This window comes from Rhizobium mongolense USDA 1844, assembly GCF_000419765.1.
Classification (GTDB): Bacteria; Pseudomonadota; Alphaproteobacteria; order Rhizobiales; family Rhizobiaceae; genus Rhizobium; species Rhizobium mongolense.
Map to the genome: position 1 here is coordinate 1 of NZ_ATTQ01000030.1, position 48,215 is coordinate 48,215.

General features: G+C 59.8%; 46 protein-coding genes, 1 tRNA gene and 3 pseudogenes. 24 read left to right on the forward strand and 26 right to left on the reverse strand.

The annotated features are described in order from the left end of the window. The first annotated feature begins 608 nt into the window (after positions 1 to 608). Complete coding sequence (locus A3C3_RS0132635; RefSeq protein WP_022718747.1) at positions 609 to 2,540, forward strand: M23 family metallopeptidase; 1,932 nt, start codon at positions 609 to 611, stop codon at positions 2,538 to 2,540. A gap of 53 nt (positions 2,541 to 2,593) precedes the next feature. Here A3C3_RS0132635 and clpB read toward each other — a convergent pair whose 3' ends face one another. After that, positions 2,594 to 5,200, reverse strand: a complete 2,607-nt coding sequence (gene clpB, locus A3C3_RS0132640; protein WP_022718748.1) for an ATP-dependent chaperone ClpB — start codon at positions 5,198 to 5,200, stop codon at positions 2,594 to 2,596. A gap of 282 nt (positions 5,201 to 5,482) precedes the next feature. Between clpB and A3C3_RS0132645 the strand changes: the two genes are divergently transcribed. Next, a complete protein-coding gene (locus A3C3_RS0132645) occupies positions 5,483 to 6,106 on the forward strand; it encodes a LysE family translocator (protein WP_022718749.1) in 624 nt (207 codons plus the stop codon). Here the strand turns inward: A3C3_RS0132645 and A3C3_RS0132650 are convergent. The 5 genes from A3C3_RS0132650 to A3C3_RS0132670 form a co-directional block, all read right to left on the reverse strand. Then, complete coding sequence (locus tag A3C3_RS0132650) at positions 6,096 to 6,770, reverse strand: DUF4167 domain-containing protein (protein WP_022718750.1); 675 nt, start codon at positions 6,768 to 6,770, stop codon at positions 6,096 to 6,098. The two genes, A3C3_RS0132645 and A3C3_RS0132650, sit on opposite strands and share 11 nt — an antisense overlap. A 340-nt stretch (positions 6,771 to 7,110) precedes the next feature. Beyond that, positions 7,111 to 7,983 (reverse strand): peptide chain release factor N(5)-glutamine methyltransferase, encoded by an 873-nt coding sequence (gene prmC / locus A3C3_RS0132655; protein WP_022718751.1) that lies wholly within the window; start codon positions 7,981 to 7,983, stop codon positions 7,111 to 7,113. After that, entirely contained in the window at positions 7,980 to 9,059 is a 1,080-nt protein-coding gene (gene prfA, locus A3C3_RS0132660) for a peptide chain release factor 1 (RefSeq protein WP_022718752.1), read from the reverse strand. The genes prmC and prfA overlap by 4 nt, the downstream gene beginning before the upstream one ends. Positions 9,060 to 9,087: 28 nt before the next feature. Continuing rightward, entirely contained in the window at positions 9,088 to 11,355 is a 2,268-nt protein-coding gene (gene ptsP, locus A3C3_RS0132665) for a phosphoenolpyruvate--protein phosphotransferase (RefSeq protein WP_022718753.1), read from the reverse strand. Positions 11,356 to 11,442: 87 nt separating this feature from the next. Continuing rightward, positions 11,443 to 12,717: an aspartate kinase gene (locus A3C3_RS0132670; protein ID WP_022718754.1), complete on the reverse strand. Its 1,275-nt coding sequence runs from the start codon at positions 12,715 to 12,717 to the stop codon at positions 11,443 to 11,445. Positions 12,718 to 12,988: 271 nt separating this feature from the next. Between A3C3_RS0132670 and A3C3_RS0132675 the strand changes: the two genes are divergently transcribed. After that, complete coding sequence (locus A3C3_RS0132675; protein WP_028740199.1) at positions 12,989 to 14,398, forward strand: adenylate/guanylate cyclase domain-containing protein; 1,410 nt, start codon at positions 12,989 to 12,991, stop codon at positions 14,396 to 14,398. A 34-nt stretch (positions 14,399 to 14,432) separates the two neighbouring features. Here A3C3_RS0132675 and A3C3_RS41920 read toward each other — a convergent pair. Together A3C3_RS41920 and A3C3_RS45655 are read right to left on the reverse strand one after the other, a co-directional pair. Next, a pseudogene (locus A3C3_RS41920) lies at positions 14,433 to 14,871 on the reverse strand (DUF421 domain-containing protein). Between the two features lie 170 nt (positions 14,872 to 15,041). Next, positions 15,042 to 15,185: a hypothetical protein gene (locus tag A3C3_RS45655; RefSeq protein WP_022718757.1), complete on the reverse strand. Its 144-nt coding sequence runs from the start codon at positions 15,183 to 15,185 to the stop codon at positions 15,042 to 15,044. An 85-nt stretch (positions 15,186 to 15,270) separates the two neighbouring features. On the opposite strand from A3C3_RS45655, the pseudogene A3C3_RS44230 reads away from it, so the two are divergent. From A3C3_RS44230 to ubiG, 3 genes and pseudogenes are all read left to right on the forward strand, one after another. Continuing rightward, positions 15,271 to 15,565 (forward strand): annotated as a pseudogene (locus tag A3C3_RS44230) (cysteine hydrolase family protein); the annotation flags it as partial. Positions 15,566 to 15,644: 79 nt separating this feature from the next. After that, entirely contained in the window at positions 15,645 to 17,072 is a 1,428-nt protein-coding gene (locus A3C3_RS0132695; protein WP_022718758.1) for an amidase, read from the forward strand. Positions 17,073 to 17,125: 53 nt separating this feature from the next. After that, positions 17,126 to 17,872, forward strand: coding sequence for a bifunctional 2-polyprenyl-6-hydroxyphenol methylase/3-demethylubiquinol 3-O-methyltransferase UbiG (gene ubiG, locus A3C3_RS0132700; protein ID WP_022718759.1), 747 nt, complete (start codon positions 17,126 to 17,128; stop codon positions 17,870 to 17,872). 3 nt (positions 17,873 to 17,875) lie between these two features. Here the strand turns inward: ubiG and A3C3_RS0132705 are convergent, their stop codons facing one another. The 4 genes and pseudogenes from A3C3_RS0132705 to A3C3_RS47475 all read right to left on the reverse strand — a co-directional run. Next, a complete protein-coding gene (locus A3C3_RS0132705) occupies positions 17,876 to 18,304 on the reverse strand; it encodes a DUF1178 family protein (RefSeq protein WP_022718760.1) in 429 nt (142 codons plus the stop codon). After that, entirely contained in the window at positions 18,301 to 19,158 is an 858-nt protein-coding gene (locus A3C3_RS0132710; protein WP_022718761.1) for a carbon-nitrogen hydrolase family protein, read from the reverse strand. Before A3C3_RS0132710 ends, A3C3_RS0132705 begins: the two co-directional genes overlap by 4 nt. Positions 19,159 to 19,168: 10 nt before the next feature. Further along, on the reverse strand, positions 19,169 to 19,426 hold the full coding sequence (gene grxC, locus A3C3_RS0132715; RefSeq protein ID WP_022718762.1) for a glutaredoxin 3: 258 nt from the start codon (positions 19,424 to 19,426) through the stop codon (positions 19,169 to 19,171). An 86-nt stretch (positions 19,427 to 19,512) separates the two neighbouring features. Beyond that, positions 19,513 to 20,002 (reverse strand): annotated as a pseudogene (locus A3C3_RS47475) (double zinc ribbon domain-containing protein); the annotation flags it as partial. 77 nt (positions 20,003 to 20,079) lie between these two features. Between A3C3_RS47475 and A3C3_RS0132725 the strand changes: the two are divergent. Beyond that, entirely contained in the window at positions 20,080 to 20,964 is an 885-nt protein-coding gene (locus A3C3_RS0132725; protein ID WP_033419933.1) for a methyltransferase domain-containing protein, read from the forward strand. A 23-nt stretch (positions 20,965 to 20,987) separates the two neighbouring features. Here the strand turns inward: A3C3_RS0132725 and A3C3_RS44240 are convergent, their stop codons facing one another. The 6 genes from A3C3_RS44240 to A3C3_RS0132755 form a co-directional block, all read right to left on the reverse strand. After that, entirely contained in the window at positions 20,988 to 21,155 is a 168-nt protein-coding gene (locus tag A3C3_RS44240; RefSeq protein ID WP_022718765.1) for a Flp family type IVb pilin, read from the reverse strand. A gap of 37 nt (positions 21,156 to 21,192) precedes the next feature. Further along, positions 21,193 to 21,510, reverse strand: coding sequence for a hypothetical protein (locus A3C3_RS0132735; protein ID WP_022718766.1), 318 nt, complete (start codon positions 21,508 to 21,510; stop codon positions 21,193 to 21,195). Between the two features lie 124 nt (positions 21,511 to 21,634). Further along, complete coding sequence (gene mutT / locus A3C3_RS0132740) at positions 21,635 to 22,048, reverse strand: 8-oxo-dGTP diphosphatase MutT (RefSeq protein WP_022718767.1); 414 nt, start codon at positions 22,046 to 22,048, stop codon at positions 21,635 to 21,637. Next, on the reverse strand, positions 22,045 to 22,866 hold the full coding sequence (locus tag A3C3_RS0132745) for a GNAT family N-acetyltransferase (RefSeq protein ID WP_033419932.1): 822 nt from the start codon (positions 22,864 to 22,866) through the stop codon (positions 22,045 to 22,047). Before A3C3_RS0132745 ends, mutT begins: the two co-directional genes overlap by 4 nt. Next, positions 22,835 to 24,076: a bifunctional glutamate N-acetyltransferase/amino-acid acetyltransferase ArgJ gene (gene argJ / locus A3C3_RS0132750; RefSeq protein ID WP_022718769.1), complete on the reverse strand. Its 1,242-nt coding sequence runs from the start codon at positions 24,074 to 24,076 to the stop codon at positions 22,835 to 22,837. Before argJ ends, A3C3_RS0132745 begins: the two co-directional genes overlap by 32 nt. A 114-nt stretch (positions 24,077 to 24,190) precedes the next feature. After that, complete coding sequence (locus A3C3_RS0132755; protein ID WP_022718770.1) at positions 24,191 to 25,066, reverse strand: peptidylprolyl isomerase; 876 nt, start codon at positions 25,064 to 25,066, stop codon at positions 24,191 to 24,193. Between the two features lie 249 nt (positions 25,067 to 25,315). On the opposite strand from A3C3_RS0132755, the gene secA reads away from it, so the two are divergent. From secA to A3C3_RS0132770, 3 genes are all read left to right on the forward strand, one after another. Continuing rightward, positions 25,316 to 28,030 (forward strand): preprotein translocase subunit SecA, encoded by a 2,715-nt coding sequence (gene secA / locus A3C3_RS0132760; RefSeq protein WP_022718771.1) that lies wholly within the window; start codon positions 25,316 to 25,318, stop codon positions 28,028 to 28,030. Positions 28,031 to 28,194: 164 nt separating this feature from the next. After that, positions 28,195 to 29,604: a lipopolysaccharide biosynthesis protein gene (locus tag A3C3_RS0132765; RefSeq protein ID WP_022718772.1), complete on the forward strand. Its 1,410-nt coding sequence runs from the start codon at positions 28,195 to 28,197 to the stop codon at positions 29,602 to 29,604. Positions 29,605 to 29,606: 2 nt separating this feature from the next. Beyond that, positions 29,607 to 30,884: a GNAT family N-acetyltransferase gene (locus A3C3_RS0132770; protein WP_022718773.1), complete on the forward strand. Its 1,278-nt coding sequence runs from the start codon at positions 29,607 to 29,609 to the stop codon at positions 30,882 to 30,884. Here the strand turns inward: A3C3_RS0132770 and A3C3_RS0132775 are convergent. Continuing rightward, positions 30,868 to 32,508, reverse strand: a complete 1,641-nt coding sequence (locus A3C3_RS0132775) for an AMP-binding protein (protein WP_022718774.1) — start codon at positions 32,506 to 32,508, stop codon at positions 30,868 to 30,870. The genes A3C3_RS0132770 and A3C3_RS0132775 overlap by 17 nt on opposite strands. A gap of 210 nt (positions 32,509 to 32,718) precedes the next feature. Between A3C3_RS0132775 and A3C3_RS0132780 the strand changes: the two genes are divergently transcribed. Continuing rightward, the gene (locus A3C3_RS0132780; protein ID WP_022718775.1) at positions 32,719 to 33,696 is read left to right on the forward strand and encodes an aldo/keto reductase; all 978 of its coding nucleotides are present in this window, start codon (positions 32,719 to 32,721) and stop codon (positions 33,694 to 33,696) included. A gap of 23 nt (positions 33,697 to 33,719) precedes the next feature. Here A3C3_RS0132780 and A3C3_RS0132785 read toward each other — a convergent pair whose 3' ends face one another. Beyond that, entirely contained in the window at positions 33,720 to 34,304 is a 585-nt protein-coding gene (locus A3C3_RS0132785) for a TetR/AcrR family transcriptional regulator (RefSeq protein ID WP_022718776.1), read from the reverse strand. A gap of 124 nt (positions 34,305 to 34,428) precedes the next feature. Between A3C3_RS0132785 and A3C3_RS0132790 the strand changes: the two genes are divergently transcribed. The 3 genes from A3C3_RS0132790 to A3C3_RS46500 all read left to right on the forward strand — a co-directional run bounded on the left by A3C3_RS0132790 (position 34,429) and on the right by A3C3_RS46500 (position 36,182). Next, a complete protein-coding gene (locus A3C3_RS0132790) occupies positions 34,429 to 35,724 on the forward strand; it encodes an MFS transporter (RefSeq protein ID WP_022718777.1) in 1,296 nt (431 codons plus the stop codon). A gap of 121 nt (positions 35,725 to 35,845) precedes the next feature. Continuing rightward, a tRNA-Leu gene (locus tag A3C3_RS0132795) sits at positions 35,846 to 35,930 on the forward strand. A gap of 39 nt (positions 35,931 to 35,969) precedes the next feature. Further along, positions 35,970 to 36,182 carry a hypothetical protein gene (locus A3C3_RS46500; RefSeq protein WP_028740201.1) on the forward strand — a complete coding sequence of 71 codons (213 nt, stop codon included), beginning with the start codon at positions 35,970 to 35,972 and terminating at the stop codon, positions 36,180 to 36,182. A gap of 3 nt (positions 36,183 to 36,185) precedes the next feature. Here A3C3_RS46500 and A3C3_RS0132805 read toward each other — a convergent pair whose 3' ends face one another. Next, the gene (locus A3C3_RS0132805) at positions 36,186 to 36,764 is read right to left on the reverse strand and encodes a DUF1643 domain-containing protein (protein WP_022718778.1); all 579 of its coding nucleotides are present in this window, start codon (positions 36,762 to 36,764) and stop codon (positions 36,186 to 36,188) included. A 581-nt stretch (positions 36,765 to 37,345) separates the two neighbouring features. Here A3C3_RS0132805 and A3C3_RS42820 point away from each other — a divergent pair. Next, on the forward strand, positions 37,346 to 37,681 hold the full coding sequence (locus A3C3_RS42820; RefSeq protein ID WP_145611961.1) for a hypothetical protein: 336 nt from the start codon (positions 37,346 to 37,348) through the stop codon (positions 37,679 to 37,681). Positions 37,682 to 37,744: 63 nt separating this feature from the next. Here the strand turns inward: A3C3_RS42820 and A3C3_RS0132820 are convergent, their stop codons facing one another. Further along, entirely contained in the window at positions 37,745 to 37,951 is a 207-nt protein-coding gene (locus A3C3_RS0132820) for a hypothetical protein (protein ID WP_022718780.1), read from the reverse strand. A gap of 207 nt (positions 37,952 to 38,158) precedes the next feature. On the opposite strand from A3C3_RS0132820, the gene A3C3_RS0132825 reads away from it, so the two are divergent. Beyond that, positions 38,159 to 39,925 (forward strand): cation:proton antiporter domain-containing protein, encoded by a 1,767-nt coding sequence (locus A3C3_RS0132825; RefSeq protein WP_028740202.1) that lies wholly within the window; start codon positions 38,159 to 38,161, stop codon positions 39,923 to 39,925. On the opposite strand, the gene A3C3_RS0132830 is transcribed toward A3C3_RS0132825, so the two are convergent. After that, complete coding sequence (locus tag A3C3_RS0132830; protein WP_022718782.1) at positions 39,895 to 40,194, reverse strand: hypothetical protein; 300 nt, start codon at positions 40,192 to 40,194, stop codon at positions 39,895 to 39,897. The genes A3C3_RS0132825 and A3C3_RS0132830 overlap by 31 nt on opposite strands. Positions 40,195 to 40,392: 198 nt before the next feature. Here A3C3_RS0132830 and A3C3_RS0132835 point away from each other — a divergent pair, with 198 nt between their 5' ends. Together A3C3_RS0132835 and A3C3_RS0132840 are read left to right on the forward strand one after the other, a co-directional pair. Beyond that, a complete protein-coding gene (locus tag A3C3_RS0132835) occupies positions 40,393 to 40,983 on the forward strand; it encodes a YqaA family protein (RefSeq protein ID WP_022718783.1) in 591 nt (196 codons plus the stop codon). Between the two features lie 22 nt (positions 40,984 to 41,005). After that, complete coding sequence (locus A3C3_RS0132840; protein ID WP_022718784.1) at positions 41,006 to 41,521, forward strand: disulfide bond formation protein B; 516 nt, start codon at positions 41,006 to 41,008, stop codon at positions 41,519 to 41,521. Positions 41,522 to 41,535: 14 nt separating this feature from the next. Here A3C3_RS0132840 and A3C3_RS0132845 read toward each other — a convergent pair whose 3' ends face one another. Both A3C3_RS0132845 and A3C3_RS0132850 read right to left on the reverse strand, forming a co-directional pair. Then, positions 41,536 to 42,093: an HNH endonuclease gene (locus tag A3C3_RS0132845; RefSeq protein WP_022718785.1), complete on the reverse strand. Its 558-nt coding sequence runs from the start codon at positions 42,091 to 42,093 to the stop codon at positions 41,536 to 41,538. Positions 42,094 to 42,204: 111 nt separating this feature from the next. After that, positions 42,205 to 42,891 carry a DNA-3-methyladenine glycosylase family protein gene (locus A3C3_RS0132850; protein WP_022718786.1) on the reverse strand — a complete coding sequence of 229 codons (687 nt, stop codon included), beginning with the start codon at positions 42,889 to 42,891 and terminating at the stop codon, positions 42,205 to 42,207. On the opposite strand from A3C3_RS0132850, the gene gluQRS reads away from it, so the two are divergent. Beyond that, entirely contained in the window at positions 42,890 to 43,771 is an 882-nt protein-coding gene (gene gluQRS, locus A3C3_RS0132855) for a tRNA glutamyl-Q(34) synthetase GluQRS (RefSeq protein WP_022718787.1), read from the forward strand. The genes A3C3_RS0132850 and gluQRS overlap by 2 nt on opposite strands. On the opposite strand, the gene A3C3_RS0132860 is transcribed toward gluQRS, so the two are convergent. After that, positions 43,733 to 44,650: a YihY/virulence factor BrkB family protein gene (locus A3C3_RS0132860; protein WP_022718788.1), complete on the reverse strand. Its 918-nt coding sequence runs from the start codon at positions 44,648 to 44,650 to the stop codon at positions 43,733 to 43,735. The genes gluQRS and A3C3_RS0132860 overlap by 39 nt on opposite strands. Positions 44,651 to 44,726: 76 nt before the next feature. Between A3C3_RS0132860 and A3C3_RS0132865 the strand changes: the two genes are divergently transcribed. From A3C3_RS0132865 to A3C3_RS0132885, 5 genes are all read left to right on the forward strand, one after another. Then, positions 44,727 to 45,560, forward strand: a complete 834-nt coding sequence (locus A3C3_RS0132865; protein WP_022718789.1) for an SDR family oxidoreductase — start codon at positions 44,727 to 44,729, stop codon at positions 45,558 to 45,560. Between the two features lie 18 nt (positions 45,561 to 45,578). Further along, positions 45,579 to 45,782, forward strand: coding sequence for a twin transmembrane helix small protein (locus A3C3_RS0132870; protein WP_022718790.1), 204 nt, complete (start codon positions 45,579 to 45,581; stop codon positions 45,780 to 45,782). Positions 45,783 to 45,805: 23 nt separating this feature from the next. Beyond that, entirely contained in the window at positions 45,806 to 46,384 is a 579-nt protein-coding gene (locus A3C3_RS0132875; RefSeq protein ID WP_022718791.1) for a cob(I)yrinic acid a,c-diamide adenosyltransferase, read from the forward strand. Between the two features lie 35 nt (positions 46,385 to 46,419). Then, entirely contained in the window at positions 46,420 to 47,187 is a 768-nt protein-coding gene (locus tag A3C3_RS0132880) for a rhomboid family intramembrane serine protease (RefSeq protein ID WP_022718792.1), read from the forward strand. 186 nt (positions 47,188 to 47,373) lie between these two features. Next, positions 47,374 to 48,123 (forward strand): electron transfer flavoprotein subunit beta/FixA family protein, encoded by a 750-nt coding sequence (locus A3C3_RS0132885; protein WP_022718793.1) that lies wholly within the window; start codon positions 47,374 to 47,376, stop codon positions 48,121 to 48,123. Positions 48,124 to 48,215 lie beyond the last annotated feature (92 nt).

The window sequence follows — 48,215 nt, forward strand, 5'->3', positions numbered from 1 at the left end:
TGATAAACGTGACCGCCAAAGTCTCTTTCCAGAAGTCCGAATTCCTTCAGACCCCGCAAGCTCCGCCGCCCACGTTTCTCTTTCTTCTCATCTTCAATTGTCAAATAACAGACCAGACATATCCAGTCACAAGGCCAACCGAAACCCGAAAGTCCCAGCCCCAATCAGCAATCCAGCCAATCCGGAAACCCAAGAGCGAAGGACATCGTCGCCAGCAGCGCCGCCGCCCTCGTTCAGTGACGCGGCTTATACGGCTAACCCTCAGACATAGTCAACAGGCCTTTTTGGAAAAAAATGAAATTTCTCTCATTCCATTGATTTCAAAGCGAAATTCGCCTTGATGGTCCTTATGGTGCCTTCGAAGGCTCTGTTTGTACGCCCGCAGGTGGCCATTCCGGTTGAGCGCCGGTAAAAATTGCCTTCGGCCATGGTTCCGCCCTCACAAGATCACAATCGGGTGGTCTCAGAAGGACGCATGATTCACGCAGGCATGGGCGCCTAGATTGCGCCCTGCGGCGTGATTTGACTTCCATGCCCGAAATATGCACATCTTTCGGCCCAGCAGAGCAGCCCGAGTAAGCCCATGAAAGGACGCGGATAAAACTGCCATGATGACGGAGAAGATGATGATCCGCTCGTTGGGTAACGAGCCTCCGCTTCTCGCCGATGGCAGGCGCGCACCCGACAAGCGTGAGGTTTCTTTACGCTGGCTTTCGGGCACGTTCCTCACTGGCATCACATCGAGCGTGCTGATGGGTGTCGCGCTCTTTGCGGCCCTTGATGGCCGTCAGCAGCTGGCGATCCCCGCCGAGGCCTTTGCCAGCATCAATACCCATGAAGATAGCGCCGTTACCCGTGGTGGACGGCTGATCGCCCCCGCGATCGCCGCCAAACCTTCGGACCGGGCAATCATGGAAGTGTCGACGGTCGTCCATGACGGCGACAAGGAAATCGTCCGCCGCCAGCCCTTCTCGCATGTAAAGATGCGGCTCGCCGCCAATCATGTGGCGACCGAGGATTATCCGGATTTCGACGCGCTTGCGATCTTCGCGGCCGATGAGGCGCAGCCCGCACCGGCCGCGCGCACCGGCGCGATTTATGGCTCGGATGTTGAATCCGAGGTCAGCCTCAAGACCGTTCCCTTCCCAACCGGAAAGAGCGACTTTCAGGCGGCGCCAGGCATGACTCTGGATGAAGTCGAGGAGAATGTCCGCTCGAACGGCTCGGCGCTGACTGACGGGGCCACTCAAGTCGCGGCGCTCTACTATGTCGACCCTCAGCGCTTTTCGAACGAGGACAACGATGTAGATCTGACATCAGGCCTGTCGGCCCGTGTTCTCGAGCAGAACATGACGGTGTCCGCGCCGGAATCGATCACGCCGCAGACCGAGGAATTTGCCGACGACATCGTGCCGGCCCGCCAGGACGTCACGATCGTCAAGGCGCTGATGGATTCCGGCTATCCCGAGCCGCAGGCGAAGATGCTCTCTGCCAACCTCGCGCCGCCACTCGGCAGCGACGAGCTTGCCAAGGGCGACGTCCTGCGTGTCGGCATCATTCAGAAAGGCGAACAGGCCAAACTCATCCGCGCCAGCGTCTATCGTGGTACTCGTCATCTCGTCACGATCGCTCTCGATGATAAGAGCCGCTTCGTTGAGGCGAGCGAACCGCCTAGGCTTGACGCGATCGCAACTGCCTTCGATGACAATTCGCTGTCGGTTCCCGCTGGCCAGAACCTGCCGCGCGTTTATGACGGCATTTATCGCGCCGCTCTTTCCTACGGCATGACCAAGGATATGACGGCGCTGATCATCAAGCTGCTCGCGGCAAATGTTGACTTCCAGGCGCAACTGAGGCCGACCGATTTCCTCGAGGCCTTTTTCTCCGTCGCCGATTCGAGCGGCCGCGCGACGCCGAATTCCGAACTGCTTTACGTCAATGCCCGTTTTGGCGATACCGTGACTCGCTTCTACCGCTTCCAGGATGTGGACGGAAACGTCGATTACTTCGATCAGGACGGCAAGAGCATCCGTCAGTTCTTGCTGCGCAACCCGGTGCCAAACGGCATTTTCAAGTCCGGTTTCGGCATGCGACGCCACCCGATCCTGGGTTTTGCCCGCATGCATACGGGAGTCGACTGGGCCGCTCCCCGCGGTACGCCGATCATCGCGACCGGCAACGGCACGGTCGAGAAGGCCGGCTGGGATTCCGGCGGCTATGGCAATCAGACGATCGTCCGTCATGCCAATGGATACGAGTCCTCCTACAACCACCAGAGCGCCATTGCCAAAGGCATCGTGCCCGGAGCCAAAGTTCGCCAGGGCCAGGTGATCGGCTGGGTCGGCACCACCGGCGAATCCACCGGACCGCATCTGCACTACGAGATGATCGTCAACGGCACCAAGGTCGATCCGCTCCGCATCCGCCTGCCGGGCGGCAAGTCGCTGGCCGGCGAAGCACTGGCTAAATTCCAGGACGAGCGCAAGCGCATCGATACGCTCCTGAATAACCAGCCGGTCGATCAGGTCGCCAGCAAGTAGGCCAAATAAAAATGGCGGCCGGAGCCGCCATTTGCTTTCCTGGATGCCGGTCTTTACGCTGCCGCTTCGCTGACGGCGGAATTGCGCGGGCGGAACAGCAAGCGGTCGGAACCATTGGTGACCTTAACCGTCGATCCGTCCGGCACCTGGCCGGAGAGGATCTGCTCGGCGAGCGGATCCTGGACATACTTCTGGATCACCCGCTTCAATGGCCGCGCGCCATAAACCGGATCGTAGCCTTTGTTGGCAAGCCAACTGCGGGCATCGTCATCGAGCTCGATCGTGATCTTGCGCTCGGCCAGCAACGCCACCAGCCGTTTCAGCTGGATATCGACAATCGCGCCCATCTCATCGCGCTTCAGGCGATGGAAGAGAATGATCTCGTCGACGCGGTTCAGGAATTCCGGCCGGAAATTGGCGCGCACGACCTCCATCACCTGCTCGCGAACCGTGTCGCTGTCCTGGCCCTCGCCCAGTTGGGTGAGGTATTCGGCACCGAGATTCGAGGTCATGATGATCATCGTATTGCGGAAGTCGACCGTGCGGCCCTGGCCGTCCGTCAGGCGCCCCTCATCCAGCACCTGCAGCAGGATGTTGAAGACGTCGTGATGCGCCTTCTCGATCTCGTCGAAGAGCACGACCTGATAGGGCCGGCGGCGGACAGCTTCCGTCAATGCGCCGCCTTCCTCGTAACCGACATAGCCGGGAGGGGCGCCGATCAGCCGGGCCACGGAGTGTTTTTCCATGTATTCCGACATGTCCATGCGCACCATCGCCGTCTCGTCGTCGAAGAGGAAGCGGGCGAGCGCCTTGGTAAGCTCCGTCTTGCCGACGCCGGTCGGGCCTAAGAAGATGAATGAGCCGATCGGCCGGTTGGGGTCCTGCAGCCCGGCGCGCGCGCGGCGAACGGCACGCGATACGGCTTGCACCGCATCGCCCTGGCCGATGACCGAAGTCGCCAGTTCGTCTTCCATCCTGAGCAGCTTCTCGCGCTCGCCTTCCAGCATCTTGTCGACGGGAATGCCGGTCCAGCGGGAAACAACATGGGCGACATTGTCCGGGGTCACGACCTCCTGCACCATGGCACTGCGGTCGCCATCCTGGCTTTCTGCATCGGCCAGTTGCTTCTCCAGCTCCGGAATGACGCCATAGGTCAATTCGCCGGCGCGCTGGAACTCACCCTTGCGCTGGGCGATTGCCAGTTCGTTGCGGGCGTCGTCGAGCTTCTTTTTGAGATCGGCGGCAAGACCGAGCTTCTGCTTTTCCGATTGCCAGCGGGCGGTCAGAGCGTTGGCCTTCTCCTCCAGGTCCGTCAATTCGGCATCGAGCCGCGTCAGACGGTCGGCGGAAGCCGCATCCGTTTCCTTCTTCAGCGCTTCGCGCTCGATTTTGAGCTGCATGATGCGGCGATCTAACTCATCGAGCTCTTCGGGCTTCGAATCCACTTGCATGCGCAACCGCGCGGCCGCCTCGTCCATCAGGTCGATCGCCTTGTCGGGCAGGAAGCGATCGGTGATGTAGCGGTTCGACAGCGTCGCAGCCGCCACCAGCGACGAGTCCGAAATGCGAACCTTGTGGTGCTGCTCGTATTTTTCCTTGAGACCGCGAAGGATCGAGATCGTGTCCTCGACCGTCGGTTCATCGACCATGACGGGCTGGAAGCGGCGGGCGAGTGCTGCGTCCTTCTCGACATGCTTGCGGTACTCGTCGAGCGTGGTGGCACCGACGCAGTGCAACTCGCCGCGCGCAAGCGCTGGCTTCAGCAGGTTGGAAGCATCCATCGCTCCATCCGCCTTGCCGGCGCCGACTAGCGTGTGCATTTCGTCGATGAAAAGGATGATCTCGCCGTTTTCCGACTGTACTTCGTTGAGCACAGCCTTCAGCCGTTCTTCGAATTCGCCGCGATACTTTGCACCTGCAATCAGCGCGCCCATGTCGAGCGCCATCAGCTTCTTGTCCTTGAGAGACTCCGGCACGTCGCCGTTGACGATGCGTAGTGCCAGTCCTTCGACGATTGCCGTCTTGCCGACGCCAGGCTCCCCGATCAGCACCGGGTTATTCTTGGTGCGGCGGGAGAGGACCTGGATTGTGCGGCGGATTTCGTCATCGCGGCCGATCACCGGATCGAGCTTGCCCTCGCGGGCCTCGCCGGTCAGATCGCGGGCGTATTTCTTCAGGGAATCGAAGCCTTGTTCCGCATTGGCGGAGTCGGCCGTGCGCCCTTTTCGAATATCGTTGATAACCTGATTGAGGCTCTGCGCAGTCACGCCAGCATTCTTCAGCGTCGCTGAAGTCGAAGCGGAAGTCTCGATCGCCAAGGCCTGGAGCAACCGCTCGACCGTGACGAAGCTGTCGCCGGCTTTCTTGGCGGCCTCTTCAGCCGTGGAAAAAATTCTAGCGAGCGGTTGGGCGAGATAGATGTTGCCGTTGCCGCCGGAAACCTTCGGCAGCTTTGCCAGCGCTGCATCGTTTGCAAGCCTCGCGGCCTTGGCATCGCCGCCGGCGCGCTCGATCAGCGAAGCGGCCATGCCTTGATCGTCGTCAAGCAGGACCTTGAGGACATGTTCCGGCGTGAATTGCTGGTGACCCTGCGCCAAGGCATAGGTCTGGGCGGACTGAACGAAACCGCGCACCCGCTCGGAATACTTTTCGATATTCATATTCTACCTCCATGGATCGCCCTGCCCTTATAGGCACAGACCGATGATTGAGATTGAGCTCCCTCAAAAGGCGAGCCGTCGCTTCATCCTTTTTGGACATTGAACGAAGCATTCGAGGAGGAATATGGGATGGATTTTCGCCAGTTTAAAGAGCCAGGAACCACGAAACCCGGGCCGAAGAATCCTCCGCGAACGCGCGGCCCGGCCTGATGGCACGAACGTTCAAGACCTGATTGTAGCGCTGCTGGTATGCGTAGCAGCTTCCTAAACAGCAGAGCCTTGATGACCCTCGAGCAAACGATTGCATTTCTGACCTTTTCAGTCGTCGGCGCCATCACGCCCGGCCCGAGCAACGTCATGATCATGGCGACCGGCTCACTCGTGGGTTTGACACGCGGCCTGCCATGCGTGCTCGGTGCTGCCTTGGGAATGTCGTCGCTGTTCTTCTGTGCGGGCCTCGGCCTTGCGCAGTTGTTTCTGCGTTATCCGCTGACGCTGGCGATTATGAATCTGATCGGCGCTGCCTTTTTGTTTTGGCTGGCCTGGAAGATCGCGACCGCGGACGTGACGGAGGCGAAAGGCGACACGAAAGCCGTGGGCTTTCTGCAAGCGGCGGCGTTTCAATGGATGAATCCGAAGGGCTGGCTGGTTGCCGTGAGTGGGATTGCCGCCTACTCCGGCGCATCTCCAGGAAGCGCTTTCGGCTTGGCAGCAACCTTCGCAGTGCTATTTTTTGTGGCAGCCTTCCCGAGCGGTCTCGCCTGGTTGATGGCTGGCGCATTGATGCAGAAACTGCTTCAAGACGCGCGCATTGCGCGCGCCTTCAATATCGTGATGGCAATCGTACTCGCCGGCTCTGTCGCGACAATTTTCGTATGGCCGGAGACGGCAGCCTTCATTCCGTAGCCGCTTCGACCAGAGCCGGTGCTTCGGCGGAAGCGGCCTCGCCCTCGCCTTCTGCGCGGCGCGGACGGCGCGGGCGGTTGCTGGCGTTACGGCGGCGGGGCTGGCGTTCGCGCTGCTGGCCGCCTTCTTCCTCCATGGAGACTTCGGCCGGAATGCCTTCGATTTCCGGCTGAGGGCCGGTTCCGTCATTGGTTTCCTGAGCCGGGGCCGGTAGAGAAGCGGGAGCTTCCGCGTGCTGTTCGCGACGATGCTGCTCGCGCGGCGGCTGAACGACAACGGCATCATCGCTGTCTACCGTATCCAGTTCGTCGCCATCGCGCTCGCCCCCTTCGCGGTCGGTATATTCGTTCCGATCGTCGCGCTGGAAACGTTCCTGCATCTGCGTCTGGGCGGCCGCAATGATGCGGTAATAGTGCTCTGCGTGCTGCAGGTAGTTCTCGGCTATGACGCGGTCACCGGAGCTCTGGGCATCGCGGGCAAGCTGCGAATATTTTTCAGCAATATGCTGAGCCGTACCGCGGATCTTCACGTCGGGGCCGGAGCTGTCGTAGGTCCGCGTCAGCGGATTGCCACCCTTGCGGTTGAAATTGTTGTTGTTATTTCCGCCGCCGTTATTGTTACTGCCACGCCCTCGACCGCGCTTGTTCTGCTGTCCTGGCCTCATAGATCGTTCACCTGAATTCTCTGTTTGTGTGGAGTTATGGCACCAACCGCCGTGGCCGGTAAACCGGCTCAGGGCCTTCGTGCCGCAAGCATAATGCGCCTTCGCGCCGACCTGCCGCTTGTTCTCAAGTCATATTGACTGATTCACGCATTGGGTCGTGTTCAACCTTTGAAACTCTCGTTTAAAAGAGTGGACCCCCGAGGCCGACCAAGTACCGAACGAATCGACGTTCCTTCTTGACTGCCCAACGCGTGAGGGCAACCTATATCGCTTCCCCGGGAAATCCAAGCCTTTTCTTCGCAATAGCAGTAATGTCCTGTTCAATGCTGCAATTTGTCGCTCAAGCGATGGGTGCGAACACAAGCACCCGGTCATTGTGGCCATAATCCTTTGCGGATTCGACGCATTTGAAACCTGCGGCCTCGAAGACCGCCGTTACGTGATTCCGCTGGGCGTAGCCGATTTCCAGTCCTATGACGCCGTTTGGCTGCATGAACCTGGCAGCATCCTTGGCTATCGCTTTGTATGCGTCAAGCCCATCGGGGCCACCATCCAGAGCTGCCGCCGGATCAAATTTCGTCACTTCAGGAGCGAGATTGTCAATGACATTGGAAGCAATATAGGGCGGATTTGAGACGATTGCGTGAAACGTACCGCGAATGTTTTGAAACCAACTTGATTGCACAGTCTCAAACCGTTCCTTCAATCCGTTTCTTGCAGCGTTTGTTTCAGCCGTCCTGAGGGCATCTGCGGATACATCGCTTCCGATACCCGACGCTTCCGGAAATTCGCTCAAAAGCGCAAGGCATATTGCCCCGGTTCCGGTTCCTAGATCAAGGATATGGAGATGTTCCTCCGTCTTTGCAAGGGTTCTTAAATAAGGAAGCATTGTATCGACGAGAATTTCCGTGTCTGGCCGCGGCTCCAACGTCTCGGCGGAAAGCGAAAGCGGTAGACCGTAAAATTCCCGCTCGCCGAGAATACGGTGGACCGGCTCATGCGCCAGCCGCCGTTCCACAGCCACCGGGATCAGCGCCTCTTTATCGGCAGCGACGGGCTCATTACCGCGTGAGAGCATTTCGGTCGAGGAGAACTTCAGCAATCCGGCAACGAGCAGCCTTGCATCCGTTGCGGGATCGGCGATACCGGCTTCGGTGAAGCGGCGGCGGACTTCGGCGAGAACTTCAGAAACCGTCGGCCGCGCTCCGGTCATTGCTGCTCGCCAAGTTGAGCAAGTTGGCTTGCCTGATAATCGGCAAGCAGGGCATCCACCACGTCATTGATCTCGCCTTCCATCATCCGGTCGAGCTTGTAGAGCGTCAGATTGATGCGGTGATCGGTAATGCGGCCCTGCGGGTAATTGTAGGTGCGTATCCGCTCCGAGCGGTCGCCGGAGCCGACCTGGCTCTTGCGATCGGCGGAACGTTCGCTATCGGCCCTTTGCCGTTCGGCATCATAGAGCCTCGAACGCAGTACCTGCATCGCCTTGGCGCGGTTCTGGTGCTGTGACTTTTCCGAACTGGTGACGACGATGCCCGTCGGCAGATGCGTGATACGCACCGCGGAATCCGTGGTGTTGACGTGCTGGCCGCCCGCGCCGGACGATCGCATCGTATCAATACGAATGTCTTCTGGCCGGATCTCAATGTCGATTTCTTCGGCTTCCGGCAGCACGGCGACCGTTGCTGCCGACGTATGAATGCGCCCACCCGCTTCCGTTTCGGGCACGCGCTGCACACGATGCACGCCGGATTCGAACTTCAGCTTGGCGAAGACGCCCTTGCCGGTGATCGTGGCGATAATTTCCTTGTAGCCGCCGGCTTCCCCCTCGCTTGCGGAAAGGATTTCGACCTTCCAGCCATTTGCCGCGGCGAAACGCTCATACATGCGAAAAAGATCGCCTGCGAAGAGTGCGGCCTCCGAGCCTCCCGTACCCGCGCGGATTTCAAGGATCGCGCTCTTTTCGTCTGCGGCATCCTTCGGCAGCAGCAGTATTTGGATTTCCTGCTCCAGCGCCTCGATGCGCTCCTTCACATCCGGCAATTCCTGCTCCGCGAGATCGCGCATCTCACGGTCGACGGACCTGTCTTCAAGCAACGCTTCGAGATCGGAAAGCTCGGCCTCAGCCTTTTCATAGGCGCGGATCTTGGTGACGACGGGTTGCAGCTCGGAATATTCGGAGGCGAGCTTCACGTAGACGTCCGCCGATGGGCCGGCCGACATCCGCGCTTCGATTTCGCCGAAGCGGCGTTCCAGCTCGCGCATCTTTTCAACGGGAAGCTTCGCCACCCTTCACTCCGATTCTTCTTGTAATTTGCTAAAGGGGAATATTGTGGCTCTCGGCGAAGTGGGCAAGCACCTCGCGCATCGGGGTCGTCGCGTGGATATCGTCCAACGCCTCGTTCATGACCTTCGCAAGCGCCGCGGCATCGAGACCGAGCAGCATTGCCTTTACCGGCCCAATCGAGGCCGGCGACATCGACACCGAGCGGAAGCCGAGACCAAGCAGCGCCATCGCCGAGATCGGCTTGCCGGCAAGCTCGCCGCACAATGTCACCGGCGTATTGTTGCGCTCACCGGCCAGCACGATGTCGCGCAAGAGCCTGAGGAACGGCTTGCCCAGCGTATCGAAGCGGTCGGAAACGCGCGCATTGCCGCGATCCACTGCCATAGCGAACTGGAAGAGGTCATTGGAGCCGACCGAGACGAAATCGACAGCCGCCATCAGTTCGTCGAGCTGCCAGAGGAGCGCTGGCACCTCCAGCATCGCACCGAACTGCAGCTTGCGCGGCAGGCCGTGGCCGAAGCGGGAGAGGTGCTGCACTTCCTTCTGCAGAAGCTCGCGAACGGCCGCGATCTCGGAAACCTCGGTCACCATCGGCACCATGAGCTTCAGCTCGGCCCCGGCCGCCGCCTTCAGCATGGCGCGAAGCTGCGTGCGCAAGAGCCCCGGACGGTCGAGCGACAAGCGAATGGCACGCCAGCCGAGTGCCGGATTCTCCTCCTCGTGGCCGCGGAAATAGGGCACAACCTTATCGCCGCCGATATCGAGCGTGCGGAAGGTAACGAGGCGGCCTGCCGCCTGCTTCAGGACGTTGCGATAGAAGATTTCCTGCTCGTCGGCCTTCGGCATCGTGGAAGCGATCATGAACTGCAGCTCGGTGCGGAAGAGGCCGATACCTTCGGCACCCGATTCCGCAAGCTGCGGCAGATCGACCAGCAGCCCGGCATTCATCAGCAGCGAAATCCGCTGCCCGTCCCTCGTCAGCGGCTCAACGGAGCGCAGCGCCCGGAACTGCTCCTGCCGGCGCGCGCGGAACCGGACTTTTTCCTCGTAAGACCTCTGATGCTCCGGCAACGGCCTCAGATGCACATGGCCACCGTCGCCATCGATGATTACGGCATCGCCGTTTTCGGCAAGCGCGACAACGCCTGCCGCCTGGCCGATCACCGGAATGCCCATGGCACGAGCGACGATGACGACGTGACTGGTGACGGCACCTTCCTCGAGCACCAAGCCGCGCACATTGGCGCGTGGGTAGTCGAGCAGTTCGGCGGCACCCATGGCGCGCGCGAGGATGATTGCATCATTCGGGAAACCGTCACCCGACGCGTGGCCGCTGTAGCCAGTCAGTTGCCGCAAAAGGCGGTTCGCCAAGTCTTCGAAGTCATGCATGCGCTCGCGGAGATAAGGATCCGTCAAACGTATCATGCGCGCTTTGGTGTCGCTCTGGACTTTTTCGACCGCGGCTTCCGCCGTCAGGCCGTTGCGGATCGCCTCCTCGAGCTTCCGCACCCAGCCCTGGTCATGTGCGAACATGCGGTAGGTTTCCAAAACCTCGCGATGCTCGCCCTCCATCGACACGTCGCGGCTCGAAAGCAAGTCGTCGATCGAAATCCGAAGCGAACCCATCGCCTCCGCCAGCCTGCGGATTTCCTTCTCCGAATCTTCGTTGAGAAGATTGGTGACGACGATGCGCGGCTCGTGCAGCACGACATAACCGAGCCCGATGCCTTCGTTATAAGTATCGCCGTTGATCGTGACGGAGCGCGTCAGGTCAAGTTCGAGGCCCGGCTTCGTGATCTTCTTGAGCTCGCCGGTGGCAATCATCTCGGCGAGCACCATCGCCGTGGTCTCGAGCGCTTCTAGCTCTTCCTCGCGGTAGGTGCGGCTCGCCTTGTTCTGCACGACGAGAACGCCGAGCGAACGGCCGGTGCGTAGGATCGGCACACCGAGGAAGGAATGGTAGATTTCTTCGCCGGTTTCCGGGAGATAACGAAAAGCGGGATGCGACTGTGCATCGGAGAGGTTGAGCGGCTGCGCCGAAGCGGCGATCGTACCGACGAGGCCCTGCCCCATCTTCAATTGCGATAGGTGGACGGCTTCTTTCTTCAGGCCCTCAGTCGCATAAAGTTCGAGAACGCCGTCAGAGCGCAGCACGTAGACGGAGCAAACCTCCGCCACCATGTTGCTGGCGATCTGCCGAACGATCCGGTCGAGACGCTCCTGCGGCTCCAGCGGCTCCGCCATCAACTCGCGCAGCCGCTTGAGCAGCACGCGCGGACCGCCGGATAGGTCTCTCATGGCGTCTCAAGCTCCAAAAACAAAAGCAAAGTAACCCGGCAGATGCCGCGTGACTTCACAACTTAAATGCGGCAGACCTGCTGGGAATCAATTCTTATCCAGACCGTAGCAGGAATGCAAAGTTCTGACAGCGAGTTCCGCATAAGGACCGTCGATCAGGATGGAAATCTTGATTTCCGAGGTCGTGATCGCCTTGATGTTGATGCCCTTCTCGGCAAGAGCCTTGAATGCGGTGGCGGCAACACCGGCATGCGAACGCATGCCGATGCCGATGACCGAAACTTTGACCAAGCCCGATTCGTTCTGCACGACGTCGTAGCCGATCTTCTCCTTGTTCTCGCCGAGCACCTTGATCGCCTTCTCGACGTCGCCCGAAGGCACGGTGAAGGTCATGTCGGTCTTTGAACCGTCCTCGGAAATGTTCTGGACGATCATGTCGACATTGATATGGCTCTCGGCGAGGGGGCCGAAGATCGCGGCGGAAACGCCGGGCCGGTCGGCAAGACGGCGAAGCGAGATTTGAGCCTCATCCTTGGCGTAGGCGATGCCGGTGACTACTTCTTGTTCCACGATTTCATCCTCGTCACAAATCAGCGTTCCGGGCGGATTCAACAAATCACCCATGCCCGGAGCATCGGGATCTTCGAAAGACGAGCGCACGAAGGTACGGACCTTGTGCACCATGGCAAGCTCGACCGAGCGGACCTGCAGCACCTTGGCGCCGAGCGAGGCCATTTCGAGCATTTCCTCGAAGGCGATCTTCTTCAGTCGACGCGCCTGCGGCACGATGCGCGGATCGGTCGTATAGACGCCGTCGACATCGGTATAGATATCGCAGCGATCGGCTTTGACAGCGGCCGCGATCGCCACCGCCGACGTATCCGAACCGCCGCGGCCAAGCGTCGCTATCCGATTGTCCGGCCCGAGACCCTGGAAGCCGGCGATGACGGCAACCTGACCCTCGCCCATGCGCTTGATGATGTCGGCACCGTCTATTTCAAGGATGCGGGCAGCGCCATGCGCATTGTCCGTGCGGATCGGGACCTGCCAGCCCTGCCAGGAGCGCGCATTGATGTCCATGGCGTGCAGCGCGATCGCCAGCAACCCGGAGGTCACCTGCTCACCGGAAGCGACGACCGCGTCATACTCGCGCGCATCGTAGAAAGGTGAATTGGCACCGACCACCTTCGGCGTCCCCTGCACCCAGCCGACCAGCTCGTTAGTCTTGCCGGACATCGCCGACACCACCACCGCAACCTCGTGGCCGGCATCGACTTCACGTTTCACATGGCGGGCAACGTTCTTGATGCGGTCCAGATCAGCGACGGACGTTCCGCCGAATTTCATTACGATGCGTGCCATAAGCCTCTACCACAGCAAACGCCGGGAGAGACGAAAGCCAGACCCGGCATGACGGAGCCCTGAAAAAAGCATGGCCGAAGGGTCGGATAAGGAGTCTGTGGAACCCTTCTAAGGCCTTGCACCCAAGGGCCCAAGTTGCGGCGTCTCTTAGCGAGTTTGAATGGGGGTGGCAAGGTGGCCGTCGACTGAAACGGAAAGACCCGAGGGACAATCTCAGCCACCTTGAGGAAATCCGCTGATCGCGCATCGGATTCGGTGTAGGATGTTTTTCATGAGTGAGGCCCGGTCTTTATTCGCACAACTGCGCCAGTCGGCGCAGCCGAAAATCGTCGATGCTATAGAGCGGCTCGTCCATGACGCCCCCGACCGCAAGCTTTGCCGTGTCAATGCGCTTGCCTTCGCTGCCAGCGAGGACCTCGACGAAGAGCAGGTGGTCAACGCCTTCCTGCAGGCGTCCCGCCTCGGCATATTCGATCTGTCATGGAACGTGCTGTGTCCCGGCTGTGGCGGGGTACTCGACGCCAATACCTCGCTGAGGACCGTCCAGAGTGACGAGTATAACTGCGCACTTTGCGCGGCGGGCTACGAGCCGACGCTGGACGAGATGGTCGAAGTCACCTTCACTGTTAGTCCGCGGGTGCGCCGCATTGCCGCTCACAATCCGCACGAATTGCCGCCATTGGAATATTTCCGCCAGATCTATTGGAGTTCAGGTGTCGACCTGCCGGAGGAAGATTTTGAGGCGAAGATCGACGAATTCGTACTTGAATCCCTTGAACTGCCGCCGGGAGAGAAAGCGGTCATTTCCCTGCAGCTGCCTGCGGATTTCGTCATCATCTTCGAACCGGTCACCCATGCAGCGCAGTTCCTGGATATCAAAGGCGAGCCAACCAAGGAGCGGCAGAGCCTCTCGCTTGTATTCGATCGCGCACACCGGCATAGCGAGCCCCTTGAGCTGAGGCCCGGTCCGGTGCGCATTTTGGTGGAGAACCACACCGAGGTCCGCACCTTGCCTTCTGTTTGCATAGCGAACGAGGCCCTGCATGGTTTGCTCGGCCGCCGCCGTCCGTTCCTGACTGCCAAGCGCCTGCTTTCCAACCAGACCTTCCGCGACATCTACCGCACCGACACGATAGAAGTGGATCAGCGGTTGAAGATCACCAGTCTGACCTTCCTCTTCACCGATCTCCGCGGTTCGACTGAGCTTTACGAAAGAGTAGGCGACCTCGCGGCATTCGACCTTGTGAAAACACATTTCAGCATTCTCAACGACATCGTTGGCGCGGAAGCGGGTGCTGTCGTGAAAACAATCGGCGACGCGGTGATGGCCACTTTCCCGACCCCCGACCGGGCAGTCATCGCCGCTATGCGAATGCGCGAGGCGATGCGCAAGCTCAACCAGGAACGCGGCAATGAAGATCTGCTTCTGAAGATCGGCATCCACGAAGGACCATGCATCGCCGTGAACCTGAACGAACGGCAGGATTACTTCGGGCAGACGGTGAACATCGCCTCGCGCGTCCAGCATCTGGCCACATCGCGCGAAATCTTCGCGACCGGCTCGGTGTTGGGCGACCCGCGCGCCTTCAGCCTTCTGACGGATCGCGGCCTCAATCCGATGTCGCAAAAAGTCACGCTTCGCGGCATCGCCCAAGAAATCAGCATCTTTGCGATTCCGTGAGCCACCTTCTTGGCCTTCGAAGGCGGCTCAGCACTCATTGATTTTTGATGATGCTGATGGCGCCGCTCACCTCGAGGATCGCGAAGCGGATGTCCTGACGCTTTCGACACCTTGTTGATTGCGCGCGGCCTCGAGCACGTCTTCCATTTGCAGCCTGCAGCCGCGCATGGCCTCCTGGTCTGCAACGCCATTCGCAATCAGAATGGTCGGAACACCGTCGATGACCATGCCCGCACGCGGTGACCAGCTCTTGAGATAGGAGAGCAGGATATCTGCAAGAAACAGCGTCAAGATCAGCACGATCGCATTGGTTATCGAAAAATCGTTGCCGAGCATCGCCTGCTGCGTCGTCTCGGAGACCACCAACAGGATCACGAGGTCGAACGGCGTCATCTGTGCGAGCGTCCGGCGGCCCGACAGGCGAATGACGACAAGGAAGGCTAGATCGAAAGGCCGCGAATAACGCTTTCCATATCGAGTTCTCCTCACGGAAGGATCAAGACAAGCGGCGCCGAAACGTGATCGCCGATACCGAGACGAATGCGATGAAAGCCCGGCGACTGGGTGTGCAGGCGGAACCTGACATCGATCGGCATGCCTGGATCCCCGGGAAACTGATAATGGATCAAGCCGGCTTTGGACGTCACCGCCTTTGATGGCAGCTCGCGAGGATAAGACCGAAAACAAACCAGGCGGCGCGCTGAACGATCCAGACCCGCCGTTGAAATTCCCGATCTTCCGTGACGCCGTCGGGCAAATAGTCGCTGCCGGTCCCTTTGTTCGTCATCTGCGCCGCCTTTATCCGCCTGCGAGATAACGCCGCGGGTCGCAACGAGTTTCAATAATTCAAGGAACCCACCCTATGCCGAGTTAAAAGGTCGGAGGTTCCAATGAACAGAGGACGGCTCGGCGCCATATGTCGACATGCAGCGCCCATGCTGCAGGCGCAACCAGTCGAAACACTGGTGATTACGGGCGGCGAAACCGACGTGTGCGTGATGGCGACGACGATTGATCTGGGCTACCGCGTCATCTGTGTCGAAGATGCGGTCTACCAGCAACGACGACCAAACCTCCGATGCCTCGCTGGAACTTTTGAGAGATCGCTTCTCCGTTCAGCTCGAGCTGATGGCAACGGATGACTTTTTGCAGCAAGCACGTGGTTGATCGAGGATGCTTCACTATATCCGTTGAAACTGGAGCCGCATAAGAAAGCACGCACTCCTTCACGCCGGCAGAAGCCACGATGAGTAAGCCACTGGAAACCATCACGCCACATCCGCTGGACCTTCCTGCAATGGAAATCGCAAGCGGTATCTGCCAGGGCCGGTTCGCCTCCGAAAACGTAGTGGCGGAATCGATCCGCCGCGCCAAGGCGGTGCGCGAAACGCTGAATCCGTTCACCGTCCTCCGTGAGGAGCAGGCGCTCGAAGCGGCCCGCGAGGCGGATCGCGCCGTCGCCCGCGGCGAAGCAACCGGCCCACTACACGGTGTACCGTTCGCCGCCAAGGACCTGACGCCGACCGCAGGCGATCTGACGACGCTGGGCTCATGGACAAAGGGCGACTGGGTGCCCGCCGAAACAGCGCTCTGCATCCGTCGTCTTCAAGCCGCGGGTGCCATTCTGATGGGAAAAACGACAACGCCTGAATTCGCCTTTGCGAGCTTCACCGAAAGCCCGCGCTGGGGCGTGACCCGCAACCCGTGGGATCCGGAGCGCACCTCCGGCGGCTCCTCTGGTGGGTCGGCCGTTGCGGTCGCGACCGGCGTCGTGCCCTTCGCGGAGGGCACGGATATGGGCGGCTCTGTGCGTATTCCCTCCGCATTCTGCGGCACGGTCGGTCTGAAACCGAGCCTCGGACGAATTCCGATGACGATCCTGCCAAGCGTTTTCGACAACATCTCGCATTTCGGTCCGCTGGCGCGCACGGTGGGAGACGCCATCGCCTTCATGGAAGCGGCCTGCGGTCCGAGCGACGAGGACATTTCTTCGCTGCCGATCGGCTTCATGTCACATGCGGCACGAGACGGCCGGTTGGAAGGCAAGCGTTTCGCACTCTCAATGGACCTCGGTTACTATCGTATCCAGCCGGAGGTCGAGCAGGCGATACGCGTTGCTGTCGATGAATTGCGCCGCGCCGGCGCCACCGTCGATGACGTCCCGATGCATTGGACGCGCTCGGTCAACGATGAATGGTTCGATCTTTGGTGCGTCTTCATGTCTGGCTTCTTCGGCGAGACAATTACCGAATACCGGGAGAATATGGATCCCGCCGTCGTAGCGATGATCGAGCGCGGCTTTTCAATGAATGCCACCGCCTACAAGCGCGTGGAACTGCTGCGCACCGCAATGTGGCGCGATATGTCAAAGCTCTTCGAGAGCTACGACGCCCTGCTCTGCCCAACATGCGCCATCACCGCTCCGCTCGCCAGCGGAACTGACGACGACTATGTCGCGACCTGTCCGGACGGCCGTTTCGCCGGGCTCGACATGACCTGCCCTTTCAACATGCTGCCGCAACTGCCCGCGCTTTCACTGCCGGTCGGTCCCGCAGCAAATGGCATGCCGGTCGGGCTGCAGATCGTCGGACGCCGCTTTGCCGACGAAGACGTTCTGGCGATAGGCGCGGCACTCGAGGCGCGTCTTGCCATTCCCCGTTTTCCTGCCCCTTGACTTATGCTGCTGATCGTCCGACTTCACTCACGACGAACGCAAGGAGCAGGGTCATGAGCGACGCGGCAAAAAGCACGATCGACCAGAGCGAGGTGGACCGCTTTTCCGCAATGGCGGCGGAATGGTGGAGCCCGACCGGCAAGTTCAGACCGCTGCACAGGTTCAACCCGGTGCGCCTCACCTATATCCGCGACAATGCAGCCGAAAACTTCGGCCGTGACCAGAAGAGCCCGCGTCCGCTGGAAGGCCTGCGCGTGCTTGACATCGGCTGCGGCGGCGGCCTGCTTTCGGAACCCGTCGCCCGCATGGGCGCAAGTGTTGTCGGTGCCGATCCCTCGGAGAAGAACATCGGCATTGCCTCGACACACGCGCAAGCGTCTGGCGTCACAGTCGATTACCGCGCAGTCACCGCCGAACAGCTTGCGGAAGCCGGCGAGACCTTCGATATCGTGCTGAACATGGAAGTCGTCGAACATGTCGCCGACGTCGAATTCTTCATGACGACCTGCGCCAGGATGGTGCGCCCCGGCGGGCTGATGTTCGTCGCCACCATCAACCGCACGATGAAGGCCGCCGCACTCGCGATCTTCGCCGCCGAGAACATCCTACGCTGGCTGCCGCGCGGTACGCATCAATATGAAAAGCTGGTCCGCCCTGAAGAGCTGGAAAAGCCGCTTGCGGCGAGCGGCCTGACGATTATCGAGCGCACCGGCGTCTTCTTCAATCCGCTGTCGAACCAGTGGAACCTGTCCAAGGATATGGACGTGAACTACATGCTGCTGGCGAAGCGGCCCGAGTAGCGATCAGTTCACGTCTTCGGGCAGGACCGGAAGCGCTGCAATTTCGATGCCTTCTTCGAGCAGCGCCTGAGCCTCGTCGGTCGTCGCCTGTCCGATGATGCCACGGGCGTCCGCCTCACCATAGTGAATCTTGCGAGCTTCTTCGGGAAACTGCGTGCCGACATCCTCGGCGTTCGCCTTGATGTGAGCGACAGCTGCCTTCAGCTTCTCAAAGGCGTCGCGGCGCGCGGTATCCATCGCCAGCGTCTTCATCTCGTCCTTCTTGCGGGCGGTCGAGACGGATGGCGCCATCAACGCCTTCGAGATGGATGTGGAATTACAGACCGGACAGGTGAGGTAACCGGACGCAATTTGCCGGTCGAAATCGGCGCTTTCGGAGAACCATGCTTCGAATTCGTGGGCATTCTCGCAACTGAGGGAATAACGGATCAAGTGGCGACGCCTCCCACGACAGCCCCTGTTATTTTTTCGATCGAGAATTCACGGCCGTTCTTCAGATTCGGAATCTTGTCACGCGCGGCCTTGACCGCCGTTCGGTCGATGTCCGCGACAATCACCGCCTCGCCGGTACCGCCGGCCGAGGCCAGCACCTTGCCCCAGGGATCGATGAACATCGAATGCCCGTAGGTCTCGCGGCCGTCCTCATGAAGCCCGGCCTGGGCCGCAGCAATGACGAAAACTCCGTTTTCGATGGCGCGGGCGCGAAGCAGGATTTCCCAATGCGCCTCACCCGTCTGCCTCGTGAACGCGGCAGGCACCGTCATGACTTCCGCCCCGGCAATTGCCTGGGCGCGGAAAAGCGCAGGAAACCGAACATCGTAGCAGATCGTAAAGCCCATTTCCGCAAATGGCAGCGACACGACGCGCGCTTCCGAACCCGGACGATAGGCGGCACTCTCCCGCCAGCTTTCGCCGTTATCAAGATCGACGTCGAACATATGGATCTTATCGTAGCGATTGAGGATTTTGCCTTCAGGGCCGAAGAGAAAGCCGCGATTGGCGATTTTGCCGCCGTCGAGTGCGATCGCCGTCGAACCGACGTGCAGGTAAATGCCGAGTTCGGCAGCGAGTGCGGACGCCGTTCTGACGATGATGTCGTCCGACTCGTCCCGCAACACCAGTTTCGCGGCAACCCTGTCGCGCTGCAGCATGCCGGTCATTTCTGGCGTCTGCACATAGATCGCGCCCTGGGCTGCTGCCTCACGCACCAAGTGCATCATCGAGGCCGCGTTCTTCGCGGGATCGACTCCGGAACACATCTGAACGACAGCGGCCTTGAACGTCATCGGTCTCCCCTCAGGCTACCAGCATGGGATCGAGCCCGCCGGCCCGGTCCAATGCATAAAGATCATCGCATCCGCCAACATGCTGCCCGCCTATGAATATCTGCGGGAATGTCGTCCTGCCATTTGACCTGCCAATCATCTCCTGGCGAAGGTCCGGCGAAAAGGTCGCGTCGTGTTCGACATAATCGATCCCTTTCTCTTCGAGAAGAGATTTTGCGCGAGCGCAATAGCCGCAGAACTGCCGCGTATAGATGATGACTGGTGCCATATTTTATCTCCAGACGGATGCCGGTTTCTTTTTCTCATATAGGTTCCGAGAAAGCCCTTGCAAAGGTTAAAACCGTGATGTCCACGGCGCCCGCCCGCCGAAGAACGCGGGCGGGCAAGCTCTGCTGTCTGATTGAACTGGCGTGACAGATACCGGAGCGACGAAGCGGAACCGGAACCAATACGTTGCTGGCCCCGATCATGCCGTCGCTGGCGCGAAGCATCCAGCCCGCCACCATCGGCGCCAGATTTGAGACCGTGGGCGAGATCGCCGACGGCGTGATCGTGCGCGGCGACCGAGCGAAATCGGTCGAAGGGCGGTGGATTGGCGATCGCCGCGGCGCTCAGGATACCTGCGTCAAGATCGTGCGAGAACGGCAGCCCCGGCACTTCGCAGTAAGGCCGCTCGATGAAGTGCACGCCGGACCAGCGTTTCGGACACAATCCGCGGTGGCCAGCAGCAATAATGCCGCAGGCGGCGCGGGCAGGCGGATAGAGCCGATCGGCGAACATGGCGAAGGGCGCAAGAATTGCGTTAACCGGAGCGCCCCGGTCGTTCGAAATTGATGAGCCCCATTTGCGAAGATTGGCGCTTGCCGCAGGAAAGGAAAATCCGCCTTGCCGCCCTTCGCGCGCAGGACTATGGACATGCACATGGATATGATCTTCGACCGGACCGCGATCGCTGCAAACCGCCGTCGCGCACTGAAAAACGCCGATCCGAAAGCTGCCTTTCTTCTGGATATCGCTGCCGCGGAACTTGCCGATCGGCTGGCCGTCGTCGAACGCCGTTTCGAGACCGCCGTGGAACTGCACGGAATGACAGGAGCAGCGGCACGGGCGGCAGTCGCAACTGGCAAGATCGGTGAGATGACCCGGGTCGAGGCGGAACAGGCATTTGCCGCGCCGAATGAAGTGCTGGCCATGGCGCCACTTGAGGATGTGCCGATCGAGCCGCAGTCGGCCAACCTCGTTCTTGCGCCGCTCTGTCTGCATCTCACCAACGACACGCCAGGCGTCTTCATCCAGGTTCGCCGTGCTCTCAAGCCCGACGGCCTATTTCTTGCGGCCATCCCCGGAGCAGGTACTCTCCAGGAACTCAGGGACGTTCTGCTTGCAACGGAAGCGGAGATGACCGGAGGCGCCAGCCCGCGCGTGATCCCATTCGCCGACGTCCGCGATGTCGGCGGCCTCCTCCAGCGCGCCGGCTTCGCGCTGCCGGTGATCGACGCCGAGACCTATACCGTCCGCTACGATTCCCTCTTCCCGCTGATGAAAGACCTGCGCGCCATGGGCATGACCAATCCGCTCGCCGCCCGCAGCCGCAAGCCGCCCACCCGCGCATTCTTTCTGCGCGCAGCAGAAATTTATGCCGAGCGCTATTCCGATCCGGACGGGCGTATCAGGGCGACTTTCTCGATCATCTATGTTTCAGGATGGGCACCGCATGAAAGCCAGCAGAAGCCGTTGCAGCCGGGCTCGGCGAAAACGCGGCTTGCCGATGCTCTGCGTGTGGAAGAGCACAAGGTGAAGCAGTGAATGGAGGCGAGCCGGTTGAGCGCCTAGTGGTTGTCGAGGTTGTTGGACACCGTATTGAAGGTGTTTTGCAGGCCGTTGCCGAAGGTCGTCAGTCCGCCGACAAGGGCGGCTGAAATCAGGGCGGCCAGTAGACCGTACTCGACGGCGGTCGCGCCGCGAACATCTGCAAGGAAAGCTTTCAGAATACGCATGCCCCACCTTTCCCGCCAAGGCGGATATTCGATTTCCTCAGCAGCCGGCTCCTGAACCGTACCCCTGGACAACGCAGACCGAGCCGGGCGTGTCCTGCAGGACGCTACGTCGGATCGTGTAGCGCTTGCCGTTTTCCGTTCTCGGGATCGATCCGGTCGTGATCGTATCGAACTCGGCCGGAACACTGGCGAAAACGCTCGACTTGGACTTGTCGGCAAGCATCGGCGTGAGGATGAGCGTCAGGGCAACGACCGCGGTGCCGAAAAGCAAAGCGAGATTGAGCGCGCCCGTCCTGCGCGAAGCATTCGAGCTCTGTTCTTTCTCTCGGACAGCTTTCCAGAAATCGTCGTCCATGCGTCAAGCCTTTTACTCACACGCCAGTTGCTTGAGTGAGGCCGATCTTTGGCAGAAGGTGATAAACGATCGATTAATAACTCCGGCCGAAACCGGTACTTTGCCGCAAGAAAGCGATAATTCGCTAAAGTAGATCCTGAAGCATCGGGATCAACGGCTCGTCGGCTGGCGGCATCGGATAATCCCTCAGAGCCATGGGTTTTACCCATTTCAAAGCCTGGCCCTCCCTGCCCTGGGGAATGCCCTCATAGCGGCGGCAAACATAAAGTGGCATTAGGAGGTGAAATGTGTCGTAGCTGTGGCTGGCAAATGTCAGCGGCGCGAGGCAGGCAACCTTGGTCTTGACGCCAAGTTCTTCCTCGAGTTCGCGCACCAAGGTCTCCTCCGGAGTCTCGCCAGGTTCGACCTTGCCGCCGGGAAACTCCCACAGGCCTGCGAGCGACTTTCCCTCCGGCCGCTGTGCCAGAAGGATACGGCCGTCGGAATCGATCAGCGCGCAGGCGGCAACCAGCAGAATATTCTTGCCGGCTTCACTCATTGCGCCTGTTCCCGGCGCCAGTAGCTGTAGCGGTAAGCTTCGCGGAAACCGAGACGGTCATAGAGCGCCAGAGCCGGCAGATTTGCAGCCTTGACCTGCAGCCAGGCCGAGCGGGCGCTGCGCATGCGTGCCCAGCGAAGGGCAGAGGTCAGGATTTCGAGGCCGAGACCCTCCCGCCGCCGCTTCTTAGCCACCGAAAGCGACATGATGCCGGCAAGATCGTTGTCCTGAACGCAAAGCACGGTTGCAAGCGGGCCGGTTTCCGGATCCTCGATCATGAAGAGACCGCACGGCGGTCCGATCGCGTTAATGATCTCCGCAAGCGCCGGCTTCAGCTTCGGGGAGACTTGATCCGTCGCGAGATTGGCATCGACGAAGCGGCCGATGTCATGGGTCGGCAGGTGATCGAGCGTGTCCGGCAGTTCGGCATGCGCCAGGTCGCAGGTCATGACGATTGTCTCGTCGAAATGCGTCCATTGATGCTCTTTGACGAGATCGATCAGAACCGGCGACGCAAGCGGTGTCTGGCGAATAACCGCCGGGCGGCCATAATCCTCGAATTTGCGGCTGGCCTTCTCCAGCCGGACTTCGACGTCGCGATGATCGGAAGGGTCGAGCGGCACGATGGAATTCAGCCGGTTCGACGGATGGCCCGCCGTCAACCGCACCTGCCAGCTTCCGTCATACTGCACGGAAGAAGCCGGCCACGCCCGGAAACCGACAGCTTCCAGCCTGCGTACGAGCGGCAAATTTGCCTTTTGGGACAATGTTTCAGTCAATGAACGATCAGCTCCGGTAGTCGCCGTTGATCGCCACATACTCTTTTGTGAGGTCGCAGGTCCAGACTGTAGCCGCGCCCGCGCCGAGCCCAATATCGACTTTAATCGGAATATCCTGCTTCTTCATCACATTCGAGGCGGCTTCCTCCGAGTAACCAGGGTCGCGCTCACCGTTAACCGCGACACGTACATCGCCGAACCAGATGGCCAGTCGATCGCGATCGGCCATCTCGCCAGCCTTGCCGACGGCCATCACGATGCGGCCCCAATTAGCGTCTTCGCCGGCGGCAGCCGTCTTCACCAGGGGCGAATTCGCGATCGAAAGCGCAATGCGCTTGGCAGCCGCATCGCTCTCTGCGCCGGTCACGTTGATTTCGAGCATCTTGGTGGCGCCTTCGCCATCACGGCAAACTTGCAGCGACAAATCCTTCAACACTTCATTGAGCGCCGCGCGGAAGGCGGCAAGGCGCTGATCGTCGGCACGATCGATGCGGACCTGACCGTCCTCGGCGGCGGCAGCCGTGGCAAACAGCATCAGCGTATCGGAGGTAGACGTATCGCTATCCACCGTCATCGAATTGAAGGTCGGGCCGACGCCGTCCGAAAGCAGTGCCTGCAGGGCGGCGGGCGCGATGTCGGCATCCGTGACGACGAAGGAGAGCATGGTCGCCATGTCGGGTGCGATCATGCCGGCGCCCTTGGCAATGCCGTTGATCGTCACTTTCACGCCGCCGATTTCGGCACTGCGGGTCGAAACCTTCGGATAGGTGTCCGTGGTCATGATCGCCTTGGCGGCTTCGAACCAGAAATCGCCAGTCGCCTCGGCATGCATCCTGTCGAGAACACCTGCGAATTTCATCGCATCCAGTGGCTCGCCGATCACGCCGGTCGACGCCAGATAGACTTCATTCTCGGCGCAGCCGACGGCAGCGGCAGCCGACTTTGCCGTCAAGGCGGTCGCCTGGCGTCCCTTCAGGCCGGTGAAGGCATTGGCGTTGCCAGAGTTGACGACGACGGCGCGCGCCACGCCGTGCGGCAGATTGCCACGGCAGAAGTCGACGGGCGCCGACGGGCACTTCGATCGCGTGAAAACCCCCGCAACGGCGGCCGGCTTGTCGAAGACCATCATCAGCACGTCGGTCCGGTTCTTATACTTGATGCCTGCGGAAGCGGTCGCCATGCGCACGCCGCGCAGCGCCGGCATGGTGGCAAAGGTTTTCGGAGCGAGCGGAGAAACGGAACCGGACATGAGGATCGACCTGGCTATAGGCATTTCCAGGCGACTTGGAAAACGGTTCGCCGTCAGGAAATGCGACAACAGAGGATAGTGAAGGGCCCGGAAGAACCGGGCCCTGGATGGAAATTACTGCTGCGGCTGAGTTGCTGGCGCCTGCTGCTTGTTTGCGTCGTCGTAACCCTTGCGGAGCGTTTCGTCCATGATATCGACCTTGGACGTTTCCTTCGCCTTGGCGAGGAGTGCAAGGTACTTATCGCGCATGACAAGCTGACGAACCTGGTCCTTGACCTGATCAAGCGGCGGCGGCGGAGCGTCGCGCTTGTCCTCGACCTTGATGACATGGAAGCCGAAATCGGTCTTCACGGGCGTCTTGGAATAGGTGCCCTTTTCGAGAGAGAAGGCTGCGTCCTCGAATTCCTTGACCATGCGACCCTTGGTAAAGTAGCCGAGATCGCCACCGTCAGCCTTGTTCGGGTCGGTGGACTTTTCCTTGGCAAGTTCTGCAAAGTCCTTGCCGCCGTCCAGCTGCTTGATGACATCCTTTGCCTCTTCCTCGGTCTTCACGAGGATGTGGCGAGCATGAACTTCTTCCTGCTTCGGAAGGGCTGCGACTTCCTTGTCGTAGCGCGCCTTCACTTCATCGTCGGTAACGGTATCGACGACATGCTTCTTGAAATAGGCATTGTGCAGTTCGCGATCCGAGAGATACTCTATGCGCTTCTTGAATTCGCTGGTCTGGTCGAGCTTCTCGGCAGCCGCATCGCCGGCGAGCAGCTTGACGTCGATCGCGGCCGAAAGCGCGGCAACCTTCTTCTGATCGTCCGGGAGCTGCGCGAGCTGGGGATCGAGGTTGGCGACGGCCAGATCGAGTTCCGACTGATGGATCTCAAGGTCGCCGACCTTGGCAACCACTGCATCCGGCTTGTCTTCCGCATAGACCGGCGCCTGAAGCGCAACAAAAGTTGCAAGCGCCATCACGGCGAGTTTGTTGTAGCTCAACATCAAATAACCTTTCAGAGTTACATCACCGGCTTCAGCATTCGTGAATCCAGCCCAAAACAGCCATCAACACTGGAATGTGGCCTTTCTATATCAGCCAAATCCGTTGACATCATTCGACCCCCCTCTTATCTGTCACGCAACCTCGCGTCCAGAAAAGTTTCCTGGCGTTTCGAGACGTGTGCCTGATTTTCGGCTGGGTGTACGTATAAGAAAAGCCGGGGAAGAATATATTGAGAAAGGACCAGTCATATGGTCAGCTTCGGCGGTCTCGCCCGCAAAATATTTGGCTCTGCCAATGATCGCCGCGTGCGGTCCTTCCAGCCGAAAGTCGCCGCCATCAACTCGATCGAAGAGAAGACGAGGGCCTTGAGCGACGAACAGCTCGCCGCCCAGACGGTGGAATTCCGCAAGATGCTGGCGAACGGGAAGACGCTCGACGACATCCTCGTTCCGGCATTCGCCGTCGTGCGCGAAGCCTCGCGCCGTGTACTCGGCCTGCGGCCTTTTGACGTGCAGCTTGTCGGCGGCATGATCCTGCATTCGAACGCCATCGCCGAAATGAAGACCGGTGAAGGTAAGACGCTGGTTGCGACTCTTCCGGTTTACCTGAATGCGCTTTCCGGCAAGGGTGTCCACGTCGTTACCGTCAACGACTACCTTGCCCGCCGCGACGCTGCCAACATGGGCCGTATCTACAACTTCCTTGGGCTCACCACGGGCGTCATCGTCCACGGACTGTCGGATGAGGAGCGCGCTGCCGCTTACAATTGCGACATCACCTACGCCACGAACAACGAACTCGGCTTCGATTATCTTCGCGACAATATGAAGTATGAGAAGGGCCAGATGGTCCAGCGCGGCCACAACTTCGCGATCGTCGACGAAGTGGACTCGATCCTGGTTGACGAGGCACGCACGCCGCTGATCATCTCTGGTCCGCTCGACGACCGCTCCGATCTCTATAACACTATCGACGCTTTCATTCCGCTTCTGTCGGAAGGGGATTACGAAATCGACGAAAAGCAACGTTCGGCGAACTTTTCTGAAGTTGGTACTGAAAAGCTCGAAGGTCTCCTGAAGCAGGCCGGCCTCCTGAAAGGCAGCGCGCTCTACGACATAGAAAACGTCGCGATCGTCCATCACATCAACAATGCGCTGAAGGCCCATAAACTCTTCCAGCGCGACAAGGACTACATCGTGCGCAATGGTGAAATCGTCATCATCGACGAATTCACTGGCCGCATGATGCCGGGCCGCCGCTATTCGGAGGGCCAGCACCAAGCGCTGGAAGCCAAGGAAAAGGTGCAGATCCAGCCGGAAAACCAGACGCTGGCGCAGATCACCTTCCAGAACTATTTCCGCATGTACGAAAAGCTCGCCGGGATGACCGGTACGGCGCAGACTGAAGCGGAAGAATTCGGCAACATCTACGGCCTCGATGTCATCGAAGTTCCGACCAACCTGCCGATCCAGCGTATCGACGAAGACGACGAGGTCTACCGGACCTTCGAGGAGAAGTACAAGGCGATCATCGCCGAGATCGCAGACGCCCAGAAGCGCGGCCAGCCGGTGCTCGTCGGCACGACCTCCATCGAGAAATCCGAACTTCTGGCTGAGCTGATGCGCAAGCAGGGCTTCAAGGACTTCCAGGTCCTGAACGCCCGCTATCACGAGCAGGAAGCGTATATCGTTGCGCAAGCAGGCGTGCCGGGCGCGGTCACGATCGCCACTAACATGGCGGGCCGCGGTACCGACATCCAGCTCGGCGGCAACCTCGACATGCGCATCGAGCGCGAGCTTGGCGAGGTCGAGCCTGGCCCGGAACGCGACGCCAAGATTTCAGCGATCGCCGAGGAGATCCAGAAACTCAAGGAACAGGCGATCGCCGCGGGCGGTCTCTACGTCATCGCGACGGAGCGCCATGAAAGCCGCCGCATCGACAATCAGCTTCGTGGCCGTTCCGGCCGTCAGGGCGACCCGGGCCGCTCCAAGTTCTATCTGTCGCTTCAGGACGACCTGATGCGCATCTTCGGCTCTGATCGCATGGACGGGATGCTCCAGAAGCTTGGACTCAAGGAAGGCGAGGCAATCGTCCATCCCTGGATCAACAAAGCTCTGGAGCGCGCCCAGAAGAAGGTCGAGGCCCGCAACTTCGATATCCGCAAGAACCTCCTGAAATACGACGACGTGTTGAACGATCAGCGCAAGGTGATCTTCGAACAACGCCTCGAACTGATGGAAGCTTCGAACATCTCCGAGACCGTTTCGGATATGCGCCGCGAAGTCATCGAGGACCTCGTCGAGAAGCATATTCCCGAGCGCGCCTATGCCGAGCAATGGGATGCTGCCGGATTGAAGGAGCAGGTTGCCGCGCTGCTCAACCTCGATCTGCCAATCGAGGACTGGGTGAAAGAAGAAGGCATTGGTGAAGACGATATCCGCGAACGTCTGACGGAAGCTGCCAACGCTGCCTTCACCGAAAAAGCAGAGCGTTTCGGCCCGGATATCATGCACTATGTCGAGCGTTCGATCGTGATGCAGACATTGGACCATCTCTGGCGCGAGCACATCGTCAACCTCGATCACCTGCGCTCCGTTATCGGCTTCCGCGGCTATGCCCAGCGCGATCCGCTGCAGGAATACAAATCCGAAGCCTTTGAGCTCTTCCAGACGCTGCTGAACAGCCTGCGCGAGGCTGTGACGGCGCAGTTGATGCGCGTCGAGTTGGTGCAGCAGGCGCCCGCCGAGCCGGAACTGCCGGTCATGCAAGCCCAGCACTTGGACCCCGACACGGGCGAGAATGATTTCGCGCCGATCTACCAGGCATCCGAAGTGATCGTCTCGCCGGAAAACCGGGATCCGAACAACCCGTCCACCTGGGGCAAGGTCGGCCGCAACGAGCCGTGCCCCTGCGGTTCTGGCAAGAAATTCAAGCACTGCCACGGTGCGTTTGCCGAAGCCTAAGCGAGGGCAGGCAGTTCAAGAATGCCGCCTTCGGGCGGCATTTCTTTTTTGCGCGAAACGGACTGGCGGCTAAGGATAATGTGCTCGCCACAACCGTTTCTTAATCCTGATCTGACAAGACTTCTGACACGATTTGCCTGAGTTCAGAGTGTTGCGTGTTCGTAATGGCGGTCATTGAAACAGCGGAAAGACTGCTGCCTGCGGGCCTGCGTCCAGCGGGAAGCCGGCTGCTGCGCGTGCTTGGCGCAGTTCTGACCGGGCACGGCGACAAGGCAATCGCACAGCGGATGGCACTTACCGCCTTTTCGATCCGCATCGTGAGCGCCGCCCTCGCCTTCATTTCCCAGATCATCCTCGCGCGCCTCATGGGCGAATATGAATACGGGATTTTCGTGTTTGTCTGGGTTCTGATTGTTTTGTTCGGCGATCTCTCCTGCCTCGGCTTTCACACTGCGATCGTTCGTTTCCTGCCGCAATACAAGGCTGCTGGTGCCGTCGAGGAAATTCGCGGCCTGACGGGAACGGCCCGCACCTTCGCCATGCTTTCCGGAACGCTAGTGATGGCTGCCGGTATGGCGGGACTCCATTTCCTGGGGGACAGGATTGAATCCTACTATCTCATTCCTGTCTTCCTTGGCCTTCTCGCCATGCCGATGATCGCGCTCGGCGACATTCTGGAAGGCACCTCGCGTGCCAATCACTGGCCGGTCATGGCACTGAGCCCGGTCTACATCATCCGGCCTGTCCTCATCATTATCTTCATGCTGGCAGCGATCGGAGCCGGTGCGGAGCATTCTGCCGTCACCGCCATGAAAGCCGCGCTGGTCGCAACCTATGTCACCGCCGTCGGCCAATACATCGCGACAGTCCTGCGCCTGCGCCGCCACTACAGCGAGGGACCGCGCAGGGTCGATTTCCTCAACTGGCTGAACATCGCCTTCCCGATTTTCCTGGTCGAAGGCGTGAGCTTCCTCTTGACCAATTCGGATGTGGTTGTCGTCGGCATCTTCCTCGAGCCACATGACGTGGCGATCTATTTTGCCGCCGCAAAGACGATGGCACTGGTGCATTTCATCATGTTCTCGGTAAAGGCAGCATCCGGTCCACGCTTTTCCAGCCTCATCGCAGAAGGCACTCGCGAGCAGCTTGCCGCAGCAGCAATCGACGCTGCGCGCTGGACTTTCTGGCCGGCGCTGGCCCTCGGGCTCGCAGTCGTTGCAGCCGGTCACTTGCTGCTGTCGCTTTTCGGCGGAGCCTTTACGGCGGGTTATGTTCTGATGGCGATCCTGCTTGCGGGCATCCTCGCCAAGGCCCTTGTCGGTCCGGCCGAAACGCTGCTGATGATGGCCGGAAAGCAGAACCTTTGCGTCGCCCTCTATGCGGCGGCTCTCACGGCAAACGTCTCCTTGAATATCGCCCTGATTCCGCACCTTGGCACCGTCGGCACAGCGATCGCGACGGCATCGGCAATGGGTGTGGAAGCGATCCTGCTGCACATCGCCGTGCGCCGGGCGCTCGGCATTGTCCTTTTTGCATTCAGTCGCCCGCCGGCAACGATAGAAACGAGAGCCTGATAATGGTGCGTGTCCCCCCCGTCACCGAAAGCACGGATACCAATGCCAATCGCATGGTTCACGAGCTTGCCTCGATAAACTTCGACTTGCCGCAGGCCGAAGCGCGCGTCGAGATTGGGCGTCCGGGCCGCGAGCTCTGCCTCTATCCCGGCAGGCTCGGCTATGAATTGCAGGACGAACTGGACTTCCTTTCGAACCGTGCGATGGAGCCGAATGTTTTCTTCACCGGCCGCTTCCTCGCGCCCGCCATGCCGCGGCTTGAAGACCGGCAAGTGAATTTCGCACTGATCCGCGATGAGGACGGCCGGCGCAGCCGCTTGCGTTTCCTGATGCCGTTCTCTGTCGAAAGACCCGGCTTTGCCGTCGGACCCTCAATCATCCGCGCATGGTCGAACAGCTTCGCGCCGCTTGGCACCCCCCTGGTGGATGCCGAAGATGCGGCTGAGACGCTGGACAATCTTTTTGAAGGCTTGACGGCGCGCGATCTGAACCTTCCCGCAACGCTGGTGCTGCCGGATATTCGCCTGAACGGCATCTTTGCTCGCATGGCAAAGGCGGTCGCGCTGGGCCGCAACCTGCCGGTCACGGTCACCAATCCATCCCAGCGGCCGATGCTGCAGAGCGAGGACGACGCTATGGCCTATCTTGGCCGTACCATCTCTTCTTCGCATAAAAGGGAAATGCGCCGTCAATGGCGGCAGCTCGAAGAGCTCGGAACAGCTGTCTATGTCGTCGCGCGCCAGCCCCGCGATATTCATGCGCGGTTTGAGGAATTCTTAGCAATGGAAGCCGGCGGCTGGAAAGGCAAGAGACGAAGCGCGCTGGCAACCGACCGCTACCACACGGCCTTTGCCCGCGAAGCCGTCTCGAACCTTGCAGCGATCGACGCCGTGCGCATTCACACGATCGACCTGAACGGCAAGGCAATCGCGGCAACAGTCGTGCTGATGATGGGCGGTGAGGCCTATACTTGGAAGACGGCCTACGACGAGGCCTATGCCCGCTATTCTCCGGGCAAGCTACTGATGGCCGAACTGACGGAGTGGCATCTCGACGATGCGAATATCGTGCGTTCCGATTCCTGCGCGGTGCCGGACCATCCGATCATGAGCCGCTTCTGGCAGGAGCGCGAGGAAATGGGAACCCTGGTGATCGGCCTGACGCAGAACGGCGACCGCGACGTCCGGCAGGCCGCCGCTCAGTTGCATATGTATCGCAGCACTCGCAATATGGCGAAAATGCTGCGCGAGAAGATCATATCGCTCACACGGCGCGGTTAGGCCCCTCGCCTGCCGCCTTTTCGCGCAGAAGTCTGCGGATGACCTTGCCTGTCGTCGTCAGCGGCAGCGCATCCACGAATTCTACCTCGCGCGGATATTCGTGCATCGAAAGCCGCATCTTCACCCAATCGCGGATTTCAGCGCCGAGCGCATCGCTGGGCGTGCAGCCAGGTGAAAGCACGATATAGGCCTTGACGATCTCGGTGCGCACCGCATCCGGCTTGCCGACGACCGCAGCGAGCTGCACGGCCGGGTGGCCGCACAGACAGTCCTCGATTTCGGCAGGACCAATGCGATAGCCTGACGAGGTAATGACATCATCATCCCGGCCTTCGAATGTGACGTAACCCTCTTCATCCTGATGACCGAGATCGCCGGTTAGCAGCCAGCCTTTGATGAACTTCTTCCTGGTTGCCTCGCCGTCGTTCCAATAGCCGAGGAACATAACCGGATCGGGCGCCTTGATAGCGATCTGGCCTGTCTCGCCGGGGGACACTTCATCGCCGCTCTCGCCAACAATAGCAACCCGGTGACCGGGAACCGCGCAGCCGATCGCGCCTGCCTTCGTGACACCATAGCCTGCACTGGAGGAGAGTACGAAATTGCATTCGGTTTGGCCATAAAACTCATTGACGGTGATGCCGAATGCCTGGCGCGCCCATTCATAGGTTTCGCGACCGAGCGATTCACCGGCGGAGCCGATAGTACGCAGATTGAGATCGTATTTCGCGCGGGGATCACTGATCGATTTCAGCAGACGGAGCGCTGTCGGCGGAATGAAGGCATTCCGCACCTTCATCTCGGCCATGATGCGATAAGCCATATCTGCGTCGAACTTCTGCGCCGGAGAGGAAACGACAGGAACGCCAAGCAGGAGGCTTGGCAGCAGCGCATTCAGCAACCCGCCCGCCCAAGCCCAGTCGGACGGCGTCCAGACCTTGTCGCCGGGCTGCGCAAAACCTTCATGCGCGAATTGCATACCGGGAATGTGGCCAGCCAGAACGCGATGGCCATGCAACGCGCCCTTCGGCGGCCCCGTCGTGCCTGATGTGAAGATCATCAACGCCGGATCCTCCGGGCTGGTGGTAGCAACGTCGAAAAGCGGCGGATGCGCCTCGACGAGCGCTCCGAAAGCAAACGCTTCGCCGCCATCGATGCTGATGACCGTGCTGAGTTCCGGCAGGTTTTCGCGAATCTTGTTCACCCGCTCCAGTCCGAACGAATTGGTGACGATCGCAGCCGCGCCTGACGTTCTCAGCCGGTATTCCAGTGCCTCGACGCCAAAGAGCAGCGCGAGCGGCAGCGCAATCGCACCGATCTTGTAGATCGCCACATGGGCGATCGCCGTCTCGAAACATTGCGGCAGAAGCAACGCGACGCGATCGCCGCGGCGAATGCCGAGCGACGTCAATGCATTGGCAAAAGACGACGAGCGCGCCGCCAGCGCGCCGTAGGTCATCGACAAATGACGGCCATCCGGGCTGAAATGTTCAAGGCAGATGCGTTCCGGTGCGTGCGCCGCCCATTCGTCGCTGACGGCACGCCCGATATTGAAATCTTCGGGAATCTCCCATGAAAAATCGCGATAAAGACCATCATAGCGATCGCGGGCGGGAAGTTTCATACTCGAAAATCCAGTGAATGCTGCACCAGCTAACACCTTGCGGCGATCCAGTGCAAGTTCGCTCGATCGCGTGTTTCAAAGCTCCCCTCCATGATCGCACGGATGCCCCTGGAATATTCTTTCGCCGGGATTGCTGACATTCTCACCGATTGCGCCCTACATCACCCCGAGGTGTCTCAGGGGATTGAGATTCATTCACGGAGTCAGTTCATGGACTATGTCAAATTCGGAGGCACTGGCCTCGAAGTTTCGAAGATCTGCCTCGGCTGCATGACTTTCGGCGATCCACGCCGCGGCAACCACGCCTGGACGCTCGGCGAGGAGGAAAGCCGCGCGATCATTAGGCAGGCACTCGATCTTGGCATCAATTTCCTGGACACGGCGAATACCTATTCCGACGGCTCGTCGGAGGAAATCGTCGGACGGGCAATCAAGGACTTGAAGCGCGAGGATATCGTACTCGCGACCAAGGTCTTCAACCGCATGCGCCCCGGTCCGAACGGCGCTGGTCTTTCCCGCAAGGCGATCTTCGACGAGATCGACAACAGCCTGCGCCGGCTCGGCACGGATTACGTCGACCTCTTCCAGATCCATCGCTTCGACTACACGAGCCCGATCGAGGAAACGCTGGAGGCGCTGCACGACGTCGTGAAGGCCGGCAAGGCGCGCTATATCGGCGCCTCGTCCATGTACGCGTGGCAATTCGCAAAGATGCTCTACACCTCGCGGCTGAACGGCTGGACTCAGTTCGTGAGCATGCAGGACCATGTCAACCTCCTCTATCGCGAGGAGGAGCGCGAGATGCTGCCTTTCTGCGAGGATCAGAAGATCGCTGTCATTCCGTGGAGCCCGCTTGCCCGCGGCCGCCTGGCGCGCGACTGGGACGAAAAGACCGCCCGTATGGAAACGGATGAGTTCGGCAAGACGCTCTACAGGCAGGCCGAAGATGCCGACCGCAAAATCATCGACACGGTCGGCCGGTTGGCGAAGACATATGACGTCTCCCGAGCCCAGATCGCCACTGCTTGGATCTTGCAGAAGAGCGCGGTGACCGCACCGATCATTGGCGCATCAAAGCCGCACCATCTTTCGGACGCCGTTGGGGCATTGGCTGTCAAGCTCAACGCCGAGGACGTCGCCGCACTCGAAGAGCCTTATGTTCCGCATCACGTGGAAGGTTTCAAATAAAGCAGACACATGCCGACGAGCACTCAGGCGCCGACAAATTTTGGCGGTGCCAGCTTCTCCCGCATCGTCGAAAGGAACTGACCGGCCAATTCGCGATTTTCGACCGCGCGCGCCAGACTGACGGCCCCCATCATTGATGAGAGCGTCGTAAAGCCATTCTTGCGACGCTCCTCGGGCGTCTCACCCGGAACGATCTCCGCCAGGATATCGACAAGCGTGGAAAGCCCGTCGTTGAAGGTTGCCCGCACCGCACCGCTGCTGCGGCTCACCTCTTCCATCAGTGCCACGAAGACACAGCTCGAGCCTGGATTGTCGACGGAACACCAGGAAACATAGTGGTCGAGGAGCGCTTCCAGGGGGCGATCCGATGCGTCGGCGATCAGAGCCTTCCATCGCACTTCCACCCTGGCGATCAGCGCACGGCTGACCTCCAGCTGCAGCTCTTCCTTTGACTGGAAGTGGCCATAGAAGCCTCCATGCGTCAGCCCGCAGGCTTTCATGATATCGGCAACCCCCACGCCATCAAACCCGTTTTCGCGGAACATCACGCCTGCGACTTCCAGGATCTTCTGGCGGTTTTCTGCAAATTTTTCGCGGCTGACGCGCATGAACCGGCTCCGAAAAATAGTCCCTTGACAAATTATATGACACCCATCATGAATACGCAAGAAACATGATGACCGTCATCTAAATCAGTGATGCATCCATCATTCCCACGAATGGAACTTACCCATGGTTTCCACCGCGCTTGCCTCCAGCCTTGCACGCCGCAACATTCATTATGGGTGGATCGTTGTCGGCGCGACTTTCCTGACCATGCTGGTCACCGCCGGCGCCATGGGCGCGCCGGGCGTGCTTATCAAGCCGCTGCAGGACGAGTTCGGCTGGGAAACTTCGCAGATTTCCTCCGCACTTGCGATCCGCCTGGTCCTCTTCGGCCTGATGGGTCCGTTCGCGGCGGCTTTCATGAACTATTTCGGTGTGCGCAAGGTCATCGTCTTCGCGCTTGCGCTGATCGGCACGGGCTTCGTTGGCTCGCTCTTCATGACATCGCTTTGGCAACTTCTGCTGCTCTGGGGCATCGTCGTCGGTTTCGGCACGGGGCTGACGGCCATGGTGCTTGCAGCGACCATATCTGCCCGCTGGTTCACGAAGCACCGCGGCCTCGTCGTCGGGATGCTTTCGGCAAGCTCGGCCACCGGTCAGCTCGTTTTCCTGCCGCTGATGGCGGAACTGACGGAACGCTATGGCTGGCGCTCCACGGTTTTCTTCGTCTGCGCCATGATCATGGTTGCCGCACTTGCCGTGCTTGCCTTCATGCGCGACCGGCCCTCCGACTTAAACCTGCCTTCGCTCGGCGAAACTCATGTTACGCCGCCGCCGGCACGCGGCACGTTGGTCGGCGCGCTGAAGACGCCGATCACGATCTTGAAGGAGATCTCCGGAACTTCGACCTTCTGGATCTTGTTCGCCACCTTCTTTATCTGCGGCCTCAGCACCAACGGGCTGATCCAGACTCATTTCGTCACGCTTTGCGGCGACTTCGGAATCCTGCCTGTCGCGGCGGCCAGCGTTCTAGCCGTAATGGGTATCTTCGATTTCTTCGGCACGATCGGCTCCGGCTGGTTGTCGGACCGCTTCGACAACCGCTGGCTCCTCTTCTGGTATTACGGTCTGCGCGGGCTCTCCCTGCTTTTCCTGCCCTTCAGCGATTTCAGCTTCTACGGTCTTTCGATCTTCGCGGTGTTCTACGGCCTCGACTGGATCGCCACCGTTCCGCCGACCGTCAAGATTGCCGCTGACCGCTTCGGCCGGGAGAAGGCCGGTCTGGTCTTCGGCTGGGTCTTTGCCGGCCATCAGCTGGGCGCGGCAACCGCTGCTTATGGTGCCGGCCTTTCACGGACCGAGCTGTCGAGCTACCTGCCGGCCTTCTTCGTTGCCGGCGCCTTCTGCCTGCTCGCCTCGATCCTCGCCATCACGTTGAAGAAGTCCGGCTTGACCGAACCGGCACCGGCTACCGCACACTGATTGCAAAAGGCTTTCCCACGGAACATCGCCGGAAGCCGTATCAAATCAGCCTGATAAGCCCTCCCGCCGTCTTGCGCGGTCAAGGGTCGCATGTTAGACACCCGGCTCGTCGGTATCCGTTGCCCCATTGGCGGAATTGGTAGACGCGCTCGACTCAAAATCGAGTTTCGAAAGAAGTGCTGGTTCGACCCCGGCATGGGGCACCACCGACGAAAAACGATCCGATAAGTCGTATAGGTCGTCGTTTGGTTCTTCGTCGTCCAGCCGAAGATCGCCATCAGTTCTTCGTCGGTCGCACTGGTCTCAGCGGCGATCGTCGCTGCCGCCTTGCGCAGGCCGGGCGCGGCGCAGTTGAACAACTCGGCCTGGTCGGACCAGTCACGCATCTTGTTGCCGGGGCCGTCGACCGGGAACATGATACGACGACGCTCGGCGATCAAATCGTCGATTGCTTTTGACGTTTACGCAGCCTCCGTTGCGCGCCGGAACATGACCGGCTGCTGATTCCGATCAATGCGATGGATGCCACGTGCCATCGGGTGTTTCGGAAAGCCGTCCTTCGTCAGCCCGAGGCAGACAAGGTCGACGGTCTGGTGGCGGGCGCGGCCGCAGAACCAGTCCTGTCCACCTTCCCAATCGTTCAGACCTGCGTGGTGCGCGCTGATGGCGCCCCATGCGGCAAGAGCCGGCGTGTTCTGCGAGCGGGCGAGCGTCAAGGCGGTATCGATGAACTGGACGTTCTTCGGGCCGCGCGGATAGTGCGACGACATCATCACGATCGGGCTCGACGAGCGGAAGGCGAAGAGGTTGACGACCAGCAGGCCGCCAAAGCCCCACGCCTTGCCAAAATGGCTCAGCGCGCGGATCGTCGGATCATCGTTGTCGGCATCGGCCGTCGAAGGGTTCAGCATGCAGGTGACGAGGAGCGGCCTGCCCTTCTCCCACACACGCGTCAGCTCGTAGCGAAATCGGCCGCAATCGGAAATGACGGCGGCCTTCTTGCTTAGACCGATGCTGCCATCGATTGCGAGGCGCGTCATGCCGTCTCTCCTTTCGAGACGTCGACGGAAAACGTTGCGGCCATGCGGACGACGCCGACCATCATTACCGTCTTGTCGTCGCCGACCGGGCTGATGAAGGCGGAGATGCGGCCTTCGCCGACAATGATCTCCGCTTCGTCGCGATTCAGATGCTCAAGCGCGACGATGACGAAGCATTCAGTATATCCCTGGCGGAGTTCGCATGTGCAACTGATGGCGATCTCGTCGTCAACCGGTCAGCTGTGAGAAACTTCAACCAAAGCGATTATTCTTGTCGCCTTTTAATTCTGATGATCTAGCGTTTTGGAAACCCTAACCCACTGCCATCAAAAAGATCATGATCAAAAGGCGCCTCTTCAACTTGCTCCTTCTTGTTGTCCTTCCGGTTGTTTCTTATGCCGCGGATTGTCCTTCAGCCAAGAGTGCAAAGAACGGTTTCTTATTGAGGAATTCGGGGGCGATAAGCGAATTCCGGCCAGCGCAAGGACCTGTGGTCGCAATAACCAATTCGTTCGGGAATTCGGAGAAGCAGACGATTTATTCGTACCAGGGGCTTTTCGATCTGTCGCGCTCCAGTAGCGATGAGCGTTACGCAATCTATCCACTCGATGGCTTCTGCCCATCAAGAAGGATGGGGGCATCACGTCATCCCCTTTGTCCCCTTGGATCCTCAACAATCCAGCGAGAAGTGGACGCTGGAGCTGACGATAACTAAGCGCGAGACAGTTGCAGTTGGGCGGTGCAAATACGAAGTTTTCAAGAGCAGAGCGAAAACCAAAAGGGGCGGCGAGCGGGTTGAACTCTGGAGCGCTCTTTACTCCCCTGACCTGCATGCGACCCTTGCCAAGATCTACGACGAGGGCACAAGCGAGGAAGCCATCGTCGGTTACGACTACATCCAATCCTTATCGCGCTGACGCAGTTAACGCGGCGGGGTTTGCGAAAAGAACTGCAAGAAGTGCGGGACCACGCGACGACTCCTACTGGATCAGCTGAATCCTGATCTCTTCCTTTGCGGCGAAGGAGCGGCATTCGTCTAGGTCGTCGCCGACGAAGATCACGTCGCCTTCGGAATCGAACAGCCCCCAGCAGGCTTCGTCCTCAAGAAATACCTCTCGGACATATCCGAATTCGACGGCTTCAAAAGATCGTTTGGACGCGACATCAACAGCTTCTATTTCTCGCATGGATATCCCCAATGAGACAGCGTCTTCTGTTTTAGTGTGCGCTTATATTGATCTTCGAAACTGACGCCAAACTGGTGTCGCCACGAGAACACTCCAGTTTCGCTGCAGCTCAGGATTTGCTGGTGCTACGGAAACTCAAATCAAGTATTTAATTTCGCTCACACTTCGGTCACAGTGGCGACCGCCAACGAATATCAAGGGACGGATGTGCATCAGGAAGTAACGCTTATTGCCACAGTCGCGGTCAGCTTCGTCTTTGCGGCGGTGCTGGGATATATGGCCGATAGGCTGCGCCTCCCGCCGCTGGTCGGCTATCTGGTGGCAGGCATACTCATGGGACCGTTCACGCCGGGCTTCGTCGCCGATACAGGGCTTGCCGGACAGTTGGCGGAGATGGGTGTCATTTTGCTGATGTTTGGCGTTGGGCTGCATTTTTCCACCGCTGACCTGCTTGCCGTGCGCGGTATCGCAGTGCCGGGCGCGATCATCCGGATCATCATCGCTACGCTGCTCGGCATTGGCCTCGCGAAATGGTGGGGCTGGGGGCTCGGCGCCGGGATCGTCTTCGGCCTCAGCCTGTCGGTGGCAAGCACCGTCGTGCTGCTGAAGGTCCTGGAGGAACGAAACCTCCTGAATTCCGCCAGCGGCCGCGTCGCGGTCGGCTGGCTGATCGTCGAAGACTTGGCGATGGTGCTGGCGCTGGTCTTGCTGCCTGCCCTTGCGGAATTGCTCGGCGGCCACGCCGCCAGCGATGCTGCACAGGGCGCAGGGCTGCCGCTTTCGCTCGCGATCGCGCTGACGCTGCTGAAGGTCGGCGCCTTTGCGGTCATGGCGATCTTTGTCGGCCCGAAGATTGTTCCCTGGCTCCTGACGCTCGTCGCCCGAACCGGCTCGCGCGAACTCTTCACATTGACCGTCCTTGCCATCGCGCTCGGCATCGCTTTTGGCTCCGCCGAAATCTTCGGCGTTTCCTTCGCGCTCGGCGCTTTCTTCGCGGGCGTCGTGATGAGCGAGTCCAATCTCAGCCACCGGGCCGCTGCCGATTCTCTGCCACTTCAGAACGCCTTTTCAGTCCTGTTCTTCGTGTCGGTCGGCATGCTGTTCGATCCATCGATCCTGGTCCGCCAGCCGATGGCCGTCATCAGCGCGCTGACGTTGATCATCGTCGGCAAGGCGATCATCTCCTTTCTGATCGTCGTCCTGCTTCGCTATCCGATCGGAATGGCGCTGACAGTCGCAGGCGGATTGGCGCAGATCGGCGAATTTTCCTTCATTCTGGCCGGTCTCGGCGTTTCCCTCGGATTGCTGCCGACTGACGGGCAGGATGTCATCCTTGCGTCCGCGATCATTTCGATCACGCTCAATCCGCTCGTCTGCGCCGGCGCCGAGGCTCTGCATACCTATGTGCACGCCCGATGGCCGGTGCTCAGCAATCATTACGGCCGCCGCCGACATGAGGCGCTCGGACGCGAGCTTGAAAAGATCAGGGCACTTACCGAAGCGCGGGAACGCCAGCATCAGCTGGAGATGCAACAACTGATCGAGACTTTCCCGCTTTTCGCCAAGGTCGACGAGCACTCGCAGGAGGAACTGCTCCTTCTCTTCCGCCCCAAATCCGCGCTGCCGGGCGAACGCGTCATGCGCAAGGGTGACCGCGGGGACGGCATGTATTTTCTCTCCTCCGGAGCCGTGGAAGTCCGTCTTCCCGGCGGCGCCGTCCGTCTCGAACCGGGTGCATTTTTCGGTGAAATGGCTTTGCTGAGCGGCGGACGGCGAACGGCTGATGTCATTGCCATCGATTTCTGCCAATTCCTCGTGCTGGAACGCCGCGACTTCAATATGTTCACCGCCCGCCACCCGGCGCTAAGGGCGGCCGTCAGCGAAATGGCGCGAGAGCGCTCGCAAATGAACGCACTCAACGCGAAGCGCGAAGAGCAGCCGGATCAACGCGAAGTGTCGGCGGAAGGCCAATAGGCATCGGCGGAGAAGTCGTGCGGGATCGGATCGAGCCGCGACAGCGTCTCGGCCGCAAAATCGAGCTGGATCTTCAGATATCTGAGCGCTTCCGGCGCAGGAACACCCGTTGCAAACTCTCTCACATAAGACGAATGATAGCCGCTTTCCCGAAGCCGCCTGACGGCTTCCCGCCGTACATCCTCCCTGCTCGGCCTTCGAGCTGAAGCTACGGTTTCGCGCTGATCGGCCGCTTCGCCGAGCCCGCCCTCAATCACCCTCAATTTCATTCATAGCCACCTGCAAAACCAATCAGAAACCAGCTTGCAGAAGATTGACCGATTTGCAATCTCCCGAAAACCTGGGAGCACCAGCCCAATACGGATCACGAAAATTTTCGTGGCACGCTGACATCATTGCCACACTAGGCATTTACAGCGCCAGACTGCCCCCCTAAAGCTTTTGCACCGCAGCACGAAAGGAATGGAATGCTCCGCAGACTTTACGACTGGACCATGTCTCTCGCCGCCCGCAGATCGGCCGAAGTCTGGCTCGCCGTTATCGCCTTCGTCGAAAGCTCCGTCTTTCTCGTCCCGGCCGATGTTCTTTTTCTTCCCATGGCACTCGCCAAGCCCGAGCGTTCATATCGATATGCGATCGTTGCCACGGTCGCCTCGGTTCTCGGCGGCATCGCCGGCTGGGCGCTCGGCTTTTATGCCTACGAGACCGTGGCGCGGCCGGTGCTGGAATTCTACGGAAAGCTCGATGCCTTCGAGCAGATGAAATCTTACGTCACTTACGAGACGATCCTGCTTTTGCTGGTGACGTCGGGATTGGCGCACCTGCCGCCGATCAAAATCGTCACGATCCTGTCCGGGGTGATTCACGTCAACATATGGCTTTTCGTCATCTCGGCGATCGTTGCCCGCGGCGCGCGATTCCTATTCCTGGCCTGGCTGCTTCGCCGCTACGGTGAGCCGATTCGCCATTTCATTGAAAAGCGCTTGGGGCATATTGTCAGCATCGGTGCAGTGGTCGCCATCGTGCTTTATATTGTCTATCGCTACCTTGCTCACTGAGCCAACCTCGCGGAGTTCCGCCATGACTGCCATTGCCTCGCCTCTTTCCCGCCCGGTCGTTCTCTATTCGCTGCTCTTGGCGCTCGGTATGGCGATGGTCGTCGGAACCGCACTCGGCTTCCAGTACGTCGGCGGCTACATTCCCTGTGCGCTCTGCCTGCTGCAGCGCCAGCCCTATTACTACGGCATTCCGATCGCGATCCTCGGTGCGCTCGCATCGTTCTTCGGTCTGCCGAACTGGGTCGCCCGTGCCCTGCTTCTGGCGGCAGGTATGCTGATGGTGGTCGGCGCCGGCATGGGTGTCTATCACGCAGGCGTCGAATGGCATTTCTGGGCAGGGCCGGCGACCTGCTCGACCAGCGCAGGCGCCATGACGCAGAATGCCGGCGACCTGCTGACGGAACTCAACACAATTACCGGCCCGTCCTGCACGGATGCGGCGCTGCGCGTTCTCGGCCTTTCCTTTGCGGGCTGGAATGTGATTGCGAGCCTGATCCTTGCGGCCTTCGCATTCGTCGGCGTCCGCAAATCGACATAAGGAAATAGCGGCGATCAGGGCTGCAGTTCGGTATCCCAGTAGAGATAGTCGAGCCAGCTGTCGTGCAGATAGTTCGGCGGAAAGAGCCGGCCGTTGTTGTGCAGGTCCTGCACGGTCGGCTGGTACGGCTTCTGCGAGGGGAACATGCCTGCCTGCTTCGGCAGCTTGCTGCCCTTTTTGAGATTGCAGGGAGAGCAGGCCGCCACGACATTTTGCCAGGTCGTTTCGCCGCCATGGGCGCGCGGGATCACGTGGTCGAAGGTCAGATCGTCATTCTCGCCGCAATACTGACATTCGAATTTGTCGCGGAGAAAAACATTGAACCGGGTGAAGGCCGGGTTCCGCGAAGGCTGAACGTAGGTCTTGAGGCAGACGACACTTGGAAGCCGCATGGAGAAGCTCGGCGAGGAAACCGAATGTTCGTATTCCGCAATGATATTCACACGGTCAAGGAAAACCGCCTTGATCGCGTCCTGCCAGGACCAGAGCGACAAGGGATAATAACTCAAAGGCCGGTAGTCAGCGTTCAGGACGAGCGCCGGCAGGGCCTGGGGGGAGACTGCAATCGTCAAGGTACTCTCCTGAGCGATTCGGCATCTGCATCCTTATATTAGGCCGGTTGTGACACCCTTGTGAAGCCCAATAAATTCAGTCAATAACGGCAATTCGATGAGCGTTGCCCATCAGCCGACCGGCATGAGCCCGCGACCGAGTTTCTGAGCATAGTAAGCCCAGAAAAGCCTTGCTGCGACAGATCGCCAGGGAGACCAGACCATGGCAAGCGAGGCGAGCACTTTCGCCTGCGGACGCTGTGCAAGACCAAAGGCTGCAGCGACGGCGTTCTGCAGTGCGACGTCTCCTGATGGGAAGACATCGGCGTGCCCGCCGCAAAACATCAGATAGACTTCCGCTGTCCACGGACCAACGCCCTTCAACGCCGTCAACTCGGCAAGCGCCTCCGCCGGCGGCCTCGAGGAAAGAAGAGCGAGATCAAGGCGGCAAGATACGACTGCTTCGGCGATGCCCGACAATGTCGTCGCCTTGGCACGCGACAGGCCGAATTCCCGCCAGGCATCGGGTCGCAGTGCGACATAGTTTTCGGCCGTCAGCACTCCTTCAGCAAGCGACATGCGCCGCCAAATGGCATCGGCGCTTGCGCGCGAAACCATCTGCGAAACGATGATATGGGCAAGGCCAGCAAAACCCGGCTCGCGAAGGCGCAGCGGGATCGGACCCGCCTCCTTCGCGATATCGGCGAGCCGCGGATCGAGGCGAAACAAATGCTTCAGCCCCTCGCGGATATCCTCTTCGGTACGAATGATCTGCACGTTGCCTCGCGATGGTTTCGAATTCGTGGCAGAAGAAAGCATGACCACGACTCAGCGTCAAAAGCCCGTTTTCCGTTTTGCGCCCAGTCCCAACGGCCCGCTGCATCTCGGCCACGCGCTTTCGGCATTCCTCAACCAGGATATGGCCGCAGCAATGGACGGACGCCTACTGCTGCGCATCGAAGACATCGACCAGACACGTTGTACACCCGAATTCGAAGCAGGCATCTATGCCGATCTCGAATGGCTGGGCATCGACTGGGAGAAACCCGTCCGGCGACAATCCGACCATATCGCGGAATATCAGACAGCATTGCATGGTCTGATCGAGCGCGGATTAGTCTATCCTTCGTTTCTGACGCGCGGCGAGGTGAAAGCCAGAGTGTCCGCTTCCGAAGCCGGCGGCAATCCCTGGCCGCGCGATCCGGACGGTTCGCCGCACTATCCCTCCGACGATCGCGATCGAAGTGAAGGCGATCGGCGCAAGATGCTTGAGTCAGGCCTGAAACACGCTTGGCGTCTGGACATGGGGCGGGCACTGCAGGCTGCCGATCGTGTTTTATCCTGGAGCGAGACCGGCGACGGCGAGACCGGGGGGATTGCCGCCGATCCATCGATGTGGGGAGACGTCGTTCTTTCGCGCTCAGATGCACCCTCGAGCTATCACCTTTCGGTGGTGATCGATGATGCGCTGCAGGCCGTCACTCATATCGTGCGCGGGCTCGACCTCTTTCATGCAACATCGGTCCACCGGCTGCTGCAGGTGCTGCTCGACCTGCCTCAGCCCCTCTACCACCATCATCGGCTGGTGACGGATGCAAAGAAACGCAAGCTCTCGAAAAGCGATGGCGATACCGGGCTCGCGGATTTGCGTGGCAAGGGCCTATCGGCGGCCGATATCCGGAATCTTGTCGGTCTTTGAAAGCTTGCTGCCCTGCCCGCTCAGAAAATTACGGGCGAAGATGGCTCGCACACGAAATTTCATTAGTGCCGCATTGATTTCCGCGCCAATGATGAAGATTACGCCGACCATGTAGAGGAAGATCAGCACGACCATCACCGATGCCAGACCCGCGTAGGTCGCTGTGTAATTCGCGAAGGTGGCGAGGTAAAAGGCGAAGATCAGCGCGCCGGCGAGCCAGAGAAGCAGTGTGAGCAAAACCCCAGGGATAACGTCGTAAACCCGCCTGCGGCCGGCGGGCAGCCAGAGGTGAACGACAAGCAGACCGACCGTCAGGACGAAAAGCGTTCCGTAGATTCGCCAGCTGAAAACGATCTCGAGCGTATCGGCAAAGAGCGGAAACCACTGCCGCGCGTAATCGAGAGCGAGCGGCACGGCGACGAGCAGGATGCTGATGGCGGCAAAAATGATTACCGCGATCAGCACGTAACCGAGGCTGGCCAGGCGCGTGAAATACCATGGCCTCGTCTCCTGTACGCGATAGGCGCGGTTGAGCGATATGCGCAGCGCCTCGACACCGTTCGAGGCGAAATAGGCGGCTGCCAGCACCGAGACCGTCAGCAGTCCACCGCGCGGAATCGTCAGCACCTGCAGCACCTGGTCGGCCACGGGTTTGGCGATCGCTTCCGGCCAGGTATCGAAAATGAGATGAACGGCCGTGGAGGAGAACTGATCGGCACCGAGGAAGTTTGCGAGCGTCGTGCCGAAGATCAAAAAAGGAAAAACCGCCAGCAGGATCGACAATGCGACATGGCTCGCCATCGCGAAACCGTCATCCTCGATTAGGTGGCAGATCGCGTCGTATGCCACATCATAGAGCGTACGCACTATCTTCGGCATTCCACCCCCGGGCCTCGTCATTGTATCGTCGGTTCGAATATGGGAAATGAGTCCCAATTTGTACAGGAATCATTCCATGGCGGAGCAGCGCACCATCATCGTGACCGGATGCTCATCCGGCATCGGTGCCTATTGCGCGCGAGCCCTGAAGACCGACGGCTGGCGCGTCTTTGCGGCGGTCAGAAAACACGCCGACCTCGAACCGCTCCAGGAGGAGGGCATCGAAGCCTTCCTGATGGACTATACGCGGTCGGATACGATCACTGACTTCGTTCGCGATGTAGCCGAGGCAAGCGGCGGGCGCATCGACGCAGTTTTCAACAACGGCGCCTACGGCCAGCCCGGCGCGGTCGAGGATTTGACGACCGACGTGCTGCGTGCGCAATTCGAAACGAATTTCTTCGGCTGGCATGAGTTGACCCGGCAGATACTGCCGCTGATGCGAAGGCGCGGCTCGGGCCGCATCGTACAATGCTCCTCCATTCTCGGCGTCGTGCCCTATCGTTTTCGCGGCGCCTACACCGCTTCGAAGTTTGCGCTCGAGGGGCTGAGCATCACGCTGCGCATGGAACTTCAGGGCAGCGGCATCCACGTGTGCCTGATCGAACCAGGTCCGATTGCCTCGCGCTTTACCGCCAACGCGCTCGCGAAGTTCAAAGAACATGTCGACATCCGCAATTCGGTGCATGCGGCAGATTACCGCCGACAGCTCGCGCGTCTTGACGGGACTGGCCCGAAGAATCGACATAAGCTTCAACCCGACGCCGTCTATACTGTCTTGAAACACGCATTGAACTCGAACAATCCGAAGCCACATTATCCAGTAACGACACCGGCAAAACAGGGCATGTTCCTGAAGAGGCTGATTCCGGCGGACCTTTTTTATCGCCTGATGCGCTGGACCGATTAATCAAGAAAGCCGACTTCCATGTCCACGGCCACTTATATTCTCGCAATCATCATCATGGGCCTCGTCGCGCTCGTGTTGGTCCGCGGCCTCTTCAACATGATGAAGGGCGGCGACGCGAACACTTCCAACAAGCTAATGCAGCTCCGCGTATTGCTGCAGGCGATCGCGGTGATCCTGATCATGCTGACGCTCTGGCTGACAGGCGGCGGCCGCCCTAGTTAACGCCGGGAAGAGAGGGGATAGGCATGGTAACACTCAACAAGATCTACACGAAGACCGGCGACGACGGCACGACTGCGCTCGTTTGCGGACCTCGCCGTCTCAAATACGACCTGCGCGTGGAAGCCTATGGCACGATAGACGAGGTCAACTCCGCAATTGGCGTCGCAAGACTGCACATGCAGGGCATGCCGGTTCTCGAACGAATGCTGACGCTGATCCAGAACGACCTCTTCGACCTCGGCGCTGACCTTGCGACACCCGACGACGGCAAGCCGCCGGCGCACGAGCCATTGCGCATCATCGATACGCAGGTGGCGCGGATCGAGAGCGAGATCGATGAACTGAATGCCGATCTGCAACCCTTGAAATCCTTTGTTCTGCCCGGCGGTCATTCGGCAGCTGCCTATCTTCATTTAGCGCGCACAATCGCGCGCCGCGCAGAAAGGCTGATGGTGGAACTCGCCCGCACGGAGGGCGAAATCGTCAGCGCAGCGGCCCTGAAATACGTTAACCGGCTTTCGGACTTCCTCTTCGTTGCCGCGCGCCACGCGAATGACCGCGGCAACGCGGATGTGCTTTGGGTTCCTGGGAAAAACAGATAGTCTTCTCGCGGTCACGATAGCCAGGGGCAGGCTTTATGTTCATACCGCTGCACGACGCCAATACGCTGAAGCACATCAAGGTCCAGTGGGTGACGCTGGGCTTGATCGGCATGAATGTCGCCGTCTGGCTTTTCACCGGCTTCTTCGCCCCGGAACAGACGGCTCAGGCGACATCGGTCGGCCTGGGCTACATACCGGCAGTCGCCTTTGACTATGCAACACTTGCACCCGGCCTCGCGATTGTTCCCGAGCCGCTGACCTACATCACCCATGCCTTTGTGCATGCCGGCTTCTGGCACCTCGCTTCGAACATGATCTTCCTCTGGGTCTTCGGCGATAATGTCGAGGATGCCATGGGGCATCTCCGCTTCCTGATCTTCTATCTCGCGTGCGCCGCCTTCGGCGCGCTTTGCCATGGCCTGGTCGTGTCGGAATCGCAGGCGCCGCTGGTCGGCGCCTCAGGTGCGATCTCAGGGGTGGTTGCGGCCTATGTCATCCTTCACCCGCGCGTGAAAATCTGGGTGCTGGTCTTCTTCCGCGTTCCGTTGCCGCTTCCTGCCTTCGTGCCGCTGCTGCTTTGGATCGGCCAGCAGTTCTTCATGCTCTTTGTCGATCCGGACGGCAATGTTTCCTGGGGCGCCCATGCCGGCGGTATCGTCGCCGGTGCCGTTCTAGTCTTCTTCATGCGCCGCACGGGTGTGCCGCTATTCGACCGCGAGATCGTCACGCCACGCGCCGTTTTCAGCACGCCGGCTGTGAGGCGGGCGGTCGTCGCAGCTGACGACGGGGCGCCTGGACACTGAAGAAAATCGCCCCGCCGCAAATATTGACGTGAACGTAAACGTCATATATCTGCAGACGCAATTTGTCTGTCTGCGACTGGCAAGCGTTGTGTTTGGAGGAAAAACGCGTATCCATGTCGCCATTCGACAATCGGAGCGGCGCCAAAGCGCGCATTTTCTTGGCGAAAGAGTTGAAGGAAGGACCCCATGAAAATTCTGGTCCCCGTGAAGCGGGTGGTTGATTACAATGTGAAGATCCGCGTCAAGCCGGATGGCACGGGCGTCGAGCTTGCCAATGTGAAGATGTCGATGAACCCGTTCGACGAGATCTCGGTGGAAGAGGCGCTGCGGCTGAAGGAAGCCGGCAAGGCTGAGGAAGTGGTCGTCGTGTCGATCGGTCCGGCCAAGGCCGAAGAGACGCTGCGCACCGCGCTCGCCATGGGCGCCGACCGGGCGATCCTGGTCGAGACCGACGAGACGGTCGAGCCGCTTGCCGTTGCCAAGATCCTCAAGGGCGTGGCNGACGCCGAACAGCCCGGCCTNATCATCGTCGGCAAGCAGGCGATCGACGACGATTCGAACCAGACCGGCCAGATGCTCGCCGCCCTTCTNGGGACTGCCCAGGCAACCTTCGCCTCGAAGATCGAGATTACCGACGGCAAAGCGACCGTCACCCGCGAAGTCGATGGCGGCCTGCAGACGATCGACATCAAGCTGCCGGCCGTCGTCACCACCGACCTGCGCCTCAACGAACCGCGCTACGCCTCGCTGCCGAACATCATGAAGGCGAAGAAGAAGCCGCTCGACAAGAAGGTTCCTGCCGACTTCGGCGTTTCCACCACCCCGCGGCTGAAGGTGCTGAAGACCGAAGAGCCAAGTGGCCGCAAGGCGGGCGTCAAGGTCAAGTCGGTCGCCGAGCTCGTCGAGAAGCTTAAGACCGAAGCCGGCGTGCTTTAAGCCAGACAAAAGGAGATCATTATCATGGCCATTCTGCTTCTGGCTGATCACGACAATGCAAGCCTTTCCGACCAGACCGCCAAGGCGCTGAC

Coding starts and splice junctions, on each gene's coding strand:
- A3C3_RS0132635 (WP_022718747.1), top strand. CDS start 609: ATGATGACGGAGAAGATGATGATCCGCTCGTTGGGTAACGAGCCTCCG.
- clpB (WP_022718748.1), bottom strand. CDS start 5,200: ATGAATATCGAAAAGTATTCCGAGCGGGTGCGCGGTTTCGTTCAGTCC.
- A3C3_RS0132645 (WP_022718749.1), top strand. CDS start 5,483: ATGACCCTCGAGCAAACGATTGCATTTCTGACCTTTTCAGTCGTCGGC.
- A3C3_RS0132650 (WP_022718750.1), bottom strand. CDS start 6,770: ATGAGGCCAGGACAGCAGAACAAGCGCGGTCGAGGGCGTGGCAGTAAC.
- prmC (WP_022718751.1), bottom strand. CDS start 7,983: ATGACCGGAGCGCGGCCGACGGTTTCTGAAGTTCTCGCCGAAGTCCGC.
- ptsP (WP_022718753.1), bottom strand. CDS start 11,355: ATGAGAGACCTATCCGGCGGTCCGCGCGTGCTGCTCAAGCGGCTGCGC.
- A3C3_RS0132670 (WP_022718754.1), bottom strand. CDS start 12,717: ATGGCACGCATCGTAATGAAATTCGGCGGAACGTCCGTCGCTGATCTG.
- A3C3_RS0132675 (WP_028740199.1), top strand. CDS start 12,989: ATGAGTGAGGCCCGGTCTTTATTCGCACAACTGCGCCAGTCGGCGCAG.
- A3C3_RS45655 (WP_022718757.1), bottom strand. CDS start 15,185: ATGACGAACAAAGGGACCGGCAGCGACTATTTGCCCGACGGCGTCACG.
- A3C3_RS0132695 (WP_022718758.1), top strand. CDS start 15,645: ATGAGTAAGCCACTGGAAACCATCACGCCACATCCGCTGGACCTTCCT.
- ubiG (WP_022718759.1), top strand. CDS start 17,126: ATGAGCGACGCGGCAAAAAGCACGATCGACCAGAGCGAGGTGGACCGC.
- A3C3_RS0132710 (WP_022718761.1), bottom strand. CDS start 19,158: ATGACGTTCAAGGCCGCTGTCGTTCAGATGTGTTCCGGAGTCGATCCC.
- grxC (WP_022718762.1), bottom strand. CDS start 19,426: ATGGCACCAGTCATCATCTATACGCGGCAGTTCTGCGGCTATTGCGCT.
- A3C3_RS0132725 (WP_033419933.1), top strand. CDS start 20,080: ATGGATATGATCTTCGACCGGACCGCGATCGCTGCAAACCGCCGTCGC.
- A3C3_RS44240 (WP_022718765.1), bottom strand. CDS start 21,155: ATGCGTATTCTGAAAGCTTTCCTTGCAGATGTTCGCGGCGCGACCGCC.
- A3C3_RS0132735 (WP_022718766.1), bottom strand. CDS start 21,510: ATGGACGACGATTTCTGGAAAGCTGTCCGAGAGAAAGAACAGAGCTCG.
- mutT (WP_022718767.1), bottom strand. CDS start 22,048: ATGAGTGAAGCCGGCAAGAATATTCTGCTGGTTGCCGCCTGCGCGCTG.
- A3C3_RS0132745 (WP_033419932.1), bottom strand. CDS start 22,866: ATGTGGCGATCAACGGCGACTACCGGAGCTGATCGTTCATTGACTGAA.
- argJ (WP_022718769.1), bottom strand. CDS start 24,076: ATGTCCGGTTCCGTTTCTCCGCTCGCTCCGAAAACCTTTGCCACCATG.
- A3C3_RS0132755 (WP_022718770.1), bottom strand. CDS start 25,066: ATGTTGAGCTACAACAAACTCGCCGTGATGGCGCTTGCAACTTTTGTT.
- secA (WP_022718771.1), top strand. CDS start 25,316: ATGGTCAGCTTCGGCGGTCTCGCCCGCAAAATATTTGGCTCTGCCAAT.
- A3C3_RS0132765 (WP_022718772.1), top strand. CDS start 28,195: ATGGCGGTCATTGAAACAGCGGAAAGACTGCTGCCTGCGGGCCTGCGT.
- A3C3_RS0132770 (WP_022718773.1), top strand. CDS start 29,607: ATGGTGCGTGTCCCCCCCGTCACCGAAAGCACGGATACCAATGCCAAT.
- A3C3_RS0132775 (WP_022718774.1), bottom strand. CDS start 32,508: ATGAAACTTCCCGCCCGCGATCGCTATGATGGTCTTTATCGCGATTTT.
- A3C3_RS0132780 (WP_022718775.1), top strand. CDS start 32,719: ATGGACTATGTCAAATTCGGAGGCACTGGCCTCGAAGTTTCGAAGATC.
- A3C3_RS0132785 (WP_022718776.1), bottom strand. CDS start 34,304: ATGCGCGTCAGCCGCGAAAAATTTGCAGAAAACCGCCAGAAGATCCTG.
- A3C3_RS0132790 (WP_022718777.1), top strand. CDS start 34,429: ATGGTTTCCACCGCGCTTGCCTCCAGCCTTGCACGCCGCAACATTCAT.
- A3C3_RS0132805 (WP_022718778.1), bottom strand. CDS start 36,764: ATGACGCGCCTCGCAATCGATGGCAGCATCGGTCTAAGCAAGAAGGCC.
- A3C3_RS42820 (WP_145611961.1), top strand. CDS start 37,346: ATGAGCGTTACGCAATCTATCCACTCGATGGCTTCTGCCCATCAAGAA.
- A3C3_RS0132820 (WP_022718780.1), bottom strand. CDS start 37,951: ATGCGAGAAATAGAAGCTGTTGATGTCGCGTCCAAACGATCTTTTGAA.
- A3C3_RS0132830 (WP_022718782.1), bottom strand. CDS start 40,194: ATGAAATTGAGGGTGATTGAGGGCGGGCTCGGCGAAGCGGCCGATCAG.
- A3C3_RS0132835 (WP_022718783.1), top strand. CDS start 40,393: ATGCTCCGCAGACTTTACGACTGGACCATGTCTCTCGCCGCCCGCAGA.
- A3C3_RS0132840 (WP_022718784.1), top strand. CDS start 41,006: ATGACTGCCATTGCCTCGCCTCTTTCCCGCCCGGTCGTTCTCTATTCG.
- gluQRS (WP_022718787.1), top strand. CDS start 42,890: ATGACCACGACTCAGCGTCAAAAGCCCGTTTTCCGTTTTGCGCCCAGT.
- A3C3_RS0132850 (WP_022718786.1), bottom strand. CDS start 42,891: ATGCTTTCTTCTGCCACGAATTCGAAACCATCGCGAGGCAACGTGCAG.
- A3C3_RS0132860 (WP_022718788.1), bottom strand. CDS start 44,650: ATGCCGAAGATAGTGCGTACGCTCTATGATGTGGCATACGACGCGATC.
- A3C3_RS0132865 (WP_022718789.1), top strand. CDS start 44,727: ATGGCGGAGCAGCGCACCATCATCGTGACCGGATGCTCATCCGGCATC.
- A3C3_RS0132870 (WP_022718790.1), top strand. CDS start 45,579: ATGTCCACGGCCACTTATATTCTCGCAATCATCATCATGGGCCTCGTC.
- A3C3_RS0132875 (WP_022718791.1), top strand. CDS start 45,806: ATGGTAACACTCAACAAGATCTACACGAAGACCGGCGACGACGGCACG.
- A3C3_RS0132880 (WP_022718792.1), top strand. CDS start 46,420: ATGTTCATACCGCTGCACGACGCCAATACGCTGAAGCACATCAAGGTC.